Origin of the sequence: Candidatus Desulfofervidus auxilii, from assembly GCA_030262725.1 — a bacterium.
In the GTDB taxonomy this organism is placed as follows: Bacteria; Desulfobacterota; Desulfofervidia; order Desulfofervidales; family Desulfofervidaceae; genus JAJSZS01.
Map to the genome: position 1 here is coordinate 1 of JAJSZS010000010.1, position 57,671 is coordinate 57,671.

At 31.7% G+C, this 57,671-nt stretch carries 52 protein-coding genes and 1 tRNA gene (1 of these 53 running past the window's edge); 19 read left to right on the forward strand and 34 right to left on the reverse strand.

Features of this window, described 5'->3' with window-relative positions; all coding sequences use genetic code 11:
* The 3 genes from LWW95_06670 to LWW95_06680 all read left to right on the forward strand — a co-directional run bounded on the left by LWW95_06670 (nt 1) and on the right by LWW95_06680 (nt 931).
* Nucleotides 1-77, forward strand: a tRNA-Arg gene (locus LWW95_06670).
* A gap of 210 nt (nt 78-287) precedes the next feature.
* A complete protein-coding gene (locus LWW95_06675; GenBank protein MDL1956711.1) occupies nt 288-584 on the forward strand; it encodes a nucleotidyltransferase family protein in 297 nt (98 codons plus the stop codon).
* Nucleotides 581-931 (forward strand): DUF86 domain-containing protein, encoded by a 351-nt coding sequence (locus tag LWW95_06680; protein ID MDL1956712.1) that lies wholly within the window; start codon nt 581-583, stop codon nt 929-931. The genes LWW95_06675 and LWW95_06680 overlap by 4 nt, the downstream gene beginning before the upstream one ends.
* Before the next feature lie 259 nt (nt 932-1,190).
* On the opposite strand, the gene LWW95_06685 is transcribed toward LWW95_06680, so the two are convergent.
* The 6 genes from LWW95_06685 to LWW95_06710 form a co-directional block, all read right to left on the reverse strand.
* The gene (locus LWW95_06685; GenBank protein ID MDL1956713.1) at nt 1,191-1,952 is read right to left on the reverse strand and encodes a 16S rRNA (uracil(1498)-N(3))-methyltransferase; all 762 of its coding nucleotides are present in this window, start codon (nt 1,950-1,952) and stop codon (nt 1,191-1,193) included.
* Nucleotides 1,937-2,764, reverse strand: a complete 828-nt coding sequence (locus LWW95_06690; GenBank protein MDL1956714.1) for a 50S ribosomal protein L11 methyltransferase — start codon at nt 2,762-2,764, stop codon at nt 1,937-1,939. Before LWW95_06690 ends, LWW95_06685 begins: the two co-directional genes overlap by 16 nt.
* Complete coding sequence (locus tag LWW95_06695; GenBank protein MDL1956715.1) at nt 2,734-4,485, reverse strand: CBS domain-containing protein; 1,752 nt, start codon at nt 4,483-4,485, stop codon at nt 2,734-2,736. The genes LWW95_06690 and LWW95_06695 overlap by 31 nt, the downstream gene beginning before the upstream one ends.
* A gap of 12 nt (nt 4,486-4,497) precedes the next feature.
* Complete coding sequence (locus tag LWW95_06700) at nt 4,498-5,184, reverse strand: 3'-5' exonuclease (GenBank protein MDL1956716.1); 687 nt, start codon at nt 5,182-5,184, stop codon at nt 4,498-4,500.
* Between the two features lie 11 nt (nt 5,185-5,195).
* Complete coding sequence (locus LWW95_06705) at nt 5,196-6,638, reverse strand: DUF294 nucleotidyltransferase-like domain-containing protein (protein ID MDL1956717.1); 1,443 nt, start codon at nt 6,636-6,638, stop codon at nt 5,196-5,198.
* Nucleotides 6,639-6,783: 145 nt separating this feature from the next.
* On the reverse strand, nt 6,784-8,601 hold the full coding sequence (locus tag LWW95_06710) for a sodium:solute symporter family protein (GenBank protein MDL1956718.1): 1,818 nt from the start codon (nt 8,599-8,601) through the stop codon (nt 6,784-6,786).
* A 172-nt stretch (nt 8,602-8,773) separates the two neighbouring features.
* Between LWW95_06710 and LWW95_06715 the strand changes: the two genes are divergently transcribed.
* Nucleotides 8,774-9,220 carry a hypothetical protein gene (locus LWW95_06715; protein MDL1956719.1) on the forward strand — a complete coding sequence of 149 codons (447 nt, stop codon included), beginning with the start codon at nt 8,774-8,776 and terminating at the stop codon, nt 9,218-9,220.
* Here the strand turns inward: LWW95_06715 and LWW95_06720 are convergent.
* Together LWW95_06720 and LWW95_06725 are read right to left on the reverse strand one after the other, a co-directional pair.
* Complete coding sequence (locus LWW95_06720) at nt 9,217-9,768, reverse strand: HDIG domain-containing protein (GenBank protein MDL1956720.1); 552 nt, start codon at nt 9,766-9,768, stop codon at nt 9,217-9,219. The two genes, LWW95_06715 and LWW95_06720, sit on opposite strands and share 4 nt — an antisense overlap.
* A 21-nt stretch (nt 9,769-9,789) precedes the next feature.
* Complete coding sequence (locus LWW95_06725; GenBank protein ID MDL1956721.1) at nt 9,790-10,833, reverse strand: glycosyltransferase family 9 protein; 1,044 nt, start codon at nt 10,831-10,833, stop codon at nt 9,790-9,792.
* Nucleotides 10,834-10,879: 46 nt separating this feature from the next.
* Between LWW95_06725 and LWW95_06730 the strand changes: the two genes are divergently transcribed.
* Nucleotides 10,880-11,959 (forward strand): glycosyltransferase family 4 protein, encoded by a 1,080-nt coding sequence (locus LWW95_06730; GenBank protein MDL1956722.1) that lies wholly within the window; start codon nt 10,880-10,882, stop codon nt 11,957-11,959.
* Nucleotides 11,960-12,022: 63 nt separating this feature from the next.
* On the opposite strand, the gene LWW95_06735 is transcribed toward LWW95_06730, so the two are convergent.
* The 16 genes from LWW95_06735 to LWW95_06810 all read right to left on the reverse strand — a co-directional run bounded on the left by LWW95_06735 (nt 12,023) and on the right by LWW95_06810 (nt 28,450).
* The gene (locus tag LWW95_06735) at nt 12,023-13,126 is read right to left on the reverse strand and encodes a glycosyltransferase family 4 protein (GenBank protein ID MDL1956723.1); all 1,104 of its coding nucleotides are present in this window, start codon (nt 13,124-13,126) and stop codon (nt 12,023-12,025) included.
* Nucleotides 13,101-13,880, reverse strand: a complete 780-nt coding sequence (locus LWW95_06740; protein MDL1956724.1) for a glycosyltransferase family 2 protein — start codon at nt 13,878-13,880, stop codon at nt 13,101-13,103. Before LWW95_06740 ends, LWW95_06735 begins: the two co-directional genes overlap by 26 nt.
* Complete coding sequence (locus tag LWW95_06745) at nt 13,846-14,673, reverse strand: glycosyltransferase family 2 protein (GenBank protein MDL1956725.1); 828 nt, start codon at nt 14,671-14,673, stop codon at nt 13,846-13,848. Before LWW95_06745 ends, LWW95_06740 begins: the two co-directional genes overlap by 35 nt.
* Nucleotides 14,642-15,178 (reverse strand): NTPase, encoded by a 537-nt coding sequence (locus LWW95_06750; protein ID MDL1956726.1) that lies wholly within the window; start codon nt 15,176-15,178, stop codon nt 14,642-14,644. The genes LWW95_06745 and LWW95_06750 overlap by 32 nt, the downstream gene beginning before the upstream one ends.
* Nucleotides 15,175-17,799, reverse strand: coding sequence for a CBS domain-containing protein (locus LWW95_06755; protein MDL1956727.1), 2,625 nt, complete (start codon nt 17,797-17,799; stop codon nt 15,175-15,177). Before LWW95_06755 ends, LWW95_06750 begins: the two co-directional genes overlap by 4 nt.
* Nucleotides 17,789-18,682, reverse strand: coding sequence for a site-specific tyrosine recombinase XerD (gene xerD / locus LWW95_06760; protein MDL1956728.1), 894 nt, complete (start codon nt 18,680-18,682; stop codon nt 17,789-17,791). Before xerD ends, LWW95_06755 begins: the two co-directional genes overlap by 11 nt.
* Before the next feature lie 31 nt (nt 18,683-18,713).
* Nucleotides 18,714-19,514, reverse strand: a complete 801-nt coding sequence (locus LWW95_06765; GenBank protein ID MDL1956729.1) for a patatin-like phospholipase family protein — start codon at nt 19,512-19,514, stop codon at nt 18,714-18,716.
* Nucleotides 19,495-20,115, reverse strand: coding sequence for a signal peptidase I (gene lepB / locus LWW95_06770; protein MDL1956730.1), 621 nt, complete (start codon nt 20,113-20,115; stop codon nt 19,495-19,497). Before lepB ends, LWW95_06765 begins: the two co-directional genes overlap by 20 nt.
* A gap of 2 nt (nt 20,116-20,117) precedes the next feature.
* On the reverse strand, nt 20,118-21,920 hold the full coding sequence (gene lepA, locus LWW95_06775) for a translation elongation factor 4 (protein ID MDL1956731.1): 1,803 nt from the start codon (nt 21,918-21,920) through the stop codon (nt 20,118-20,120).
* Entirely contained in the window at nt 21,901-22,860 is a 960-nt protein-coding gene (locus LWW95_06780) for an ROK family protein (GenBank protein MDL1956732.1), read from the reverse strand. The genes lepA and LWW95_06780 overlap by 20 nt, the downstream gene beginning before the upstream one ends.
* Nucleotides 22,857-23,426 (reverse strand): hypothetical protein, encoded by a 570-nt coding sequence (locus LWW95_06785; GenBank protein MDL1956733.1) that lies wholly within the window; start codon nt 23,424-23,426, stop codon nt 22,857-22,859. The genes LWW95_06780 and LWW95_06785 overlap by 4 nt, the downstream gene beginning before the upstream one ends.
* Nucleotides 23,423-24,436, reverse strand: coding sequence for an anthranilate phosphoribosyltransferase (gene trpD / locus LWW95_06790; GenBank protein MDL1956734.1), 1,014 nt, complete (start codon nt 24,434-24,436; stop codon nt 23,423-23,425). The genes LWW95_06785 and trpD overlap by 4 nt, the downstream gene beginning before the upstream one ends.
* Nucleotides 24,437-24,444: 8 nt before the next feature.
* Nucleotides 24,445-25,236, reverse strand: coding sequence for a hypothetical protein (locus tag LWW95_06795; protein ID MDL1956735.1), 792 nt, complete (start codon nt 25,234-25,236; stop codon nt 24,445-24,447).
* On the reverse strand, nt 25,233-25,799 hold the full coding sequence (locus LWW95_06800) for an aminodeoxychorismate/anthranilate synthase component II (GenBank protein ID MDL1956736.1): 567 nt from the start codon (nt 25,797-25,799) through the stop codon (nt 25,233-25,235). Before LWW95_06800 ends, LWW95_06795 begins: the two co-directional genes overlap by 4 nt.
* Before the next feature lie 9 nt (nt 25,800-25,808).
* Entirely contained in the window at nt 25,809-27,278 is a 1,470-nt protein-coding gene (gene trpE, locus LWW95_06805; GenBank protein MDL1956737.1) for an anthranilate synthase component I, read from the reverse strand.
* Nucleotides 27,279-27,487: 209 nt separating this feature from the next.
* Nucleotides 27,488-28,450 (reverse strand): hypothetical protein, encoded by a 963-nt coding sequence (locus LWW95_06810; protein ID MDL1956738.1) that lies wholly within the window; start codon nt 28,448-28,450, stop codon nt 27,488-27,490.
* Between the two features lie 121 nt (nt 28,451-28,571).
* Here LWW95_06810 and LWW95_06815 point away from each other — a divergent pair, with 121 nt between their 5' ends.
* The 11 genes from LWW95_06815 to hisD all read left to right on the forward strand — a co-directional run bounded on the left by LWW95_06815 (nt 28,572) and on the right by hisD (nt 39,673).
* Entirely contained in the window at nt 28,572-29,618 is a 1,047-nt protein-coding gene (locus tag LWW95_06815; GenBank protein MDL1956739.1) for a glycosyltransferase family 4 protein, read from the forward strand.
* A gap of 1 nt (nt 29,619) precedes the next feature.
* The gene (locus LWW95_06820) at nt 29,620-31,761 is read left to right on the forward strand and encodes an amylo-alpha-1,6-glucosidase (GenBank protein MDL1956740.1); all 2,142 of its coding nucleotides are present in this window, start codon (nt 29,620-29,622) and stop codon (nt 31,759-31,761) included.
* Between the two features lie 40 nt (nt 31,762-31,801).
* Nucleotides 31,802-32,728, forward strand: a complete 927-nt coding sequence (locus LWW95_06825; protein MDL1956741.1) for an ABC transporter ATP-binding protein — start codon at nt 31,802-31,804, stop codon at nt 32,726-32,728.
* Entirely contained in the window at nt 32,729-33,493 is a 765-nt protein-coding gene (locus tag LWW95_06830; protein MDL1956742.1) for an ABC transporter permease, read from the forward strand.
* Nucleotides 33,494-33,495: 2 nt separating this feature from the next.
* On the forward strand, nt 33,496-34,827 hold the full coding sequence (locus tag LWW95_06835; GenBank protein ID MDL1956743.1) for a GldG family protein: 1,332 nt from the start codon (nt 33,496-33,498) through the stop codon (nt 34,825-34,827).
* Entirely contained in the window at nt 34,824-36,080 is a 1,257-nt protein-coding gene (locus LWW95_06840) for a DUF4340 domain-containing protein (GenBank protein MDL1956744.1), read from the forward strand. The genes LWW95_06835 and LWW95_06840 overlap by 4 nt, the downstream gene beginning before the upstream one ends.
* A 61-nt stretch (nt 36,081-36,141) precedes the next feature.
* Nucleotides 36,142-36,336 carry a DNA-directed RNA polymerase subunit omega gene (gene rpoZ, locus LWW95_06845; protein MDL1956745.1) on the forward strand — a complete coding sequence of 65 codons (195 nt, stop codon included), beginning with the start codon at nt 36,142-36,144 and terminating at the stop codon, nt 36,334-36,336.
* Complete coding sequence (locus tag LWW95_06850) at nt 36,329-36,778, forward strand: hypothetical protein (protein MDL1956746.1); 450 nt, start codon at nt 36,329-36,331, stop codon at nt 36,776-36,778. The genes rpoZ and LWW95_06850 overlap by 8 nt, the downstream gene beginning before the upstream one ends.
* On the forward strand, nt 36,775-37,899 hold the full coding sequence (gene dnaJ, locus LWW95_06855) for a molecular chaperone DnaJ (protein MDL1956747.1): 1,125 nt from the start codon (nt 36,775-36,777) through the stop codon (nt 37,897-37,899). Before LWW95_06850 ends, dnaJ begins: the two co-directional genes overlap by 4 nt.
* Entirely contained in the window at nt 37,896-38,381 is a 486-nt protein-coding gene (moaC, locus tag LWW95_06860; protein ID MDL1956748.1) for a cyclic pyranopterin monophosphate synthase MoaC, read from the forward strand. Before dnaJ ends, moaC begins: the two co-directional genes overlap by 4 nt.
* Complete coding sequence (gene hisD / locus LWW95_06865) at nt 38,378-39,673, forward strand: histidinol dehydrogenase (GenBank protein MDL1956749.1); 1,296 nt, start codon at nt 38,378-38,380, stop codon at nt 39,671-39,673. Before moaC ends, hisD begins: the two co-directional genes overlap by 4 nt.
* On the opposite strand, the gene LWW95_06870 is transcribed toward hisD, so the two are convergent.
* A complete protein-coding gene (locus tag LWW95_06870) occupies nt 39,621-41,198 on the reverse strand; it encodes an ATP-binding protein (protein ID MDL1956750.1) in 1,578 nt (525 codons plus the stop codon). The two genes, hisD and LWW95_06870, sit on opposite strands and share 53 nt — an antisense overlap.
* On the reverse strand, nt 41,173-42,531 hold the full coding sequence (locus LWW95_06875; protein ID MDL1956751.1) for a sigma-54 dependent transcriptional regulator: 1,359 nt from the start codon (nt 42,529-42,531) through the stop codon (nt 41,173-41,175). The genes LWW95_06870 and LWW95_06875 overlap by 26 nt, the downstream gene beginning before the upstream one ends.
* Nucleotides 42,532-42,591: 60 nt before the next feature.
* Here LWW95_06875 and uvrA point away from each other — a divergent pair, with 60 nt between their 5' ends.
* Nucleotides 42,592-45,072: an excinuclease ABC subunit UvrA gene (uvrA, locus tag LWW95_06880; protein MDL1956752.1), complete on the forward strand. Its 2,481-nt coding sequence runs from the start codon at nt 42,592-42,594 to the stop codon at nt 45,070-45,072.
* On the opposite strand, the gene LWW95_06885 is transcribed toward uvrA, so the two are convergent.
* Nucleotides 45,052-45,999 (reverse strand): radical SAM protein, encoded by a 948-nt coding sequence (locus LWW95_06885; protein ID MDL1956753.1) that lies wholly within the window; start codon nt 45,997-45,999, stop codon nt 45,052-45,054. The genes uvrA and LWW95_06885 overlap by 21 nt on opposite strands.
* A 212-nt stretch (nt 46,000-46,211) precedes the next feature.
* Here LWW95_06885 and LWW95_06890 point away from each other — a divergent pair, with 212 nt between their 5' ends.
* Nucleotides 46,212-47,303, forward strand: a complete 1,092-nt coding sequence (locus tag LWW95_06890) for an N-glycosylase/DNA lyase (GenBank protein MDL1956754.1) — start codon at nt 46,212-46,214, stop codon at nt 47,301-47,303.
* A 52-nt stretch (nt 47,304-47,355) separates the two neighbouring features.
* Entirely contained in the window at nt 47,356-47,658 is a 303-nt protein-coding gene (gene yaaA, locus LWW95_06895; GenBank protein MDL1956755.1) for a peroxide stress protein YaaA, read from the forward strand.
* 14 nt (nt 47,659-47,672) lie between these two features.
* Here the strand turns inward: yaaA and LWW95_06900 are convergent, their stop codons facing one another.
* The 7 genes in view from LWW95_06900 to cysS are tightly spaced (at most 2 nt apart) and all read right to left on the reverse strand, a layout consistent with a single transcriptional unit that may run on beyond the window.
* The gene (locus LWW95_06900) at nt 47,673-49,067 is read right to left on the reverse strand and encodes an HD domain-containing protein (GenBank protein ID MDL1956756.1); all 1,395 of its coding nucleotides are present in this window, start codon (nt 49,065-49,067) and stop codon (nt 47,673-47,675) included.
* On the reverse strand, nt 49,051-50,979 hold the full coding sequence (locus tag LWW95_06905) for a transglutaminaseTgpA domain-containing protein (protein ID MDL1956757.1): 1,929 nt from the start codon (nt 50,977-50,979) through the stop codon (nt 49,051-49,053). Before LWW95_06905 ends, LWW95_06900 begins: the two co-directional genes overlap by 17 nt.
* On the reverse strand, nt 50,969-51,835 hold the full coding sequence (locus tag LWW95_06910) for a DUF58 domain-containing protein (protein ID MDL1956758.1): 867 nt from the start codon (nt 51,833-51,835) through the stop codon (nt 50,969-50,971). The genes LWW95_06905 and LWW95_06910 overlap by 11 nt, the downstream gene beginning before the upstream one ends.
* The gene (locus LWW95_06915; protein MDL1956759.1) at nt 51,832-52,797 is read right to left on the reverse strand and encodes a MoxR family ATPase; all 966 of its coding nucleotides are present in this window, start codon (nt 52,795-52,797) and stop codon (nt 51,832-51,834) included. The genes LWW95_06910 and LWW95_06915 overlap by 4 nt, the downstream gene beginning before the upstream one ends.
* Nucleotides 52,746-53,900, reverse strand: a complete 1,155-nt coding sequence (locus tag LWW95_06920) for an MltA domain-containing protein (protein ID MDL1956760.1) — start codon at nt 53,898-53,900, stop codon at nt 52,746-52,748. The genes LWW95_06915 and LWW95_06920 overlap by 52 nt, the downstream gene beginning before the upstream one ends.
* Nucleotides 53,891-56,449 (reverse strand): alpha-glucan family phosphorylase, encoded by a 2,559-nt coding sequence (gene glgP, locus LWW95_06925; protein ID MDL1956761.1) that lies wholly within the window; start codon nt 56,447-56,449, stop codon nt 53,891-53,893. Before glgP ends, LWW95_06920 begins: the two co-directional genes overlap by 10 nt.
* A gap of 2 nt (nt 56,450-56,451) precedes the next feature.
* On the reverse strand, nt 56,452-57,671 hold the 3' portion of the coding sequence (gene cysS / locus LWW95_06930) for a cysteine--tRNA ligase (protein MDL1956762.1). It continues 217 nt past the right edge of the window; 1,220 of the gene's 1,437 nt are visible here — the last part of the coding sequence; its start codon lies beyond the right edge, outside the window; its stop codon occupies nt 56,452-56,454.

Consider the following 57,671-nt stretch of genomic DNA (forward strand, 5'->3'; position numbering starts at 1 on the left):
GCGCCTGTAGCTCAGCAGGACAGAGCAGCGGACTTCTAATCCGCGGGTCGGGGGTTCGAATCCCTCCAGGCGCGCCATTTTTAATATCTTTGCAGTAATAATTAATTGTCCATTGTTCCTTTGAGCCTAGTCTAAGCATTCTTATAAGGAAAATACCAGAAATCCAAAAGCCACTAGCTATTATTAGTTGTTTGGGAAGTATCCCAGTTGAAAATTTATCCTTAGCATGGTAGGAATAGCAATAGCAAACACAAAAATACACCAAACAAAATATCTAAAACAATAAAATGGAAAAAACAGAGAATCAGATTGAACAAATAAAGGACACAATCATTGAAGTACTTAAAAAACATGGTGTAAAAAGAGCGGCCCTTTTTGGCTCTGTTGTGAGAGGAGAAGCAACAAAGGAAAGCGATGTAGACCTTCTGGTTGAATTTGAGGAGGGAAAGAGCCTTCTTGACCTTGCAGGTCTAAAAATAGAGATTGAGAAATTGCTTAAAAGAAAGGTGGATGTTCTTACCTATAATTCTCTTCACCCACTTCTTAAGCAGAGAATACTCAGTGAGCAAGAGATAATCCTGTGAAGAAGGATCCAAAGATTTTCATAGAACATATACTTGAATGTATTAAATTAATCGAGGAATACACTAAAGGCAAGACAAAAGAGGATTTCTTTAAGTCTCTCCAACTTCAGGACTCTGTTATCAGGCGGATAGAGATAATTGGAGAGGCTGTTAAGAATATCCCTGAAGAACTTAAACAAAGATACCCTGAGATTCCCTGGAAGGAGATTGCAGGTATGCGTGATATTCTCATTCATGAATACTTTGGGATAGACTTAGCGTTAACTTGGGAGGTAGTGAGAAGGGATATCCCTGATTTGAAAACAAAAATTCTAAAGATAAGGGGAGAGCTAATGGAAGGAAAATGATCACTCCCTTTTAGGATAGCCTATCCCGTATTTTTCAAATACTCCAATGCTGGCTCGGAGATTTTTCTTATAAATTCCTCAGGTTCTGTGACCTGATAGACCCCTCTTTTTACCCTCTGGATATAACCCTTCTTTGCCAAGTCATGGATGACCTTTGGGGCCTGGGAGGTGGGAAATACCGAGCGAAATCTGTCTAAGGAAAACTCCTCCCTTTCAAAGACCCTCCATATCTAGGCATATAATTCTGTATATTTGTTTTCTAATCCGCGGGTCGGGGGTTCGAATCCCTCCAGGCGTGCCAGAAAATATTTTGAATAATGCTTAAAGCGGCTATAGTTGCTGTTTCTGCGCGTAAGATATAAGGATTTAAACTTATAGGAACAAAATTATTCTCTTTTGCTTGATTTATTTCCTCTTTAGAAAAACCACCTTCAGGTCCAATACAAATTAGGACTTCTTTTTTTTGAAGATTCTTAAATACAGAAAGAATAGGATTTGCTTTTTCTTCTCTTGGCCCTACTGCTATGAGTTTTATTCCTTGTTTTTGGGCAAGTATTTCTTCAAAAGAAATTATTTTTATTTTAGGGAGATAGTTATTTCCAGACTGTTTTAAGGCTTCTATCGCTAATTTTTGCCATCTTTTAATCTTTTTTTCTTTTTCCTTTAAAAAAGGAACGCTGTATTTTGTTGTACAAACATAAATTGCCCATACACCTAGTTCGGTTGCCTTTTGAATGACTAAATCCATTGCTTTTGTTTTTAAAAGACTAATACCTAAATAAATTTTAACAGATGGAGGTGGTATAAAATACTGTTCTTTAATAGCAATAGAAGCTTTCCTTTTATCTAACTGAATTATCTCTGCGCGATAAACATTGCCTTCCCCATCAATAATTTCTATTTCATCACCTAGTTTGAGTCGCAAGACATCTTCTAAATGATGTCGCTCTTCTCCTTCAATAACAGATTTTTTCTTAATCTTTTGGGGTGGTAAATAAAAGCGTCTTAAAATATGAGACATACCCATTCTCCCTGTATCATTACCTCCCGATAAGGCAGACAAATAGCTTTTTTTACTTGTTCTATCTCATTTTTTAAAATGCCTGATAAAATTAAGCTTTTTTGATAAAGTTTTTTTAATTCTTGTGCCAAAGAAATAATAATCTTTGTCTCTAAATTTGCCACTACCCAATCAAATGATTGATTTATTTTTTTAATATTTCCATGAATTAATTTAATATTTTTTATTTTATTTAACTTAAAATTCTCTTTAGCTGCCGCAATAGCTAATGGGTCTATATCTAGAGCTAAGATTTCTTTTATACCAAGCTTTTCGCCTAAAATAGCCAAAATACCAGTTCCAGTACCTACATCAAGTAAAGTTTTAGGATGTTCTTTTGCATAAAGTTTATACATTGCTTTTAAACATAATTGGGTAGTTTCATGCATGCCAGTGCCAAAGGCCATGCCTGGTTTAATCCAAATAGCAATTTCATCCATCTTAGGCGTATATGTCCATGAAGCTGGAAGTACAATAAGATTAGGATTAATGCGGCAAGATTTAAAGTGAGTTTTCCATTTTTTTTCTTCAATTAATTCCCATTCACAATCAATTATTATGTCTGCAAAAAGTGCCTGCAAAAGTATTGCATGTGTTTCAATAGACTTTTTTTCTTCTTCCCATTTTTCTAAAGGATGATAACTAAAAAACTCCAAAAATTTATCTTCTTCATTTATGATTTCAATTCCTCTTTGTGTAATTTTATAAAGAAATTCTATAAATATTGAAGCAATTTCTTTACTTACATGCCATTTTCCTCTATACCACCACATTCTGAAAAAATAAATTTTTTAAATCTTTTCAAAGACCAAAAGCAATCTTGCAATAAAATTTTTTCCTGATTTGATAGATAATGGGGGTCAAGCCAATCAGATTTAAATTTGATTCTAAATATATTTAAAAAATTATAAATTTCTTTCAACTCAATTATTGTTTCTTTCTTCAAAATTCCTTTTTTTCTTAAATCATCTAAGCGTTCAAATGTATTAGTTTTTTCAATCTGATGTAAAAAGGATAAAAGACGCACACCGTCTATAATTATTTCCAAGGTTTCTACCAAGTTTAATTTTTCTTTAAGATATTCAGATTCAAATAATATGCGATCGCGAATAAATCCTATAGGTAAATCAATTTTAAAAAATTGTTCCCATAACAAATTTAAAATTTCTTTTTTAGCATAAAGAAAGTTTTTTATTTCCTTTAAAAAGTATTCTTCTCCTGCAATCTTTCTTGCATCCAAAAAATGATAAAGTTGCTTTATTGTTTTTTGATTATTTAATAATTTTTTTATATTATCTTTACAATCTTGAAATGAGCTATAAAAAATTTTATCTTCATAAAGTGAAAAACCACATTTTTTTAGACTTTCAGATAATCTTTCTACAAATTTTTGATTATTATAAATCAAACCAAGTTTTAAAGGAAAAGGCCAATTTTGTTCTCTTCGTCCCAATTCTCCCAATCCTATTAAGCAATAAGAATGTTTTTTTAAAAAAGAAAGAATTCTACATAAAGTATGATCTATAAATTCTGAAGTTAATTCCATAATCAACATTGGACAAGCGCCTTCATTGAATAATACATTAATTACTTGATCCATGCTCTTAACTAAGCTAGCCAATCCTTCAATTGTATTCTGCCTTTGAATTTCAGCAATAAAGGTAATAAGATTTACGCCTTGAAGGAGAATTAAATCATGTAAGGAAATGACCCCAATAAAATGTTTTTTATCCAATACACACAAATGACGGCAGTTGTGTTTTGCCATTTTTAAAAGTGCTTCAAAATAAGAAGCATTTTTTTCAATGCCAATTATAGGAGTAGTCATAATTTGAGCTACAGGTGCTTTCAGATTCAGATTTTTAGCTATAACTTTTTCTGTTAAATCTGTTTTTGTCACAATCCCTATTGGGTTTCCTTTTTCATTAACTACAATAATAGAGCCTACTTTATTTTTTGCCATGCTTTGAGCAGCAGTAATAATAGGGGTATTTTCAGTGCAAGTTACTGGAGGTATTTTTATAAGCTCATTTAATCTTATGGTAAGATGAGGTAATGAAGGTTTTTGTTTTTTTAATTGATAAGGTAAAGGTTTAAGCCGATCTTTAAAGTGTTCTTCAAAAGCTGGGTATTCTTTACAGAGTTTTAAAAAAATCTCTTTAGGAATTAGATAACAAACAACATCATCTATTGCTTTTACATTGTATGCTTTTTCTCCTTTTATAAGACCAATACCACCAAAATAATCTCCTTCACTTCTATATTCTATTTCTTCTCCCAAAATTTTAACAATACCAGAATAAATTAAATAGAAAAAGGGAATTTCTGTATTTTTTTCTAAAATGTTCATTCCTTTTGGATAATATTCAATTAGAATTGTTTTAGCCACTTCTTTTATAATTTCTTCAGGTAAAAGATTAAAAGGGACTATAGATATTAAAAATTCTTCAATTCTTTGAAGAGGAAGACGCAAGCTTGCTATTCGATGAGGCAAATTAACCTCCTTTTAAACTTTAGCTATTCTTATTAAATCTTTTAATTTCATATTTTCCATTTCACCTAATAATTTTTGAAAGATTATAGCAGTTCCTAATACATCTCCAATAACATTATGCCTATCAAAAACAGGGGTACCTAATTCCTTTGCCATAGTATCTAGAGAAATTGCTTCTCTTTCTGGCTCAATGTTATAAGAATGTCTTTTCAAAAAACGAAATAATCGCAAAATATCAAGGGCTAAATTTGGTAAATGAATGCCAAAAAAAGCTTTCATCTCTCGATTGATAAACATTAAATCAAAACCTGTATGGCAACCTACTAAAATATCCTGACGGCAAAATTCTAAAAATTTTAATAAAACTTCATCTACTTTTGGTCGGTCTTCCACCATACTGGGTGTAATGCCATGAATAAAAATAGAATCAGCAGGAATTTCATTTTTAGGTTGAATCAATTCATAGAATATATCAGAAAGAACAACTCTTCCCTCTTTGATCCCTATTGCTCCTATAGCTACAAGTTCTGCTTCTTTTTTTAAACCAGTGGTTTCAGTGTCAAAGACCACATATCTTACGGCTTTAATAGGCATATCAAGGTTAGGAGGTGGCATTTTTAAAATTTTCTCAACATTAGGAGGTAATGGTTTTGTTTTTTTCTTTGAAAATTTTTCTTTTAAACTAGTCCAAAAAGACATTTTTGACTCCTTCAAACTATATGTCCAAGATAAAATTTTTCCCGTAAAACAGCTTGAAAACGATTAACAATTTTTAAAGCATCTTTTAGAAAACGATGTTCTAAAGGACTTAATTGGCGTAAATCAATAATATTATTTGGTGTTTTACCATTTTCCCAACATCTAAGCTGATGTTGTAATCGAATTCGTGTCATAAAATCATATGCTTCAATTAAATCTTTTGCATCTTTTTCATTTATAATCCCGCGATTTTTAAGTTTATTTAATCTTTGCCAAGTATTTTTATCTTCTATACCTTCCATTAACGCATAAAGACGTACTCCATTGACAATACCAGCAAGTCCATAAAGTTTAATATTAAGATAATGTCTACCTCCACTAGCCCTTTTAGCAGCAAACCATTCTAAAAAATTGCTAGGAGCATTAATAAGGGCAGTTTGAGCTAAACTTCTAAATATTCCTCGCCAACTTTTAATGCTTTTAAGTAAAATTTGATATAGCTTTTTTGCTAAAGAAAAATCACCCCATAATGGCCTTAAATCAGCTAAAACTGTTAACCATATAATCGCATTTTCTTTTTCAACAGTTACCCATTTTTTTAATGTTTTTTCCCATTGTAAAAGAGATTGGCACCAATTAGGTTGATTAGCCATTATTTTTCCATCACAGACAGGATAACCACATTTGAGCAGGTAATTAACTGCTTTTTTACCAAAATAATTGCTGTAATCAGTGACATCAAAAGGGGTATCAGCATACACTATTCCATTGTCTTGATCAGTTATCAAAGTTTGTTCTTGGCGTCCTTCACTACCAAATACTAGCCAACAAAGGGACTGAGAGAAATCTAATTTTATTTCTTTTTTAAGAGATTGGCGGGTTAATTCTAAAATTTTTTTAACGATATGATCATGAATTTCAGTAATTAACAATCCCAAATGATACATATTAATTCCAGACCTAAGTAAAGAATTGGCTACTTGAGGTGTTTGTTTAAATAAATAGCTTAAACCTTCTAATGAATCTTGTTTTTCGATCTCACGAATAAAACCTATAGGATGAGGAGTGCTTAGCATCATTAAATCATGACTAGAGATCACGCCTTGAATTTTTCCTGTTTTATCTACAATAGGTAGATGATGAATATTGTGTTTCATCATAATGTGTAATGCATCAAAAGCAATTGCATCAGATGAGATAGTTAAAGGAGATTTAGTCATAATAACTTCAACTGGTATATCAGTACTCAGATTATAGCCAAGAACTTTATTTCTTAAATCTTTATCTGTAACAATACCTAGAGGAATACCTCCATTATCTACAATGACAACAGAACCTATTTTTTCTTTAACCATTAATGAAACCACTTCATGCACTTTTGTATTAATTTTACAAACAACAGGTGGACGGAAAATAAAAAAACTTATAGGTGTACTTAGATTTATACTGTGCATTTAAAGATTTTTTAAGGGACCTTGCCTAAAAAGGCAAGGCCCCTTAAATTAACCAAATACTCCAGCTCCTAACATAAAGATGAAGAGGATAGTGAAAACAAGAATACAAATTAAAGTGAGATCTTCTGCTGCCATATCTTTCCTCCTAACTGCTCTTAGTTGGGGCAACCCTAGCTACGCCCACGGGTGCCTTTATTTCCTCTACAACAATATTCTTTTCTACTTCGGCTCGTTGGATCTGTTCTTCAGTAATAGAAGAAAGACCTGCCTTAAAGCAAAGTGCCCACATCATCACAATTCCTATTAACCACCAGACAATCTGCCATGCCCAAAGTGGAGGAAATCCTGCAAAGGAAAAGGCTTTGTTTCCTAATATGGCAAAAGGCCCAATAGCAAAGAGATACCACAAAGGTACCCATACTTTCATAACCTTTCTCCATTTTTTCTGAGACTCTGTAGGACTATCAATACTGTCTAACCATTGACGAATTTCTTTCTGACGTTCCTGAATTTCTGGTGAGTCCTTTATTCCCAAACCACGACAAAGATATGCGACTACTAAGGCTGCAAAGATTCCCCAACCAGCGCAATGAATAGTAAGTGGATATTTCCATACATTATAAGTTAAGAATATTGCGATCATTCCTGCTAACACTCCAAGGGCTGCACCTATGCCTGGAAACCTAAATCCCCAAATAGTACCTAAAAGAGGTAAATACATAATAAATCCAAAAGCAGTAGCTAATCCTCCTAACATAACGAGAGCTGCTTTGGAAGTTAATCCTACACCTAAAGCAACTGCTGTGATAAGTACTGCTAATAGTCTTGAAGTCCAAATCTGTTCTGCATGTCCTGCATTGGGTCTGATGAATCTAAAATAAACGTCTCTACATATAATAGTAGCACCTGTTCCTACATAAGGAGCAGCAGTAGAATGCATAGCAGCAATTGCACCGATAAACACTAGACCTAACCAAAAGCCAGGAATATAAGTACTCATAAGTTGGGGAACCAAATCTTTATCTGTGCTTATATTTAAGACATTTAATACATCAGTAAGCAATCTTCCTCCCATTCCTTGAATGGCAGTGAAGAAAAACAAAGCAAATCCAACAACAAAAGTGGAAGCAAATGCCTGCTGCCATGGAAATGGTCTAGGATCCTTATTACCAAATTGCCACATAGTAAAAGCAGGTGAAGCTTGAATACCCATTAAAGCAAACATATAAGTAAGGATCATCACACCTGTCCAAATGGTTTTTCCCCAAGTAAATTCTATCATTGATGGAATTTCTAAGTATTTTTTAGGAAGTACAGAAAGTTTTTCAACAAAATCTGTCCAACCGCCAAATTGTTTTAATACAAATGCTCCAATGATGATAATGCCTGCTACTAATAATATACATTGTAACATTCCTACCCAAGTACTCGCTCGCAAGCCACCTGCAGCTACATAGAATAATACTACTGCAGCTAAAAATATTGCACCAAGCTCAAATGGAAATCCTGTAACCCAGTGAAAAAGGGCACCAGCAGCCATAAATTGAACAGCAGAATAAAAGCAAGAATAAAGAAAAGCAGTAATAACTACTAACCATCTCATAGCTTCATTTCCATAATAATAGGCATACATATCACCTGGAGTAATAAATCCATACCTTTTTCCTAAAAGCCACACCCTCTTTGCAAAGAAGGTTCCTGAAATAGGAATAGTTAGAACATAAAAAGAGGCAAATGCATAAGGTAAACCATCTCTCCAGATAAGACCAGGATGACCAATAAATGTCCAACCACTAAAGGAAGCAGCAGTAGCCGCTAACAGAAAGGCTATCATCGGAATCTGTCTACCTGCAATAGTATACTGAGCTGTTGTTTTTGCTTTAATAGCTCCTTCTATACCCCAATAAATACAATAGATAATGTAAACAATAAGCATTATCCAGACCCATGTTACACCACTCATCGCACCCTCCTTTAGAAGTTTTATTTTTGTTTACTTAATCAAAATACTCCTGTCCAGATCCGTGCAGATGAAAGGACTTTTTTAAAGATAGATGGCTGCCTTAGACATATGAAAGGTATTTTAAATATTTTTCATTGACAATGTTAAATGCCTTATGTTAATGTGGTTTTAGATGCATAAAAAAGTATTGTTTAATCGGATTGCTTGGATAGAAAAAAATTTAGAAGGAATACGTTCACTTCCTTTGGAAAGTTATGATGTATTTATGAAAGACAAACGTAATATTCGAGTAGCAGAGTTTTATTTAAGAAAAGGTCTTGAAGCTGTGCTTGATCTTGGTAGATATATTTTAATAAATGGTTTTGGAATACAAGTTTCTAAATATGAGGAAATAGCTGAAAAATTAGATGAAAATGGAGTTTTATCAAAAAAAGATGTTATATTGCTTAAAATTATAGCTCATAAATGTTATCAACTTGTTTATTATCGCTCTGAAATTACAGAAAAAGACATATATGAAATGTGTAAAGAAGAATTAGAAAAACTTTCGCGTTTAAAAGATGCTTATTCATATTGGATAAAAGCTAATTTTGAAAAAATAGCAGCAACATTACATTAAAGTCCTAATTTATCTGCAATTTTTTGCATAGCTTTAAGAGCAATATCTACAAATTCTTCAAGTGAAAGCCCTAATTCAACACAAGTTTTAATTTGTTCTCTATTAGCACCTGCTGCAAATCCTTTTTCTTTAAATCTTCTTAACACAAAATCCTTATCTATTTTTGATAGCTTTTTTTCAGGTATTATTAAAGCACAGGCTACAATAAGACCAGTAAGAGGATCTACTGCATAAAGTGCTTTATCTAATTTTGTTTTTCTTGGAAGGTTATGTATTGGATTGTGCACTTTTACAGCATAAACCACATCTTCAGGTAAACCCATTTCTTTTAATATTTCTGCTCCTACTAAACTGTGTTTTTCAAATTGATCTTTTGTTTCTTCATAATCAATATCATGCAAAAGACCAGCTAATCCCCATTTCTCCTTATCTTCATCAAATCTTTCTGCCAATGCCCTCATTACTGCTTCAGTGGCAAGCATATGTTTTATAAGATTTTTATTTTTTACCCGCTTTTTTAATTCAGAAAAGAATTTCTCTCTATCCATATGTCTTTATTTAGGACAAAATTATTTTATTGTCAAATTTAAAATAGCTGATATAACTGCTTTTGGAGAAATTGTTTTTAAACATGCTTTATATTCTTGATTAAGGCAAAATTCTTGATAACAACCTCGGCATTTAAGATCTGCTGGTGCTTCAAAAATAATCTTTCTTTCTGTCCATGGGCCTGCTAAGTGTGAGAAAGTAGGGCCAAAAATACCAATAACAAATGTACCAACAGCTGCTGCAATATGAAGTGGCCCTGTATCATTTCCCAAATATAAATCGCAAATTTTACAAATTCCAGCAAATTCTATTAAATTAAGTTCTGTTGTTGCTATTAATGGTTTAAAATTTATTTGAGAAATAATATCTTTTATTAAATGAGTCTCATTTGGAGCTGCTATTAAAATTATATCATATCTATCTTTTACTGCACTGATTACTTTAGCAAAATTTTTTGTTTCCCATTGTCTTAAAGGATTACGTGCTCCTGGATGAATGAGAAGTTTTCTTTTAGTGTTATGAAGTTGAGGAAACCTTTGATATAAATTATTTAAAATATGATCTGGAATCTGAATCTTAATAGAGGTGTCATGGATTTTTACCCCCAATTCTTTTAATAAATCTAAATGATATTCTACCATGTGTTTTTTATTTATTTTTGCATTTACTTTATGAGTATAAAGAAAACGCCTAGGTTTATGTTCATTATCATAGCTAATTCTAATTTTTGCTCCTGAAAGGAATGAAATAAAGGCAGGTCTATCTGCATCTGTTAAATCAATCACTGTATCAAATTTTTTTTTCCTAATATTTTTTATAAATTTCAAAAATCTTAAAAAACCAAATCTGCTTTTTACTTTTTTTCTAGGAAATGTTAAAACTTCATTTACCAATGGATTTAGATAAAAAAAATCCTCTGTGCCTTCATTTACTAAAACAGAAAGTTTTAAATGTGGATAATTCCATTTTAAATTATTTATTACTGGTAACATCCAAATTGAATCGCCAATATAGCGAAGTTTCATTAATAAAAGTTTTTTAGTATTTTTAAGTAGATCTTGCATATTTAATTTTTTATTCTCTAAAATAGAGTTTGTAAAGGAGAGAAAAATGAAGATACTTCATCTTGAAGGTGCATTAGGTTGGGGTGGTCAGCAAATAAGAATTTGTAAAAAAATTAAAGCATTAAAAGAAAAAGGATATTGGATTGCATTAGGAACCTTTCCTGAAACAAAAATTTTTTATAAAGCTAAAGAATTTGATATTCCTGTTTATCATCTGCCTTTAAAAAAGAAAGATTTAAAGGGAATCCCTGCTCTTTTAAACTTAATAAAAAAAGAAAATATTAATATTATTCATACTCATACGAGTTGGGATACATGGGTAGCTAGTATAGTGAAATTAATTTATCCCAAATTTGTCTTAATTAGAACAAGGCATATCTCTACACCTGTTGGTAGAAATCCTTTAAGTTGGTTACTTTATAATGTTTTTTCAGATTGCATTATTACTACAGGAGAATTTATCCGTAGGCAATTAATTGAATATAATAAATTTAATCCTAAAAAAATTATTTCTATCCCTACAGGTGTAGATCTATCTATATTTGATCCAAAAAGAGTAAAAGGTTCATTAAATAAAAATGGTTTTTTAATAGGCATGATTTCTGTTTTTTTAGAAGAGAAAGGACATAAATATTTTATTTTAGCTGCTAAAAAAATCTTAAAAGAGATACCTTTTGCTAAATTTTATATTATAGGTGATGGAAGCAAAGAAGCAAAAGAAATGATTGAAAAACAAATATATTCTTTAAACTTAAAAGAAAAAGTATATATGCTTGGGTTTAGAGAAGATATTCCACAAATTTTAGCCTCATTAGATATATTAGTACATCCTTCTTATGGTAGTGAAGGAGTACCACAAGTAATTTTGCAAGCATTAGCAATGAAAAAACCAGTTATTGCTACTAATGTAGGTGGGATCCCGGAAGTGATAAAAAATAATGAGACTGGTTTGCTTATACCATCAAAAGATGTAGATGCTATTGTTAAAGCAGTGATTGAATTATATAAAAATAAAAATTTAAGGGATTTTTTAGGTAAAGAAGGAAGAAGATTAGTAGAAGAAAGATATTCATTTGATAAAACAATACAAAAAATTGAAGAAATTTATAAAATTTACTCAAAATAAATATCTAAAATTCTTTGGGTAAAGAACCTGATATGTATTTAGTTACAAAAAGAATTTTAAGTTTCATTTTAAGGCATCATTTTGAATCTTTTCAATCTTATCTACAATAGTTTCTACAGAAAAATTCCTTTTAACAAAATCATAGGCATTTTCTATCATTTCTTTTGTTTTTAAAGGATTATTTAAAATAAAATCTATTGCCTCAGCAATGGCTTTACTATTATGTGGAGGGATTAATATACCTGTTTTTTTATTTAAAACAAATTCTGGTATACCACCTATAGATGTAGCAATTACAGGTTTTTTCATAGCAAATGCTTCTAATATTACTCTCCCAACAGATTCTACATCAGTAGAAGGTAATACCAAAATATCTATTGTTGACATAATTTGAGGAATATCTTTACGAAAACCTGTAAAAATTATATTTTTTAATCCAAATTTATTTACTAAATCTTTAAGTTCATTAATTCGAATTGATGACTTATCTGTTTCCCCACCAACAATTAAGAAATAAATATTTGGTCTATCTTTTAAATAATTTGCTGCTTCTATAAAGTATTTATGTCCTTTTTCTGGTCTTATCTGAGCAATAAGGGCTATTATAGTTGCATTTAATGGAATGTTAAATTCACTTCTAATATAATTTCCATTTATATTTGGATTAAATTTTTCAAAATCTATACTTGCTGGAATAACTTTTATTTTTTTAGGATTTATTTTATTATTTTTAATAAACATCTCTTTAATCATATTGCATCTTACAAGAAGATATTTGCATCCTCTTTTATAAATAAAGGAACGATGCCATTTAGAAGGAACTGGATTAATTATATCTCTCCATCTTAAAATAGGGATATTAGAGTTTAAAGTTGCCCAATAAGATATCCAATGGTCCTTTGGACTATGAGAATGGATAATTTCTATATTATGTTTTTTAATTATTTTTCGCATTTTGATTATAGAGAATAAATCAATAGTATTTTTAAAAGGTAATTGATAAAAATTTAATTTAAATTGTTTAATAATCTCTGCCAAAATTTTATTTTTGGAATTTATAATTAAAATTACAAAATGCCCTCTTTTTGCTAATTCTTTTGCCTCTAAAACCATTTCATATTCTTGACCACCAAAATTTGGGCTAGCCTCTGTTTGAAGAATGTTCATTTTTTTCAATTTCCCAAAGTTTTACATATTTTAAAAAAGTATAATATGCTTGTTCAGTAGAAAGTATAAGTCCATGAATGCCATCTAAAAAACCTTTTTTAAAAAAATACATGCGTAAAAAAGCAAAAAAAGGATGTGTAATTAATTGATGAGCATGAAATTTTTTCCCTCTTTTATGCATCTCCTTTGCCATTAACTCTGAATATCTTTGCGTTTTATAAAACATTTCTTTTATCTGTAAACATGTTTCATGTTCAATATGTCCTTTTAAAGTACCAATCTTTGCCTTATTATAAAATTCAAAGTGATCATGTGCTAAATAATCTGTATATTCTCCAAATCCTTTTCTGAAAAGTTGTGTTGAGCGATAATCAGGATACCAACCACAATGCTTTATCCATTTTCCTAAAAAATAACTTTTTCTAGGAATCCTAAAACCATCATAAGGAGGGTCTTTTTTTAAAATTTCTAATATTTCTTCTTTTAACCTATCTGTTACTCTTTCATCTGTATCTAAACTTAAGATCCAATCACCACTAGATTTTTCAATTGCAATATTGCGCATTCTTCCATAGCCCATAAATGGATAATCAAACACTTTTAAATTAGGATACTTAGAACAAATCTCTTTTGTATTGTCTGTACTAAAAGAATCTATAACAATAATCTCATCAGCCCATTTTACACTCTCTAAGCATTTTTCTAACTTATGAGCCTCATTAAAAGTAATCACATTTACTGATAGTTTCTTCATCATTTTCTCCTTTTACAATACCATTTTTACAAAAATATCCATTGGATGTTAAAGTCTTAGCTAAAAGGGCATCATTTTTACTTAATCCATCTCTTGAATAAGGTGGATGCCATAAATGGAAACAGATGGCCAAAAAAGGGTGTTCTTTACGATAAAGCCCATATTTATAACATCTTATTGCCAATTCTGTATCCTCTCTTCCCCATCCTTCAAAGTCTTCATTAAATCCATTTACTGCTAATAAGTCTTTTTTAAAAAAAGCCATATTACATCCTTTTATTCCTTTAATTTTCCTGTGTTTAAATGCAGGAAATTTTTTAAAACGAAATATATGGTGTGTATTAGAAATCTTTCTTTTTAAACCTGCCCATATTAAAAAAGAAAAGGAATTTGCTTCAAAAAAAGAAAATTTTGGTTCTAAATCCTTACTTACCAATACCCTTTTACCTTGAACAAAACAATTTTTTTCTGCCAAAAATAGATGATCAGAAATAAAGTATTTGTTTGGGATGCAATCACCATCTAAAAAAATAATATATTCTGAAGTAGCTAATTTAATAGCTTTATTTCTTATCTTTGCTGCTCTAAATCCTTTATCTTCCTGCCATACATGCAATACTTTAAATGGCGATTTTTTTATAAAATTTTTAATTACTTCTTCTGTTTCTTTACCAGAACCATCATCAGCAATAATGACTTCATCTGGCAAATGGGTTTGAAAAATTAATCCTTCTAATACCCTTTTTAAGGCTAATGGACGATTATATGTGGTTACAATGATTGAAACTTTCATATTTATAATAATTTCTTATTATTCTTGGTAAGTCATCTCGATTATTTATGTTTACTTCTATTAATTTTATTTGTTTAAGCTTTTTAATGTCTTCTATAAAAGAATCACCTTTTATAGCAATTGTGCCTAAAAATAAATATTTTTCATGTAATAAATCCCATATAAATTTTTTAAATCTTTCTGAAAGACACTCCATCTTTCCTATTTCATCAATGATAACAATTTCTTCTAAAGTAGGTTTTAAACTCATTAATACCTTTTCAAGTGCCTTTATATCTACTTTATATTTGCTCACCTTAAATGGTGTTTTAAAATTAATATGGCTAAAAATAATCTCTTTCCCATCTAAAGTAACTAATTTAAATCCTACTCTTTTACCTTTTTCTTTTATTTCTTCAGTATAAAATCCACATAATTTATAACCATCTTTTTTAAACAGATTTATAACTTTTTTAATAATAGTTGTCTTTCCAATACGTGGTGGCCCTGTTAATAAAATCTTCATGTTAAAAATCTTTTTACTAATGCCTTTTCTTCCTCTATTGTCTTTATTTCACCATCCAAACGGGCTTTAAGCAAGTTTTCAAGAATAATTTTAAAAATTGGGCCAGGCTTAAGTCCCATTGCCTTTAAGTCATTGCCAGTTAAAAGGGGTTTAATTTGTCGCCATTGTGTAAAATATTGAGAAATTAATTTCTTTTTATTATGAGGCAATTTGGCCATTAAATAAAGCAAAAATTCAGAAGGTATTTCTTTTAAACTGAAATAAACTTCACTTGGTTTTATTTCTTTCTTTTTTTGCCAAAGATAATAAAGCTCTAAAATCCTTTCTCTATATGAAATAAATGTTTTTCTTTTGCTTTTTAAAAAATCAATTCTATTTAAAAATGATTCTACTTCTTTCTTTTTAAAATTATCAATCAAACCTAAAAGATAAACCTCTTCTTTAGCATAATCCTCTTCAAGGTAAAGTAAATCATACCAAGATATAACAATTTTAATTTCTCTAAATAATTTTTCTAGGCTTTTTGTCCATCTTAATTTAGGATGAATCAATGGTAAGACATTAAGCTGTGCCAATTTTGCCATAATAGCACCTGGATCTGCTTCAAGAAAAATACATTTAAGCTCATGCCATATACGACTACCAGCAACATGTTCTAATGGATTTAATTTTAAAGACTCCTGCATTAAATCAAGCGTTTGTTTGCCGATTTTAAAGCCAAATCTCTTTTCAAATCTGATTGCTCTTAAAATACGTGTTGGATCTTCAACAAAGCTTAAATTATGAAGTACTCTAATTATTCCATCTTTTAAATCACGTTGTCCTCCAAAAAAGTCTAATAATAATCCAAATTCCTTTGGATTGAGTTTTATAGCCAAAGTGTTAATAGTAAAATCACGACGATATAAATCCAATTTTAATGAACTTGTTTCTACTTTAGGCAATGCACCAGGAGACTCATAAAATTCTGTTCTTGCAGTAGCAATATCTAAGCGAAAACCATCTGGTAAGATAACTACTGCTGTGCCAAATTTTTCATAAGTATGAATATGTGCATTAGTTTCTTTACGCAATGCTTTAGCTAATTTGATCCCATTTCCTTCAACAACAATATCAATATCAAAATTTTCATGGCGAAGTAAAAGATCCCTTACAAATCCACCTACAACATAAACATTTTGTCCAAGTTTTTCTCCAGTTTCACCAATTTTTTTTAATAAATCTATAATTTTTTTTGGTAATTGTTCATTTAATAAAGAAGTCACATATTTTTGATGAGGCTTTTTATCAAAATCAATACCTCCTAAAAACGCAGAAGGATTGGTTAAAAGATAATGCAAAAGATCTTTTCTAGTAATAACACCTATTAATTTGCCCTTTTCTATAACAGGCACAATTCTCTGTTTGTGCTGAAGTAAAGCTTCTTTTATTTCAACAATTGAGGCTTCTGGTGAAAGGGTTGGAAATTCGGTTGTCATAAATCTTCTGACCGGTTCATTTCCCAACTCATGATAAATTGCTTTGTCTATTACTGGTCGTGTGATGATGCCAACTATTTTTTCATTTTCTACTACAGGTAAAGCGTTTATATCGTATCTAACTAAAATTTTTTCTGCTTCCTTAATCTTTGTATCAGGATTGACCCATTTTACTGGATGAGACATAAGATCTTTTGCTACTTTTGGCTGTTTTATCTTTTCAGATAATATAGATAAGAGCTTATTTTCTACTTGTATAAGCGTTAATCCTTTTACTACAGCTGAGGCAGCTGCTGGATGTCCACCTCCTTCAAAAGGTTCTAAAATCTCAGCTACATTTACTTCAGGCAATTTGCTTCTACCAACAATAAATATACGACGTTCTAATCTCACTAAAGCAAATAACACTGGCATATTTTCCATTTCCATCAATTGATGGACAAGAAATGCAAGATTACTTATATAGGTTTCACTAGAAAGTTTTGTAATAATAATGGGAATACCGTGAATAAAATGTGTTTTTGCCTCATGTATAAGTTCATGTAAAATGCTGATGTCAGAGGTGCTAAGACGATGAGTGAGAATTTCACTCATCATATTTAAATTTGCACCACATTCTAATAAATAAGCAGCTGCTTCCAAATCTTCTTTTGTTGTAGAGCGGAAAGTAAAAGAACCTGTATCTTCATAAATTCCTAAAGCCATTAATGTAGCTTCTTCAGGAGTAATTTTGATTTTTTTCTCTTTTAAAATCTCAATCAAAATTGTAACTGTTGCTCCTACTGGCTTAATTATGCTGAAATCTAAAGGTATTTCTGGGTCAGGTGGTAAATGGTGATCATATACATGTACTTTTACTCCCTCTTTTTTTACTACTTCTGCTAATGCCCCAATGCGACTTAATTGACTTGTATCCACTAATACTATTTGTGTAATATCATTAAGGTTTATTTCTTTTAATTTTGTGAGTTGAAAGTATTCAATTGCTATATTTAACAAAAATTCTTTTACATTTGATTCTTGAGTAGTAGGGGCAATAGGGATGGCATCAGGATAGAGTTTTTTAGCTGCTAACATAGAAGCAATACCATCAAAATCGGCATTTTCATGAGTGGCAATAACAGTGATGCCTTTATTTTGCACGTGGGTGGAAACGGACATAAGTTTCCTTTAAATGAGTTTTAGTAATATGAGTATAAATTTCAGTAGTAGTTATAGAGGCATGTCCTAACATAGTTTGAACAGATCTTAAATCTGCCCCTCTTTCTAAAAGATGTGTGGCAAAGGAATGTCTTAATGTATGAGGGCTAATGGATTTTTCAATACCTGCCTGTATAGCATAACGCTTTATAATTTCCCAAAATGCTTGCCTTGTAATAGGTTTTCCTTGATAGCCAATAAATAAATATGGATTTGAAGGAGAATTTGATAAGATATAACGTGCTTTTTCTAAATAAATATTCAATGCATTTATAGCTTTACTACCAATGGGAACCAATCTTTCTTTTGCTCCTTTGCCCATTATAATAATATAGCCTGCTTCAAGATTTATTTGATTTAGTTTTAATCTTACAAGTTCTGAAATACGTAATCCAGTGGCATAAAGCAATTCAAGCATAGCTTTATCTCTCAAACCGCGTATAGTAGTTGTATCAGGCTGTTCTAAAAGTCTTTCAACTTCTTCTAAACTCAATACTTGAGGCAATTTTTTTGGAAATTTTGGTGTTTCTGCTAAAGCAGCTGGATTTGATGATAAGCGCTTTGTAAATACAAGAAAACGAAAAAATGTTTTTATGCCAGACAATATCCTTGCACGACTACGTGGAGAGAGGTTTTTTTTACTTAACCAATATATAAATTCATTAATTTCTTTTGGTTGAACATGAAGTAAACTCTTAATACCCTTTTCTTGAAGAAAAGAGAGAAATTTACTTAAATCTGTTGCATAAGCAGCAATTGTATGTTGGGAAAAGCCCCGCTCTAATAACAAAAAACGATAAAATTCATCAATTAATTCATATTCCATATTAAATTTTTATCATAAAAGGGTGAGCCTGTCACTTTTTAAAAACAGCCTTAGCTGCTTCATATCCAATTTCAATTGCTTCTTTTCCTCGATGGAAATCAAATACACCAATGGAAGCTACATCTGGTTCAATTAAATAATCTGGCTTTTGTTTTTTTATTTCTATTTCTATAAGCACATTTTCTAAAATTAAAAGACTTTGCATGATAATGTTAATTAAACTCCACTCTTGTGTTGAATGTTCTATTTTTAATGAACGTGGTATAACATTAACTGCAATAACCTTATTTGCTCCCATTTCTTTTACTAGACCAATGGGAAGAGGTGTTGTCACTCCTCCATCTACTAATAGATGATTATTCCATTCTATTGGAGAAAATATACCAGGAATGGCAATGCTTGCCCTAATTGCTTTAATTACTGAACCTTTGTTTAACTTTACCACCTTTCCAGTTTCAATATCAGTAGCTACAGCCAAAAAGGGGATTTTAAGTTTAGAAAAATCAATATCTCCAATAATACTGATTAAATAGTTTTCTATATTTTTTCCAGATATTAAACCAGTTGAAGAAGGGATTGAGATAAAAAGACGCAACATTTTTTTAAAACCAATTTCTAAAGCCAATTTTTCTATTTCTTTAGCACTTAAACCTGAAGCATAAAGGGCACCAATCAATGCACCCATACTTGTGCCAGCAATAAAGTCTATTTTGATATTCATTTCTTCTAAAGCTTTTAATACCCCAATATGGGCTAATCCTCTAGCTGCTCCTCCACTTAATGCTAAACCTATTTTTGGCTTTTTCCAAAATTTAATGAATAATTTTACCAATTCTTGACCATCTAATGTTGTAAAATGGTCTTTCCCAAGACCAATAAATAATAAATGCTTTTCCTAAGATATCATCTCTGTCTACAAAACCCCAAAAACGGCTATCATGGCTAGAATCGCGATTGTCTCCCAAAACAAAGTATTTGTGAGGTGGTACTATAACTGGGCCAAAATTGTCTCTAGGAAAGACATCACCTGGATAAATGCGTTCATCAGTAAAATAGGCATGGGGATCAGGATAGGGTTTGTCATTAATAAATACCTTTTTATTTCTAATTTCAATCTTATCACCAGGCAATCCAATAACCCTTTTGATAAAATCCTTACTCCGATCAACAGGATAGATAAAAACAATTACATCCTCACGTTGAGGATCTTTAAACTCCACTATGGTTTTGTTTATAAAAGGAATCTTAATACCATAAATAAATTTGCATACAAGGATATGATCCCCTACAAGTAAAGTAGGAATCATAGAGCCAGAAGGTATTTTAAAGGCCTGAACAATGAAAGAGCGGATAAAAAGGGCAAGTACTATAGCAATAAGAATAGATTCTGCCCATTCACGAAGTTTTGCTTTTTGTTTTTTTACTCTTTCCAATTTTATCCCCTTTCTCTTGAAAATACTGTTAAAAATGCCTCTTGTGGAATAGTAACTAATCCAAGTTGTTTTAAACGCTTCTTCCCCTCTTTTTGCTTTTCTAAAAGTTTCCTTTTACGAGTAACATCCCCACCATAACATTTTGCTGTTACATCTTTACGTAATGGAGGTATACGTTCACGTGCAATTATTCTTCCTCCAATAGCTGCTTGAATAATGACTTCAAATAATTGGCGAGGAATTAAATCTCTTAAACGTTCTACAAGCTTTTTCCCCTGATAATATGCCTTTTCTTTATGAACAATAAGAGAAAGGGCATCTACAGGCTGACCATTAATAAGGATATCTAATTTAATAAGAGGCGATTCTTTATAACCTATAATTTCATAATCAAAAGAAGCATAACCTCGACTTAATGATTTTAACCTATCATAAAAATCTGTTAATATTTCAGCAAAAGGCAATTCATAAATAAGAATAACGTGTTTTTCTGATATAAATTTCATTTCTATTTGTCTGCCTCGCCTTTCTTCACAAAGACGTATAATATTACCTAAAAATTCAAGTGGCACATGAATTTCTGCTTTAACAATAGGCTCAAGTATTCTTTTAATTTTTACTGGAGATGGTAACTTAGCAGGATTATCAACTTCTATTGTTTTGCCATCAGTCAATTCTACTTTATAAACTACGGAAGGAGAAGTGCTAATTACAGAAAGGTTAAACTCTCTTTCCAATCTTTCTTGTACAATCTCCATATGCAACATACCAAGGAAACCACATCTAAAACCATAACCTAAAGCTGCCGAAGTTTCAGGTTCAAAGACAAAGGCAGAATCATTTAAATTTAGCTTTATTAAAGCTTCTTTTAAATCTTCATATTCTTTAGGATCAGAAGGATAAAATCCTGCAAATACAACAGGTTTTACTAATTTAAAACCAGGTAAAGGTTTTTCTGCAGGCTTAGTAGCTGAAGTAATAGTATCACCAATGCGAGCATCTTGTATGGTTTTTATTCCAGCCTTAACATAACCCACTTCACCAGGTCCTAATTGATTGACAGGTTTTTGCCAAGGAGTAAATACACCGATTTCACTAACTTCATAAATCTTTTGAGATGACATTAATTTAATCTTCATGCCTAATCTAATAACACCATTAACTACTCGAATAAGGACAACAACCCCTTGAAATGGATCAAACCAAGAGTCAAAAATAAGTGCTTGTAAAGGCATTTCTATATTTCCAATAGGAGGAGGGATACGTTTTACAACTGCTTCAAGTACTTCCTTTGTACCAATTCCTTTTTTAGCGCTAGTAAGGATGACTTCAGAGGTATTAAGACCTAAAACTTCTTCAATCTCTTTTTTGACTCTTTCAGGGTCTGCATTAGGTAAATCAATCTTATTAATTACTGGTATAATCTCAAGCCCCTCTTCTACTGCAAGATAAGCATTTGTTACTGTCTGTGCTTCTACTCCTTGAACTGCATCTACTAAAAGGATAGCTCCTTCACAGGCAGCAAGACTACGAGAGACTTCATAGGTAAAATCTACATGTCCTGGTGTATCAATAAGATTTAATATATAATCTTTACCATCTTCTGCTTTATATTGAAGACGGACAGTTTGAGCCTTTATGGTAATTCCTCTTTCTCTTTCTAAATCCATTTGATCTAAAAATTGTTCCTTCATCTTTTCAGGAGGTACAGCTTTAGTAAGCTCTAAAATTCTATCTGCCAAAGTAGATTTACCGTGGTCTATGTGAGCGATTATGCAGAAATTTCTAATATTTTTCACTTTCATTTCCCAGCTTCTGTTTCACTAAATAGCATGCGCCATAAATACCAGCCATATCTCCCAATTTTGTTTTTAAAATCTCTACTTCCCCATAATTAATAGATAATAATTCATACATTAATGTTTCTTTTAAAGGGCCTATAAATGCATCCCAAGCATCACTCATTCCACCACCAATAATAACAGTATTAAACCCAAATATATTGCACAAATTGGCGATTCCTATTCCTAAAGCCCAACCAACTAAATAGAATAAATAGTTAGCTAAAATATCACCTCTTTTAGCAGCCGTAAAGACATCTTTAGCTGTAAATTTTTCTTTTTTATTTAAAATTGAAGGCATGCCTGCCTTAATATGTTTTTCAGCCCTTCTGACAAGCCAACCAGCTGAAGCAAATGTTTCAAGACATCCTTTACGTCCACAAAGACACCTTTCTCCATTTGGATCAATCTTCATATGACCAATTTCTGCTGCACTAGAATAACCACTAAAAAGACGATTTTCATAAACAATACCTCCACCTACACCAGTACCTAATGTAAGTAAAAAAAAGTTTTTCTTTCCTCTACCTGCCCCTTGCCAGGCTTCTCCTAAAGCAATAAGATTAGCATCATTTTCAATAAAAATAGGTAAATTTGGCAAATTTTCTTTTAGAGTAGAAACAAGAGAAATATTGCGCCAACCTGGTAAATTGGGAGAAAAACAAACAATACCTTCTTTTGGTCTTAATATTCCAGCAATACCAATACCTATACCTAAAAGATTTATTTCTGAATAAGAATTTTTTATTTTTCTTATAAGATTATAAATTTTTTCAACAACAGTTTTTACACCTTTTTTGGCTTCAGTAGGCTCTTTATAGAAATCAATAATCTCTCCATTTTCTGATATTAAACCACAACGTAAATTTGTGCCTCCTATATCAAAACCAATAAAACCCTTCATAATTTATTTATTATTTCTAAAATTTCCTTTAACCTTTTGATCCTTTTTCCTACCTTTACATAACGATTCCATGGTTGATCATAGACAAAGATCTTCATTTTAGGCATTTCCATAGCAATTTTTGTAATTACATCAGGTCTATCTTCTACAAAAAAGCACTTATGGCTATTTACGCAATAATTTATCTTTTCTTGAGGATTTGTAACAATGAGTTGATCAAAATAAAAGTCATTATTTTTTAACCAATAAAAAGTAAGCTCACGCAAATAAGGAGGACGCGCTGTCACAAAAATAATTTTCCATCCTGCCTTACTTAAAATCTCTGTTACTTTAGCTGCATCAGGCATAGGAGGGATATTAATATAAAAATCTGGTTGGGTAAATTTTGTTAAAAGGAATTCTATTTCAAATTCATTGAGCCAAGAAAGACGAGTAATTTCATATTCAGTAATGTCTTCTATTCTTACCCAAGGTTTATTTAACTCTTTTTGAACTATCTCTATCATAGCTGTGCCTGTATCCGCCACTACACCATCTATATCAAAAAAACCAATTTTCTCTTTCATTTTGCCATTTTTATCAATTTCTCTAATTTTTCATAAGCCTTTTTACTCTTTATAACCTCTTTAGCCAAATCAATACCATCTTCCCAATTTTTAACTAAATTAGTGATTTTAAATACAGCCGCTGCATTAAGCAACACCATATCATATTTTGCTCCTTTTTCTTTATCTAAAAGAATATCTTTTAATAATTGAGCATTATATTCTCTATCCTTACCTTTTATTTCCTCTTCAGAAGCTATATTTAAACCAAAAGATTTTGGGTTAATTTCATATTCAAATATTTCTCCTTCCTTTAATTCAGCAATATATGTTTTTCCTGTAATTGTAATTTCATCATATCCACCTTCACCATGAACAATCATAGCCCCCTTTAAACCTAAATTTTTTGAAACATGAGCTAATGGAGAAAGCCATTTTTTATCATATACTCCTATTACTTGATGGGTAGTTTTTGCTGGGTTGGTAAGAGGACCTAAAATATTAAAAATTGTGCGTAATCCCAATTCTCTTCTAGGAGAAAGGGCATATTTCATGGCTGGATGAAACTTTGGGGCAAAAAGGAATCCTATACCTATTTCATCAATGCACCTTGCTACTTTTTTTATATCTAATTCTAAATTTATACCCAAAGCCTCAATGACATCAGCACTCCCACAATGGCTTGAGACAGAACGGTTCCCATGTTTAGCTACCTTTAATCCAGCTCCCGCTACAACAAAGGCAGTAACTGTTGAGACATTAAAAGTATTCTTTCCATCACCTCCAGTGCCACATGTATCTACTAAAGGTTTATCTCTTTTAACTTCTATTTTATATGCCTTATCCCTTATAACCTTTGCTGCAGATGTAATCTCAGTTATTGTCTCACCTTTCATACGTAATGCTACTAAAAATGCACCAATTTGGGCTGGTGTAGCCTTTCCTTCCATTATGGCTGACATAAAATAAGTCATCTCATCCTTATCTAAATCCTTACCTTCAACTAATTTCCCCAAAATACCCTTTAACATAATACCTCCTATTTGCAGGTATTAAGACCACAAGTTCCTTGTGGTTGATAAAAAAACAGTTCAGGAAATTGTTTCTTTTCTATCCCTTGCAAAATACACTGCTCTCCTACAAAGATTTCTTTTTTTCCTTTTTCCTCTATCAAAAGCACAGGTACTTCTTTTATCCCTAATTTTTTAAGTAAAAAAGAACATCTTTCTGCTTCACAGACATAAAGTTTTAAATCTCCTTTATAATGATTTAAAAAATAATTAAGTAATTTTTTACAATGTGGACAATTTTCCTTTACAAAAAGATACCATTTATCTTTTGGATTACCTTTTATATAGCAAATTTTTGCCATTTCTTCTAAAGTGCCTGTCATTGGCAAAATCAAATAAGTAGCAAATATTACCATAATAAGGCTTACTATGCCTGCTAATGCTGTAAGGCGATGATAGGTAAAGAGATAAATCAGAGTAATGATTAAAAAAAGAGTGCCAACAATAAGACAAAAGCTACATAAATGAGAAAGGAAAAAAAATTGAATTCCTATTAAATAACCCTCAACAGAAAGCACACCAATTAAAATAATATCTATTATAGGAAATAGATTCCTTTTTTTAGATAAAAAAAATAATAAAGAAAGAACTAGAAATATAGTTGTTCCAATAATCAATATAAAATTTTCATTACGAGCTAAACCCATAGCAAGTTGGCATCCTTCAGTTTGACATATAGATTTACCCTGTTGTTTGAGAAATAGTTCCAATATAATAAAAAATGCCCCAAAAAGATTTAATCCAATAAGTATGCGTCTCATTTTAGATTTAAAAAATTTTCAAGTAATTTTAAACCATCTTCTGTAAGAATGGACTCAGGATGAAATTGTACCCCTTCTATTGTATATTCTTTATGACGAATGCCCATAATTTCATCATCTTCACTTATAGCACTAACTTCTAAACAGGAAGGTAAACTTTGTCTTTCAACAGCAAGAGAATGGTATCTAGTGGCAATAAATGGATTTTTTAACCCTTTGTAAATAGTTTTTTCATCATGAAATATATTTGAAGTCTTCCCATGCATAATATGCTTTGCCTGAATAATTCGACCCCCAAAGGCAGCAGCAATAGACTGATGTCCCAAACATACACCAAGAATAGGAATTTTTCCAGCAAAATGTCGAATAGCTTCTATAGAAATACCTGCCTTCTCAGGTGTACAAGGACCAGGTGAAATAACTAAATAATCTGGTTTTAAATCTTCTAATTCTTTTATCTTTATTTGATCATTTCTAAAAACTGTTACTTTTTTACCAAGCACTTCGAAATACTGAACCAAATTATAAGTGAATGAATCATAATTATCTATAACTACTAACATATCTTACTCCTAAAGACCATTTTTCGTCCATTCTATTGCTTTTAACATTGCTTTAGCCTTATTTATAGTTTCTTCATATTCTCTTTGAGGTATTGAATCTGCTACAATACCTGCACCTACTTGAATATAAAGCTTATTTTTCCAAGCAACAATTGTGCGAATAGTAATACAAAAATCCATCTCTCCAGAAAAACTAAAATAACCTACTGCTCCAGCATAAGGCCCTCTTTTAGTAGGTTCAAGTTCTTCAATAATTTCCATTGCCCTTACTTTTGGTGCTCCACTTACTGTACCAGCAGGAAATGTAGCTTTTAAAACCGTAAAAGCATCTTCACCTTTTTTTAATTCTCCAATTACATTAGAAACAATATGCATAACATGAGAATATCTTTCAATAACCATTAATTCTGTAACTTTTACACTGCCTCCTTTTGCTACTCTTCCAACATCATTTCTTCCTAAATCTACTAACATAATATGTTCGGCTCTTTCCTTTGGATCGGCCAAAAGTTCTTTTTCTAAAGCCTTATCCTCTTCTTCTGTTTTTCCCCTAGGTCTTGTACCAGCAATAGGACGTACTGTAATAATATCTTTTTCAAGCCTTACTAATATTTCAGGTGAAGCCCCTATTAATTTTAATTCTCCAAAATTTAAATAAAACATATATGGAGAAGGATTGAGACTTCTTAAAGCTCGATAAATACTAAAATCCTCTCCTTCAAAATCCACTTCTAATCTCTGCGAAAGCACAACCTGAATAGCATCACCTGCTATAATATAATCCCGTGCTTTTTTAACTGCTTCCATAAAACTAGATGGAGTGAAATTGGATTTTACTTCTGAAAGAATGAAAAGAGAAGTAGGATATTTTAAAGGAGAAGCTAGACAATCTATTCTTGATTCAATACGTTTTTTAGCTTCATTATAGAGAAATTCAGCATTTTTTCCTTCTTCTATTAATACAAAATTAACTATTTTCATTTTATGACTGACATGATCAAAAATAATTAATTCTTGTGGTAAAACAAATATAGCCTCAGGAATATTTGTGTCTTTTTTAGAAATTGAGGGAAGTCTTTCCCAACAACGCACAACATCATAAGAAAAATATCCTACAAGTCCTCCTTGAAAACGAGGAAGTCCTGCTACCTTGGCTAAGCGAAATGTAGAGAGAATTTGTCTTAAGATGGGGAGTGGGTCATTTACTTGCAAAAACTTTTTTTCTTTTTCTTTTTGCTTAATTTTTATTTCTGGAATTTCATAAAAAACAATAAGAAGTGGATTTAAACCAATAAAGCTATAACGACCGAATCTTTCTCCTCTTTCAACACTTTCTAAAAGAAATGAAAAACCTTTATCTTTTAGCTTTAAATAAGTTGATACTGGTGTTTCAATATCTGCTAATAATTCTTTATAAACAGGAACAAGATTATACTCTTTGGCTAGTGTTTTAAATTCCTCAATTCCTGGTATAAACATTTTTTCCTCCTAAATAAAAAAGCCGTGGTTTGCCACGGCTTTAAATGAATTAAGCCGTGGGCTACTGCTATGGAGCAACCCACGGCTTTCTTATATTTTATAGTGGTGGGCTCACTCCATAGCAGTCCGGAGGAGCCACCACCAATAATTTAACATCATGCCCATCATATAACTTAGTCTTTTTAAAAAGTCAATTCTATTAAATGAATTTAACTATTTTTTTCATTAATTTTGTTTTTTAAAATAGCAATAATCTCCTCTGCAATTTTTTGTGCTTCAGAAGCCTCATCTACATTGATTCCTCCTGCTGTAGGATGACCACCACCTCCATAATTAGCACAGATTTTTCCTATATTAATAGAATGAATATTTTTCTCCCAAGGATTAGCACTGACTATAATCATATAACGACCACTTTGCATTGCAAGAATACCTACTACATAAAGGCATTCTGGATAGAAATAATAAGGTGCCCAACGGCATGTTAAAAATCTTTGTGGCATACTGAAAAAAACAATTCTATTTTCTGGGTCAAAAATAGCATTTTTTTGAAACTCTTGTAATATTTCATTGCGCATTTTTTTTGCTCTTTCAAAACGCCATTCTACAATTAAAGGTAGAGGTATTTTTGAAGAAATGAGCTGATCTTTGTATTGAAAGAATAAACGTGCAAGTTCTATTAAATAAGCATTATCTCCTTCTATACCTAAAGAAAGATGAATTTTAAGTGGTTTTTCTTTACAAGTTATAAGTTCTTCTAAAGAGAATCTAGCACTATCTATTTTATCTGCCCACATTACCAATTCTTTAAAATTTAAATTGCGATAAGAAAAAACATCATAAAGCACTTCCCATATAAGTAAAGCACAAGAAGATTTTTTTGGGTCAAAAAAGTGCCGACTTGGTTCAAGTGGCCCTTCATAGTTATTTAAGCCAGTTTGATGGTGATCAAACCAATATGTTGCCTGAGGATGGAAGATATAGTCTAAAACAAAGCTTATATCTCCTTTTAATGTAGTTTTTGTCCAATTGTTTTTTAAACCATAGCCTACAGGGAAAAATTTTATTTGAGAAGGAGACCATTTTTCTTTAACATAATCAGCGATTAAAGCAGCAGAAACTATCCCATCAAAATCACGATGGAAATAAATGGCAATTTCCTTCTGTTCCATCACTTTCTCCTAAAAATTTTTTGCATAGTTATAGCCTTAAATCTTTTTGCTGGCAATCTCACTTGTCTCTTAAAAAGTTGTACTTATTTATATTAAAAAATAATAATAAGGAGGTGAAAGGATGCGGATTGCTCAAGTTGCGCCTCTATATGAAAGTGTCCCTCCAAAATTTTATGGTGGTACTGAAAGGGTGGTGTCTTATCTTACAGAAGAATTGGTCAAACAAGGACATGAAGTAACCCTTTTTGCCAGTGGTGATTCTGTAACAAAGGCACGTCTTATTTCTCCATGTCCTAAAGCATTGCGATTAAATGATTGTATGGACAGTTTAGTACATCATATTCTTATGCTTGAACAAGTTTTTCAACATGCTCATGAGTTTGACATTATTCACTTTCATATTGATTATATCCATTTACCACTTTTTCGCCGTTGTCTAACACCTTTCCTCTCAACACTTCATGGAAGATTAGATATAAAAGATATTTTCCCACTTTATAGAGAATTTAAAGAGATGCCTTTTGTCTCTATTTCAAATGCACAGCGTAAACCCCTCTCTTTTATAAATTGGGTAGGCACTGTATATCATGGTCTACCCAAAGATTTATATAAATTTCGAGCAAGACATGGTAAATATTTAGCTTTTTTAGGAAGAATTTCTCCTGAAAAAAGGGCAGATAGGGCTATAAAGATAGCTGAGATGGCAGGAATGCCTTTGAAAATTGCAGCAAAAGTAGATAAAGTTGATAAAGAATATTTTGAGATAGTAATAAAGCCTATGTTAAAAAGTTCTTATGTGGAATTTATAGGAGAAATTGGCGAAAAAGAAAAAAATGAATTTTTAGGAAATGCTTATGCTTTGCTTTTTCCAATTGATTGGCCTGAACCTTTTGGTTTAGTAATGATAGAGGCAATGGCTTGTGGTACACCAGTTATTGCTTGGCGTTGTGGCTCTATACCAGAGGTTATAGAAGACGGTGTTAATGGCTTTATTGTTGAAAGTTTAGAGGAGGCAGTAAAAGCAATAGAAAAAGTGAAAAGATTAAGTCGTAGACGTTGTCGTAAAATATTTGAAGAAAGATTTACATCAAGCCGTATGGCAAGGGATTATCTATATCTTTATGAAAAACTTTTAAGAGAAAAAGAACCATTACTCAAAGCAGTATAAGATGGTTATTGAGCCACATAAGTATTATATACTTGCTAGATCAGGGGAGATTGAGCATGGTCTTATTTTAAAACAAGGAGATAGTTTTGCTATTTTCAATCATTATGGAAATATTGAACAGAGCGGTTTAGGTGAGCAAGGTATTTATCATAGAGGCACACGTTATATTTCAAGACTTGAATTCTTTATTTGTAATACTAAACCATTTTTTCTAAGCTCAGGCGTGAGAGAAGACAATATACTTCTTACTGTAGATTTGACTAATCCTGACATTATCATTGATAATAACCTCTTTTTATCTAGAGGAAGTCTACATATATTTCGCTCTAAATTTCTCTTTGAAGGCAGTTATTATGAACGTATAAAAATTCAAAATTTTGCTCCTTTTAATATTAACTTACCTATTTTTATTGCATTTGATGCTGATTTTGCCGATATTTTTGAGGTAAGGGGAGTAAAGAGAAAAAAGAGAGGGGAAAGATTAAAGGCAATTATTAAAGGAGATGCTATTATATTGGGTTATAAAGGTTTAGATGGTGTTTTCCGTCAGACAAATATTGCTTTTTATCCTTCACCTTCAGAGATTTTTCCTTCACAAGTAAAATTCCATTTAAATTTAGCACCAAAAGAAACAGCTACTTTATTTTTGACTATTAATTGTATAGAAAGTGGTGCTTCTCAAAGTCTTTCTTATGAAGATGCATTATTAAGGACAAAAAAAGTTTTAAAGGAGTTGAGGGAAAGGACTTGTGTTATTTTTACTTCAAATGAACAATTTAATGCCTGGCTTAATCGTTCTTTTAGTGATATTTTTATGATGCTTACTGAGACACCTTTTGGATTGTATCCTTATGCTGGCATTCCTTGGTTTAATACTATTTTTGGGAGAGATGGCATTATTACTGCTTTAGAATGCCTTTGGATAAATCCAGATATTGCGAAAGGTGTTTTAAATTATCTTGCCTACACTCAAGCAAAAGAAGAAATACCAGAAAAGGATGCTCAACCTGGCAAGATTGTTCATGAGATAAGAAAAGGAGAAATGGCAGCAACAGGAGAGATTCCATTTGATTATTATTACGGCAGTGTTGATACTACTCCTCTTTTTATTATTTTAGCAGGGGCTTATTATGAAAGAACAGGTGATAAAGAATTTATTAAAAATCTTTGGCCTCATATTGAATTGGCATTAAATTGGATAGATACTTATGGTGATTTGGATAAGGATAGTTTTATTGAATATTTACCTTCTGTTAATGGACTTGTAAATAAAGGTTGGAAAGATTCCCATGATAGTGTCTTTCATGCTAATGGTAATTTAGCAAAACCACCAATTGCTTTAGTAGAGGTTCAAGGATATGTCTATTCAGCAAAGAGAAAAGCAGCTTGTTTAGCAAAAATCCTTGGGAAAGAAAAGATGTCCAAAAAGCTTTTAAGAGAAGCAGAATCTTTAAAAAGAAAATTCAATGATATATTTTGGTGTAATGAGATTAATAGTTATGCACTTGCTTTAGATGGAGATAAATGTCCTTGCAAAGTGAGGACATCAAACGCAGGACATGCCCTTTTTAGTGGTATTGCTAAAGAAGGATACGCTAAACGTCTTGTACGCACCCTATTTGAAGATCATCTTTTCTCTGGTTGGGGGATTAGGACAGTTTCAAGTCTTGAGCGAGCTTATAATCCTATATCCTATCATAATGGTTCTGTTTGGCCTCATGATAATGCGATTATTGCATATGGTCTGAGCCGTTATGGTTTTAAAGAAGATGTTTTAAAAATTATAAAAGGATTATTTGAAGCGAGCACATTTTTTGGCTTACATAGATTGCCAGAGCTTTTTTGTGGTTTCCCACGTAGGACAGACGAAGGGCCAACCCATTATCCAGTAGCATGTAACCCTCAAACCTGGTCCGCAGCTGCTGTCTTTTTCTTACTGCAAGCTTGTTTAGGCATTGTTTTTGAAGAGAAGAAACTTTGTTTTTATCGCCCTATACTTCCTTCATTTTTAGAAGAAATTTATTTAGAAAATTTAAGAGTTGGAGATAGTTTTATTCATCTTTATTTGAAAAGATATGAAAATGATGTTGTTATAAATGTTACAAGAAAGAGGAAAGATATTGAAATAATGATTGTGAAATAGCCTTTACTTTTTTAAAAAAAGACTTATATGTAATAAAGCTATGATTGAAGTTATAAATGTCTCCAAATGGTTTGGCGAGAGACAGGCATTAAAAAACATTTCTTTTAAAGTAGAAAAGGGGGAAATATTAGGATTCCTTGGGCCAAATGGCGCAGGAAAAACAACAACTATGCGTATTTTAACAGGCTTTTTCCCTCCATCAAGTGGTACAGTAAAGATTGCTGGTGAGGATATAACCAAAAATCCCATTTTTGCAAAACAGAAATTAGGCTATTTACCTGAAAACAATCCACTTTATGATGAAATGACGGTGGAAGCTTATCTTAAATTTGTTGCTTCTATAAAAGGGATAAAAGGGAAAAAGCAGAAAATGCAAGTTGAAAAAGTAATAGAAGAATGTGGTATTAAAGAGGTGAAAAATAGATTAATTAAACGTCTATCTAAAGGTTATAGGCAGCGGGTGGGTCTAGCTCAGGCTTTAGTAAATGATCCAGAAATATTGATTTTAGATGAGCCTACTATTGGTCTTGACCCAAAACAGATTTATGAGATTAGGCAATTAATCAAACATTTGGCTGGAGAAAAAACAGTTATCTTAAGCACTCATATTTTACCAGAAGTAAGTATGGTTTGTACAAGAGTATTGATTATTAATAAAGGAGAAGTAGTAGCTGAAGACACACCAGATAATCTTACAGCAAAAAGGGGGCAAATAGAGATTTTGGTAAAGGCACCAGCAGAAGAAATTGAAAATCATTTTAAAAGTATTCCAGAAATTGAAGGAATAGAAGTAAAGAAAGAGAATGAATTTACAAGGGCATTTTTGCGCTTTTCACCTCAAATAGAGATGAGACCTTTCATTGTAAAGACAATAGTAGAAAAAGGTTGGGATTTACTTGAGTTAATTCCAAGAAGAGCTAGTTTAGAAGAAGTATTTGTCCAACTTGTTACAGAAGAGGCTAGTTAAATGCGCAATATCTGGATTTTATTGAAAAAGGAATGGTATGGATATTTTACTTCTCCTATTGTTTATACAGTACTTTTTATCTTTTTACTTTTAAGTGGTTATTTTTTTGCCAGCAATGTTGCCTACTTTAGTCTTATGAGTATTCAGGCAACACAATGGTGGGGTGGTGAATTTAATTTGGTTGAATGGGTAATAGAACCTCTTTTGGGAAATATGAGTATTGTTTTACTTTTGCTTTTACCTCTTTTAACCATGCGTCTTTTTGCTGAAGAGAGGCGTCATGGAACAATGGAATTGCTTTTAAGCTATCCAATAAGTGATATTGAATTGATTTTGGGGAAGTTTTTAGGATGTATAAGTGTTTATATCCTTATGCTTATTTTAACTTTTATATATCCATTGCTTTTATTTTGGGTAGGACGTTCTGACTTAGGACCATTTTTTACAGGCTATCTTGGTTTATTACTTATGGGTAGTGCCTTTATTGCTTTGGGTGTTTTTATTTCAAGCCTTACAGAGAATCAAATAATAGCAGCTGCTCTTACTTTTGGTCTTTTGCTTTTATTTTGGATTATTAATTGGGCAGCCTATCTTACCGAACCACCTCTTTCTAAAATTTTTGAAGGCGTTTCTTTAATTACCCATTTTCGCAATTTTACAAAAGGCATTATTGATACAGCAGATATTGTGTTTTATTTAACATTTATCCTATTTGGTCTTTTTCTCACACTACGTTCTTTAGAAATACATCGGAAGCGGAGCTAAATATGAGACGTGTTTATTATCTTCAATCTTTGATTTTTATTTTTATCTTTCTTGGCATCCTTATAATGGCCAATCTATTTGCTCAGCAATATCATCTTCGTTTTGATTTAACAAAAGAAAAACGCTATACACTTTCCCCTCAGACAGTAAATGTTTTAAAGAATTTAAAAACAAAAGTAAAAGTAATAGGTTTTTTTTCTTCTGGTAGTGAAAGGGAGAAAGCAAAAGATTTATTAGAACAGTATCGTTATCATTCAAGAAAGTTTAATTATACATTTATTGATCCTGACCGTCATCCTCTTGAAGCAAAAAAATATAATGTTACTCGATATAATACAATTGTTGTTGAAAGCGGAGAAAAAAGAGAACAGATTTATGAAATTACTGAGGAGAAGCTTACAAATGCTATAGTTCGTGTGACAAGACCAGAGAGAAAGGTCATTTATTTCCTCAAAGGACATGGAGAATATGATATTGATAATAGAGGGAAGATTGGTTATAGCCGTTTAAAGACAGCTTTAACTGATAAAGGTTATATTGTAAAATCTTTATTGTTGGCAAAAGAAGCAGAGATACCAAAAGATGCAAAATTGCTTGTAATAGCTGGTCCAAATAAGCCACTTTTGTCAGCTGAGATAAAAGTAATAAAAGATTACATTGATAGAGGTGGACAAGTACTATTTTTACTTAATCCAGAAACAGGCGAAGAATTAAAAGATTTATTAAAAGAAAAGGGAATAATTCTTGATGATGATATGATTGTAGATAAGATGAGCAGACTTTTTGGAGGGGATTATCTTATTCCTGTTATAATTAAATATAATAAAAATCATCCAGTTACAAAGGATTTTAATCTTGTATGTTTTTTACCACTTGCTCGTTCTATAAAGATAAAAAAAGATTTGCCAAAGGAGATAAAGGCAGAAATACTTGCTTGGACAAGTGAAAATGCTTGGGGAGAAACAGATTTAAAGGCTCTTAAAGCAGGTAAGGCTCTTTTTGATAGAAAGGATATAAAAGGACCAGTACCAGTAGCAGTAGCAAGTTGGAAAGAAGGGGAAAATGGATTTAGAATTGCTGTAATAGGTGATGCTGATTTTTTAAGCAACAGTTATTTTCAAGCTTCTGGTAATGGTGATTTTGGTCTAAATTTGATTTCCTGGCTTACAGAAGAAGAGAATTTAATTGCTATTCCACCAAAAGAAATAAAAAGTACTCCACTTGTCCTTTCTCATTCTCAGGGCAAAGTTATTTTTTATTTACCAGTAGTAGTATGGCCATTGCTTATGCTTATTGTAGGTATTGTGGTTTATTTTAGGAGGCGCAAATTATGAGTTGGCGCAAACTTGCTCTTTATGCTTTTTTCCTCCTCATGATGATTATTTTTTATCAATATCAAAAAGCAAGATTAGCCAAGATTAAAGAAAGGCAAGAGAAAGAAAAACAGATATGCAAATTAAAAACAGAAGATGTTTTTTCAATTAAATTAAAAAATAAATATGGTAATTTTGAAATTAAAAAAGAAAATGAAAGATGGCGACTAAAACAGCCAGTAGATGATTGGGCAGATAAATTTACTATACAGGGGATTTTAGATACTATAACAAAAGCAAAAGCAGAACGTACCATAACACCAGTGCCAGACAAGCTTCTTCCATATGGTTTAGATAAACCTCGTATAGAAATAAATTTGATGGCAAAAAAAGCCAGTTTTAATCTTTTCCTTGGTAGTGATACACCAGATGCTACTAAGGTTTATGCTTTGACATCTAAAAAAAAGGCTATTTATCTTTTACCAAGCTCTTTAGTATTTTCTTTGAATAAAGATTTAGATGATTTAAGGGACAAACGTATTTTAGATTTTGATCCTATAAAAGTAATTAAAGTTAATATTAAAACTAGTGAAAAAAATATTCTTTTAGAAAAGGAAAACAATCAATGGTATTTAAAAATGCCATTTAAAGCAAAGGCTGATAAGGATGAAGTAGAAGATGTGCTTTATCGCTTACAAACAGAAAGAGCAAAAGGATTTGAGGAAAAAATAAAAATTAAGTCAGAATTGGAAATTGAAATTTCAGAAAAAGAAAAGAATCATTGGTTAAAACTTTTTAAAGAAAAAGATAAAATTTTAGCTAAAAGCAGTTATAGACCTGTAGTTATGATTTTAAGAAAAGAATTATGGGATGAGCTTACAAAAACACCAGAGACTTTCAAAGATAGACATTTCATTAAATTTGATCAGGAAAAAGTTAAAAAAGTAGAAATTGTTTATGCAGGGAAAAAATTAAAGGCAATAAAAAAAGAAAATAAATGGGCTATTGAGCCAAAAAAAATGGCAGAAGATTATGAAATTGATTTTTTGATTAGTGATTTATTGAATTTAAAATATCTTCCAAAAAAAATTGAAAAGCCAAAAGAATTTCCCTTATCAAAAGCTGAAGTTAAACTTTGGGATAATAAAAAAATAATACTTTCACTTAAATGTTTTGAAGATAAGGCATGTATTTGGGTGGAATATAAAGATAAATTTTATGCTGTTGATAAAAAATTTCTTGAAAGCTTTCCTCATAAAATGAGAGAGGGATAATTGCTTTCATAAAAAAATAGAGCTAAAATAAAATTTTCTAATTAAATAAGGAGGTGGTGTTATGGCACGAGTTACAATAGAAGATTGCTTAAAACAAGTGGACAATCGCTTTGCCCTTGTTCACATGGCTGTAAAAAGGGTATTACAATTGAGGGAAGGGGCAAAGCCACTTATAGAATGTAATAATAAAGAGATTGTTGTTGCACTTAGAGAGATTGCTGCAGGCAAGGTGATTAAAAAAGAAAAAAATGAGTAAAAAAATATTTTCTTGTTTAAAAAAAAGAGATTATTTAAATGCTAAAGTATTTGATCGAGAAGAATGTGTTAGATATGGAGAATGGTTTAAATCACAAGGTTTTTTAAGTGATGCTATAGATTTTTTTGCTAAAGCAGAAGCTAAGGAAAAATTAAAAGAGCTTATTCCTCAAATTATTTCAGAAGGTGATGTATTTTTGTTTAAAAAGATTTATCAAGCTTTAAAAGAAAAACCTCAAAAGGAAGTTTGGGAAAAAATTGGAGAAAATGCTTTAAAACTTGGGAAAATGAATTTTGCTTTAAAGGCATTTCAGGAGATAGATAATAAAGAGAAGATAAAAGAAATAGAAGAGACTGTGCAAGCACAGGGGCTTTATATTGCTTCTCAGCTAAGTTTGCCCTTTCTTAAACCAGAGAATAAGAAGTTAAAAAAGAAAAAATGAAAAAGGACTATTACGAAATTCTTGGTGTACCTAGGAACGCAACAGAAGAGGAGATTAAGCGGGCATATAGAAGATTAGCCTTTAAATATCATCCAGATAGAAATCCCGGAGATAAAGAAGCTGAAGAAAAATTTAAAGAAATATCAGAAGCTTATGATGTATTACGTGATCCAGAAAAAAGGGCTATTTATGACCGTTATGGACATGCTGGTTTAGACAGTCATGGAGTAGGTCCCACCTTTAGAGATTTTGATGATATTTTTAGCACATTTAGTGAAATATTTGATGAATTTTTTGGTTTTAGACCAAGCAGACATAAGGTACCAGAAACAGGAGCAGATATTCGTTATGATTTAGAAATCACTTTAGAAGAAGCAGTATTTGGTGTAGAAAAGGAAATCAGTATACCAAAAAAGACTGTTTGTCCCTTTTGTGATGGTTCAGGGATTCAACCTGGTTATCAGCCTCAGGTCTGTGATTTATGTCATGGACGTGGGCAAGTTTATCAGACTCATGGTTTTTTAAAAATAGGCACTACATGCCCCCGTTGTGGTGGAGAAGGTTATTTGATTCTTAATCCATGTAAAAATTGTGGTGGAACAGGTTGGGTAAAAGGGAGAAAAAATATTAAATTAAGAATCCCTCCAGGTGTAGATTCTGGAACAAGATTACGTGTAGAAGGTGAAGGAGAGCCAGGTCTTCATGGTGGTCCACCTGGTGATTTATATGTAGTTATCCATGTTAAATCGCATCCTTTTTTTACAAGAAAAGGCGATGATATTCTCTGTGAAGTACCTATTTCTTTTGTGCAAGCTGCATTAGGAGATGAGATAGAAGTACCTACCTTAAAGGGAACTCAAAAATTAAAAATTCCTCCAGGCACACAACCTGGTCATATTTTTCGTTTAAAACATATGGGTGTACCTCATTTGGGTAGAAGAGGAGAAGGGGATCAGCTTATACGTATTGTTGTAAAGGTACCTACTGATCTCACACAACGTCAGATAGAGATTTTAAAAGAATTTGAAGCTATAGAACAGGAGAAAAAGTCTTCTCCTTATAAGAATTTCTGGAACAAGATGAAAGAGTATCTTAAAACAAAATTTCATAAAAAAGAATGAAACTCACTCATCTTTCTTCAAAAGGTGAAGTGCATATGGTAGATGTTGGTAAAAAAGAAGAAACAGCTCGTTTTGCTATTGCTCGTGGGCGGATTATTATGCGTCCAGAGACTCTTAAACTCATTATGGCTGGAGAGATGAAAAAGGGAGATGTTTTTAATACAGCTAAGATTGCTGGCATTTTAGCAGCAAAAAAAACAGCTGAAATAATACCTCTTTGTCATCCCTTAAATATTACCCATATAGATATCCAATTTATACCTTTGCCAGATGAAAATGCCATTGAAATAGAAAGTAAAATAAGTATTGTTGGTCGTACTGGAGTAGAAATGGAGGCATTAACTGCTGTAGCTATAGCTGCCCTTACTATTTATGATATGAGCAAGGCAGTAGATAAAGAGATGCGCATTACAGATATTCGATTGATACAAAAAAGTGGTGGTCGCAGTGGTAATTATATTTGTTCTGAGCAAACAAAATGAAAGTTTATAAAATTTTTAATAAAGATGACCTAAATGATTTTAAAAAAGAATGGCAAAAAAGAGTTCTTATTCCACCTGAAATTTTGCAGAAAGTGCTTAAGATAATTGATGATGTACGCAAAAAAGGAGATGAAGCAGTAATAGAATATACAAAAAGATTTGATAAGATAGATTTGTGTGAAATTGGTATAGAAATTGATTTTTTAGAGATAGAAAGGGCTTTTGAAGAAAATAAAGAGATTATTCCTTTATTAAAAGAAGCAGCTAATCGTATAAAAAATTTTCACAGTCAATATCTGCCTAAAAGTTGGTTTATTAGTGATGAATATGGGAATTTATTGGGACAAAAAGTCAGTGTAATAGAAAGGTTAGGAGTATATTGCCCAGGAGGTAAGGCTGTTTATCCTTCAACTGTACTTATGAATGTTATACCTGCAAAAGTAGCTCAAGTAAAAGAGATTTTTATGTGTGTACCTACACCAAATGGTAAAATTTCATCTATTGTATTAGCTGCTGCTAAAATAGCAGGAGTAAATAAAATATTTCGGATTGGTGGAGCACAGGCTATTGCTGCTTTAGCGTATGGTACAGAAACAATACCAAAAGTAGATTTTATTTGCGGCCCAGGAAATATTTATGTGGCAGCAGCTAAAAAGTTAGTATTTGGCGATGTTGGTATTGATATGGTGGCTGGACCAAGTGAAATTGCTGTTATTGCTGATGGAAAAGTTCCCCCTAATTGGACAGCAGCAGATTTAATCTCTCAAGCAGAACATGATGAAATGGCTAGCGCTATCTTAATTACTAATTCAGAAGAATATGCTCAAGCTGTATTAAAAGAAATAGAAAGACGTTTAAATGAAATTCCTCGAAAATCTATTGCTAAAGAAGCAATTAAAAATCAAGGTTATATATTTGTAGTGCCTGATTTAGAAATAGCTGCAGAAGTAGCAAATACTATTGCCCCTGAGCATCTTGAACTTTTGATAGAAAATCCCTTTTCCCTTTTAACAAAAATAAAACATGCTGGTGCTATTTTTTTAGGTGAATATGCTGTAGAGGCTATTGGTGATTATATGGCTGGCCCAAATCATACCTTACCTACAGGAGGAACAGCTCGATTTTCTTCAGTGCTTTCTACTGAGCATTTTTTAAAACGCTCTAGTATTCTTTTTATTTCTAAAGAAGGGACAAAAGCCCTTGGGCCAAAAGTTATAGCTTTAGCTCATTTAGAAGGGCTTATGGCTCATGCTTTGAGTGTGGAGGAGAGGTTAAAGGAAAATAGAGAGTAAAAGTAGTTCCTTTATTTAATTCACTCTTTACTTCAATTTTTCCTTCATGTTCACTTACAATCTTATGGACAATGGCTAAACCAAGACCACTACCATGGGCTTTAGTAGTAAAAAAAGGTTCAAAAATGCGATCCTTCATATCCGCAGGGATGCCTTTACCTGTGTCTTCAACATCTACTTTTACCATATTAAAGGAACTATTTTCCATACTAATAATAAGTTTTCCTCCTTCAGGCATTGCTTCATAGGCATTTACAAAAAGATTCCAGAAAATACGTCTTATTTCTTCCTTATTTCCTAAAATATAAATCTCTGGTAAGAGTTTTGTTTCAATAAAAATCTTTTTGTTTTCTAGACCACCTTTAAATAAAGCAACTGTTTCTTCAATCAATTTAGCTAAATTTACTTTTTCTTTTTGCCAAACAGGACGAGCGAAGGTGAGATAATCTGAAATAAGACTATTAAGTCTTTTTATCTCTTGAAGAGAGAGTTCAATTAATGTTTTGCTTTGAAAAGAGATATTATCTTCTTTGCGTAACATTTGTAAACATCCACTAATAGAAGTAAGTGGAGTTCGAATTTCATGTGCCATATGAGAAGTTAATTTATTTAAAAGACTTAATTTCTCCGCTTGCTTAATATGGGTTAAATCTTGAAAAATAACTACTTTACCTACATATTCTCCTGTCTCATTTCTTAAAGAAGAAACGCTTATTCCCAAATAAACTACCTTACCATCTGGTTTGACAAAGGAAAATTCCATCCTTTGTCCTGGAATAAGTTTTTGATATGGAAAAACTTTTTTTAATGGCTGATGTAATAAAAATTGACTTTGATAACCAGTGAGGAATTCTGCAGTTTTGTTCATATAAAGAATGCGATCTTTTTCATTAACTGTAATGACACCACTAGGGATACTTTCAAGGACATGTTTATGTAATAGCTCTAAAAAATGGATTTTTTTTCGTGATTTCTCAAGTTGTTCCAATAATAAACTTATAAGGAAGGCAATGGTAAAAAAAGCACTAAAATTGATTAAAAGCGTAAAAAATACATCCTCTCCTGCCTTTTCACCTAAAGGGGTAATAATGCCAAAATATTGTAAATCTATAAGACCACCATATAAAATACAGCTTAAAGCAGCCATTAAGAAGGCACCACGTTTTTGAAATATCTGAGCAGCTAGGATGATGACAAAGATATATAAAATGGAAAAAAAGCTATTTGCTCCACCTGTGATATAAATAAGGGCTGTAATTAAAAATGGGTCAAGAGAAAGCAAAAAAGAAGACAATATACGATATTCTTTTTTATACCAAAAGAGCCAAGATAAAAAGCTAGTGAAAAAAACAACACCAGTCCATTCTAAAAAATAAATAAAATAAGATGATGGATATGGCCATTTTCCTTTAAAATATAGGAAAATAGCAAGAAGAGAAATGATAAAAACAAATGTAATCCTGAAAAATAAATAGACTTTTAGACGTTGACTATTTGTTTCATTCCTTGGATGAGTCAAGACCATATTTTTGCAATTTATAACGAAAACTTCTAAAACTTAAATTTAAAAGTTTTGCTGCTTCTGTTTTCACTCCTTTTGCTTTTTTTAATGCCTCAATTAATAATTGTTTTTCTATACTAGCTAATTTTTCCTCTAAATCTATACCTTCTAAAGGCAATTCTGCTTTTTCTTCACTCAGTGTTTTTTTCTTTTTAAAAGTGGAGATAATCAAACTTTCAGGCAATATAATATTGCTTGTTTCAAGTGCTACACATCTTTCAATAATATTTTCAAGTTCTCTTACATTACCTGGAAAATCATACTCCATAAGCAAAGAAAGGGCTGAAGCAGAAATATGACGTACTTCTTTACCTAATTCCTTTGAATACTTTTCAAGAAAATATTCAATTAAAATTGGTATATCTTCTTTTCTTTCCCTTAAAGGAGGTACCCTAATAGGGATAACATTAAGCCGATAATACAAATCTTCACGAAAACGGCCAGAAATTACTTCCTGTTCTAAATTTCTATTAGTAGCAGAGATAATGCGAACATCTACTTGTACTTCTTGATTACTACCCAAAGGTTTAAAACATTTTTCTTCTACCACTCTTAACAATTTTACTTGAAGTGTAGGGGATAGATCGCCAATTTCATCTAAAAATATTGTTCCCTGATCAGCACTTTGGAAAAGTCCAATTCTATCCATCATTGCCCCAGTAAATGCTCCTTTTCTGTAACCAAATAATTCACTTTCTAAAAGAGTTTCTGGAATACCAGCACAATTTACTGCTACAAATGGCTTATTTCTTCTTGGACTTAAATTATGAATAGCCCTTGCAATTAATTCTTTTCCTGTTCCACTTTCTCCCATTATTAAAACATTTGCCTTAGTAGCAGCAATTCTAGGCAATTTTTCAAGGAGTCTAAGCATAACTGGACTACGAGCAACAATATTGCCATAATGAATAACCTTTTCTGCTGAAATAGATTTTTCTTTTTTTAAAGCACGTTCAATCAATTTTTTTAATTCATCTAAATCAATAGGTTTTATAACATAATCAAATGCCTCTTCCTTCATTGCTTCAACTGCTGTTTCAATTGAAGGATAGGCTGTAATCATAATAATCTTTATTCTTGGATTTTTATTTCTAAAATGCTTTAATAACTCAATCCCATTTATATCGGGCATCTTAATATCAAGTAAAATTAAATCAAAAGGTTGTTTTTCAAACAATTTTAAAGCCTCTTTACCAGTGGCAACATAATAAGGCTCAAATCCTTCCTTTTTGAGGAAGGTTTCTAAAAGAAAACCAATATTTTTTTCATCATCTACAATAAGGATTTTGTGTGCCATTGATTTTTAAATACCTTAAAAGCTCGTCTCTGTCTAGCTTTTTTGTTATATAATAAAATTATGTCATACATTAGCCTACGTGGTGGTCGGGAGCATAATTTAAAAAACATAAATTTAAATATCCCCCGTGATAAACTTATCGTCATTACGGGGGTGAGTGGTTCGGGGAAAACTACCCTTGCTTTTGATATTCTTTTTGCTGAAGGGCAGCGTCGTTATATAGAGAGTTTACCTGCTTATGTCCGTCAATATATTCAAGTATTGGCTAAGCCTGATATAGATATGTTAAAAGGCATACCCCCTACTGTAGCTATTAGTCAGCGAACAAGTCTTTTTACACGTCGTTCTACTGTAGCAACTATTACTGAGATTGGACATTATTTAAGGCTTTTTTACGCTAAGGCAGGGAAATCATATTGTCCTCAATGTGGAAGGGCTGTTCAGGGAATGAATGAAACAGAAATATTAGAATCTATTTTAAATCGTTGGCAAGAGAAAGAAATAGTTATTCTTGCTCCTAAGGTTATAAGAAAAAAAGGATGGCATAAAGAAATATTTAAAGAAGCGATTAAAAAAGGGTATGAAAAGGTAAGGGTAGATGGAAAAATTATCTCTCTTCCAGAAATTCCTACACTTTCTCGTTATCAAGAACATAGTATTGAATTTATTATTGGAAAAATTAAGCCAAAATCTAATAAAATTTCAAAATTACAAAAAATAATAAATCTTGCTTTAAGAGAAGGAAAAGGAATAATTATTGTTACAGATAAAGAAAATGAGCAAATTTATAGTGAAAAGCTTTTTTGCCCATTTTGCCAAATAGGTTTGCCCAATCCAGATCCACGCCTTTTTTCTTTTAATAGTGTTTTAGGCGCTTGTCCTACATGTGATGGATTAGGAGTAGTAAATGGACATATCTGTTACAGATGTCAAGGAACAAGACTTAATCAATTAGCCCTTTCTGTTAAAGTAGATAATTACAATATTGCTGAAATACAGAAAAAAAGTGTTGATGAACTTATTTATACTTTAAATCATCTTTCTTTAGATGAAAAACAAAAAGCACTTGCTAAAATTATTTTCCCAGAAATCATTACTCGTCTTAAATTTTTAAAAGAAGTAGGACTTGGTTACCTTACTTTAGATAGAAGTGGGGATAGTCTTTCTGGAGGAGAAGCTCAGCGTCTTAGACTTGCTGCTCAATTAGGTTCAAACTTACGTGGAGTATGTTATATTTTAGATGAACCTACAATTGGACTTCATCCTCGTGATAATGAGCTTTTATTAAAAGTATTAAGAAGTTTGCAAAAACGTGGCAATACAGTTATTGTTGTTGAACATGATACTGCCACTATTGAGAAAGCAGATATTGTCATTGATTTAGGCCCAGGTGCAGGTAAAAAAGGTGGTGAAGTAATTGCTATTGGTAGTCCAAAGGAAATAATAAAAAATCCTTTTTCTATTACTGGACAATATTTAAAAAGACCTATTACTCTTTATCCAACACAGGAACTTAAAGATAAAAATTGGCTTATTATAAAAGAAGCAAAGGCATTTAACTTAAAAAATATTGATGTAAAAATTCCCTTAGCTACCCTTACTTGTGTTACTGGTGTTTCTGGTTCAGGGAAAAGCAGTTTGGTAATGGAAGTCATCTATAAAGGGCTTAAGGCTCGCCTGCGCAAGAAAAATCCACCAGATAATCATAAAGAGATGATAGGTTGGGAGAGATTGAATAGAGTATTAGTAGTGGATCATAGCCCAATAGGCCGCACACCTCGTTCTACACCAGCTACATATGTAGGGGTCTGGGATGAAATTCGTCGCCTTTTTGCCCATTTACCAGAAGCTAGGGCAAGAGGATATACTCCAAGCCGCTTCTCTTTTAATGTACCAGGAGGTCGATGTGAACACTGTGGTGGTCATGGGAAAATTAAAGTAGAGATGAGCTTTTTACCAGAAGTTTATGTAGATTGCGAAATTTGTAATGGCAATCGTTTTAATGAAGAAACCTTAAGTATCACTTATAAAGGGAAAAACATTGCTGAAATTCTCAAAATGACTATTGCCGAGGCTGCTGAATTTTTTTCTGCTATTCCTCATATTGTTAAGCCACTTAAAATCCTTAAAGAAATAGGGCTTGATTACCTCACATTGGGACAGCCAAGCCATACCCTTTCTGGTGGAGAGGCACAACGTTTAAAATTGGCTACAGAGCTATGGAAAACTAGCCAAGGAAAAACTTTATATCTCTTAGATGAACCTTCAACTGGTTTACATCGAGCAGACATTGAAAAACTGATTAAAGTATTTAAAAAGCTTGTTGAGGCAGGAAACACCATTATTGTCATTGAACATAATTTAGATATTATTGCTGCTGCTGATTATATCATTGACCTAGGTCCTGAAGGAGGAGAAAAAGGAGGCTATCTTGTTGCCTCAGGCACTCCATTAGAAATCATGAAATGCAAAAACTCATATACAGGAAAGTGGTTAAAGCGTGCAGTGGATATAGTAAGCTTAAATAAAACGAAACCTTAACAAGAAGCGTTTTTGAGCTTCATCTAAACGGGTAATCCCTGCTTTAATGGCTGCCTTAAGTGCTTCTTCATATTCTTCTAATGTAAGAGAGCGATTTAAATAAGAGTCTTTATAAGCTTCTCCGCAAGGACGATATTGAGCCATAACATTTACATAAGTATTTGGAGAGATTTCATTAGCAATAAATTCCATAATTTCTTTTGTATTAGCCAAACCATGAGGAAGTACTAAATGTCTTACAAGTAAACCTTCTTCAGCTATACCTTGTTCATTAATACGCAAATCTCCTACTTGACGATGCATCTCTTTTAATGCCTTTCTTGCCACTTCTGGATAGTCTGGTGCTTTTGAATAGCGTTTTGCTACTTTAGGATCCCAATATTTGAAATCTGGCATATAAATATCTACTATGCCATCTAAAATCTTTAAAGTTTCAACTTTATCATAACCACTTGTATTATAAACCAAAGGGATAGAAAGTCCTCTTTCTACAGCAATTTTTAATGCTCCCAAAAGCTGAGGTACTACATGAGTAGGAGTAACAATATTTATATTATGACATCCCTGTTCTTGTAAAGAAAGCATTATTTGAGCAAAAATATCTAAAGTAATCTCTCTTCCTTCACCAAGATGGCTGATTTCATAATTTTGACAATACATACAAAGTAGATTGCAACGAGATATAAAGATAGTGCCAGAACCATGTTTCCCTACAAGTGGGTCTTCTTCACCAAAGTGGGCAAAAAAACTTGAAACAATAGGTAATTCACCTGTTTTACATATCCCCTTTTCTCCTTTAAGTCTATTTACTTTGCATTCCCTTGGACATAAAGTACATTTTTCTAAAATCTTATATGCTTCTTCAATCTTTTTTTCTAAAGAACCATCCTCATATGCCCTTACATATCTGGGAATATATTTTCCCATTTATTACTCCTTCCTTGACTTTATAACATATTTAGGAGATAAGAAAAAGCGGGAAAACCTCTTGGTGGAATGCTTAATGCTGATGGATGGTGAATATGAATGGCTCAAAAAACTATGTAAAAGACAAAAAGAACTTGCATTAAAGAAAAACTCTGAACTTTCAAAAATTTCTAAGAAAATTTTAAGAAAAATGTAAATTTAGGAGAGATAGGATGGGTTTCCTAAATTTTTATTGCGATAAATGTGGGATGTGTTTTAAAGAATTAGAAAGAATAAGAAGAGAAAAAATAATGTTTAAAAGTTGGACTAGTAATAAAAGATTCACTTCTACAAGATACGGAATCTATTCAATAAGTGATGATGAAATAATATTCATAAGAGGAACAAGTAAACCATCTTGGCCTATTAAATATGAAGCTTTTAAAAAAATCCATGATGCAATATGTAATGGAGAGATAGAAAATACGCCTAGAGAAATAGATAAATTTTTAAGAACAAAGGCTGAATGTTATTTAAGTTCATTGTTTAAATATTTCCGATGCGGGGAGAAAATTAATAAAGACAATAAATCATTCACTTCCCGAAAAAATAAGATAATTTCTATATTAACAAAATTGGGCAAACAAAATGATTTTATAAAATTTGATCAGTTTGAACCAGAATATAAATTTTTTCTTCATACTAAAAATAAATCTAAAAAAGAGCTTCTCTGTCTTATAGGGGTTTGTGCAGGTATTATTGATTATCAATTAGCAGGAAATGCTTTTATTTTTTGGAATGATTTAGAAAAATTAGTCAGCATAAGTAAATTGAAATCTCTTGAGGACATAAAAAATTTATTTAATGACTTCCTTAATTTAAAAGTAAATAAACGTTTGAATGAAACAAAAAGGAAAGCTTTAAATAAAGTTTTTAACTCAATATTTTTTAACGACTTTAAGAAAAACTTTTCCTTTTATCTGAAAGATCCAAAAAAGCTATGGCAAGAGGTTTCCCAAGTTACAGGTAGAAAAAAAGATATGAAAACAGTAACAATATCAATGAAAATATTTGACCTATTTCATCTTGTCTATTTTAATAGCTATGCCTTTAAAGAAAGCCTTCCAATACCTGTGGACATTCATGTAAGAAATATAACAATATTCAGAATAGATAGTCTTTTATGGCAATTGGGCAGAACATATACTGATAATAAGGATAATTGGTATCAAGAAGTAATATCTTACCTTACCCAAAAAATACAATTAAGTTATCCAAAAGCTAAGGAAATTATAAATGAAATGTTTTGGAGGATTCTTAAATGAAAAATAAAGTTCTTTTTTTGATACCCTGTTCTAAAAAAAGACAGATAAAGAAGTGATTAAGTGTAATCAGAAAACAGTATTTGATTATTTATCTCCACAATCCCAACAAAAGCTTAAGAAAGCAAGAGAAAAATTTAAAGACTGTATAAAGTCAGATTCCAATTTGATAAATGCTTTGAGTAGATATAATGGGCATTTGTATAATGTAGCTCCCTCTTTTAAACAGAAATTATTTAATATTAAAGAAAGTAAATTAGATTTATTCATTATTTCTGCTGGATTTGGCATTGTACATGCATTTGAAAGAATACCAGATTATGATTTAAGAATGGATAACAAGATTGTAAAACAATGAGTTTTTCAAAAAAATTAATATTCCTTTACCTTCCTCTCCAACCACTCTTTAGCTTCTTCTTTTGTCTTAATTTTACCAGCTAATTGTGCCTCTTCTATTTCTTGTAATAATTTCCCAATAATTGGGCCTGGTTTTAATTTAAACCAATTAATAATATCATGACCAGTAACTAAGCGATGTCTTTCTTTTATAGAAAGAAATTCTTTTCTTATCTTCATTATTTCTTTAAATAAATTAATAAATTCTTGATCATAATCTTTTGGTTTACCTGGACCATTTGCTGCAAAATTATCAGCAAGGGCAAGTAAAAATAAGCCAATTGTATGTGGCTCACTCTTTCGGATGATGCGATGCATTGCCTTTAATGTTAATTGATTTTTTTGATAAAGAGAAAGCAAATGGAATGGCCAAAGATGATGGATAATAAGAAAAGAGATTAAATCTTTTTCTTTATTAGAGAAATGCAATCTTGAAGCAATATTTAAAAAAAGTTCAGCCCCTACTTTATTATGTCCATAAAAAGTAAAATGATTTCCTTTTTTTTCTTGAGTACTTGGTTTTCCTAAATCATGGCATAAAGCTGCCCATTTTAAACAAAATATATGAAATGGTTCTTTGACATATTCCTTAATTTCTTTTTTAAAATCTAAAATTATATTTTCAGGCTTCAAGATTAAAGATTCTATCTGTTTTAAAGTAAGCAATGAATGTCCATAAACATCTAAATGATGAAAGCCATTTTGTAATACACCTTTTAATGCATCTAACTCTGGCAAGATAGAAGAAAATATACCTGAATTTCCCATTTCTTTTATCCAGTAAGAGGCATTCTCTGTAAGAAATAATCTTTTTAATTCTTGATAAATCCTTTCTCCAGCAATATTTTTTAAAAGAGGGGCATAACGTTTTATAGTAAAATATGTCTCTTTTTCTAAATCAAAGTTTAATTCAGCACAGATTCTAAAACCACGAAGTATCCTTAATGGATCTTCCCATAATGCCTTTTTATTAACCATACGTAAGACACAATTTTTTAAATCTATCTTTCCTTTAAATGGATCAATAATCTTTTCTGGCTGAAAGATATTTATAGCTAGGGCATTAATAGTATAGTCTCTGGCAGAAAGGTCAGAGATTATATCTTTTCCTCTAAAAGGTGTGAAATCAAAATAAAGATTATCTTTTACTACTCTATATGTCTCCCACTCTTCATCTAAAATAACAAAATGTCCATTTATCTTTTTAGCAAAAAGAAAGGCAATATCTTTTGGTCTTTTTTCTACAGTAATATCAAAATCCTGTATTGGTCTTTTTAATAATAAATCCCTTACTACGCCACCAACAAGATAAACCTCTTTGAGATTTAATTTTAAAGCAATATGTTTTAAAATCTCAATCCATTCTTGCATTTTTATTTTTAAGATAATTTTTTATTTCTTTTAATAACTCATTTAAATACTTTTTTCTTTTATCATCCATTTTCTCTTTTCCATAACGTACTTCATAATAATTTAAAGCAAAATCTTTTATCATTTGAGAGAGTTTTGGGTCTATTTTTTCTATATATTTAGCCCATTCAAGCCCACCTTCTGAAGATGGACATCTAAAACCATAATTTTTTAAAATTGATTGAAGTTGTAAAAGAGGTGTCTTTTTATTTTTTCTCTTTAAAAAGTAAAAGAAAGTTGAGATTAAAAATGGTATTAAAGATAAAAATATAATTTTTTTAGACCATTTAAATTGGGGATATTTTATCTGCCAATTATTTTTTGGTGTAAAAATACGTTTTAATTCAGAGAATAATCTTCTTTGTGTAGAAAAATCATAATTTATGACATAGGCATACCAACGCAATTTTAAATAATCAATCCATTTTGAAAGGAATAAAAATTTATGTTTTTTTATAAAATGGGCAGGAGTAGGATCAATCCTTTTCCATGTCTTTCCATCCCAATATTCTACCCAAGTATGGGCATCTTTTTGCAATACAAGATAATAATTGCCCATTTCATTCCATGTTCCACCATAATAACCACCTATTAATCTGGCAGGGATACCAGCAGTCCTTAAAAGTAAGGTTAAGGCAGAAGAGAAATGTTCACACCAACCTTGATGAGTAGAAAAGAGAAAATCGATTATAGGGTCTCCTTTTGATTCATTTACTTTTAAAGAATAACGAAAAGGAGGTTGATTTAAAAAATGTTTAATTTTTTCAGCAATAATAGAAGGAGAATCTTCTTTTTTTATTAAATTTTTAACAATTTCTTTTAATCTTTCTTTAATACTTTCTGGCACTTGTAAATAAATATTTTTTTCTTCTGGATTAATTGAAGAGGCTGGAAAGGATGGACAAGAAAATGCCTTGTATTCTATTCGCATTGAGACATTCCTTGGCAATGAAATACTGAAATTTTTTAACATAAAGATAAAAATCCTTTTTGGAGCAACAGGTTTTATAAGAATAGGGTATTCCATAGCAAAGAGTGTTTTTCCTTGATATGGTTCTAAAAAAATTGTCTGTTTATAAGTAGATGGACAGGTAAAATCTTTTCTTTTAATTTTTTCTTTAAAATGCATTTGCCAACTGCCATTTTCATAAGTATCATAGACAATGCCACGCCAATAAGGGATAAAAGGAAGTTTTTTTGACAAAATAACTCTAAATGCTACACTTTTATCTTCTCTAATCTCTTGAATCTTTTTTAAATTTATTTTTTCTCTAAAACCTGTTTTTGCCTTTGGGTTGAAACCAAAACCAAATAAAAATGTGTAAGGAGAACGAGGAAGACATATAAAAAAGATAATGGCAAAAAGAATGACAAATAAAGTAAAAAATGAGGAAAAATAAAATAATGGTCTCTTAATAATATTTATCTCACCTGTTTTTTGAGCAGTTAAAAAACAGAGTCCTGTTAGGCTAATATAAAGAAATGCTAAAAGTAAAAAACCAAATCCTAAATCTAAGCGAGTAATAGATGCCATACAGAATAAAAATAAATTTAAAGTGTAAATTTGCCATAAATCACGATTTTTTAATGGACTTAAGAATTTTATAAGACTTAAAATAAACAATATCCTTAAAAGTATTTCAAAAGCACCTGTTGAAGGAGTAAAGAATGCAAATAAAATCAAAGAGATGGCTAAAAGATTTAGAGTAATACCAGAAAGATAAAAATGCCATTTAAGATGATTTAAGTAAGTAAGAAGGATAATTAAAACAACAATTGACCACCAATTAAAAGAAATTTCTTCTAAAAGGCTCACAGCCCCTAAGAAAAAACCTAAATATGCACAAATAACAGGTAAATCTTTAGGTCTCATAAAGGGCAAGTGTTTTTAAAATCTCTTTTCTCTGTTTTTCTCCTTTTTCTGGAGGTAAATAAATAGATGGTGTTTTTAAACCTACAGCATAATCCTTTTTAAAAAATAAATTAGCTAAATAAGTTAATCTTCCAAGTTGATTTTCTAAATCATTTTTATTTGACAAGATAAGTAAAACTTTTTTTGAACCATCTCCTTCATATTCCTTTAAAATGAATTTTCCTAATCTAGCTGTAGCTAGCCAATGCACATGTCTTAAATACTCACCATTTAATGATTCTCTCAATCCCTTAAAATCTTCTTCACCCTTTTTTTGAACATCTTCGTGTCCAAAATCTTTAAGCATAGATGAAAAATCACAAACAATAGGTTTTGGATAAACAAGACATTTTTCTTTAAAAGATAATTTAAATCCTCTTGAAAAAAAGCTTAAAGGAAAGTATGAAAAAATAAAAATTTCTGGTATATTTTGCCATCCTCTTCTTTGAAAGACTGTCCAGAGATAAATAGAAGCCTCCTTTTTAGGAGGAAGAAATGTAAGCCAGGAAATAGAAAATGAATTTTTTATTCCCAAGAGAAAGCTTGGAAAATATTGTTTCTTATTTTTTATTTTGATAATTAAAAATGTCTTTTTTTTAGCATAAATTTCTTGAGGAAGTTCTAATGTAAAATCAAGATTGATTAAATTAATAAAGGAAGAAAAACCAGATAAACCCATAATAGAAAGCATTAAAGCAGCAATAATATAAAGGAGATTATTGCCAGTATTTATAGCAGCTACCCCTAAAATAATAGTAAGGATTACAAAGACAATACCTGCTATGGTGATTTTTACTTTAAAACGTCCTTTTTTCATAAAGGTAATGGTGATGTATTTAAGATTTCCTTAAGTAAGATCTCTCTTGCTGATAAGTTTGTCTCTTCCTTTGGTAAAAGGCGATGGAAGGCTATTGGGATAAATACTGTTTTTATATCTTCAGGGGCAACATAATTTCTACCTTCTAAAAATGCATATGCTTTAGCTGCCTTTATCCAAGCAAGGGCACCTCTAGGAGAAAGACCATAACGGAATGTGTTATCTTTTCTTGTTTTTTCTATTATTTTAAGAACATAATTTAATAAATCTTCATGAAGATGAATTTTTTGTATCTCTTTTTGCATTTTAATTATTGTTTCTGGTGTAAATACAGAAGGTAAATTCCTTGCCTCTTCTTGAAGTCTTCCATGCTTTAAGATTAAAGCCTCTTTTTCTGGAGAAGGATAACCTAAGGTCAAACGCATAAAAAATCTATCTAATTGAGATTCTGGTAGAGGGAATGTGCCATGGAGTTCATAAGGATTTTGAGTAGCAATGACAAAAAAAGGAGAGGGTAAAGGTTTTACAACCCCTTCAATACTTACTTGTCTTTCTTCCATAGCTTCAAGTAAGGCACTCTGTGCTTTGGGAGTAGCACGATTGATTTCATCAGCAAGGATTACTTGATGAAATATAGGGCCTGGTCTAAAAATAAAATGACCTTCTTTTGGCTGATAAACCAATCCTCCAATAATATCAGCAGGCAATATATCGCTTGTAAATTGAATCCTAGCAAAAGAACAACCCAATACCCTTGCTAAAGCTATAGCCAATGTTGTTTTTCCTGTCCCTGGCACATCTTCTAGAAGGAGATGTCCACCTGCCAAAAGACAACTAAAGGCAAGTTTTACCTCTTTTTCTTTTCCTATAATTACCTGATTAATGAGCTTAAGAGCATTTTTATAAAGATTCATTTCTTCTTTATCAGTAAATAAAGTTTTCCTCTGCGTGCCATATAACATGCCTTTGCTTCTGCTTTATTACCTGTGCCAAAAAAAATATCAGCTCTTCCTGGCCCTTTAATAGCACTGCCAGTATCTTGAGATAAAGCAAAGGAATGAAATGTTTGCCATCCTTTTAAATTCTGTTTATCATCCACAATAGGTATCTCTGTCTGTAAAAAAAGCATACTGCCTTTTGGAAAAATGTTTGGATCTGTGGCTAAAGAATAATAAGGGGTTAAAATTTCATCTAAAGCACCTAGTGGGCCTTTTTCTACAATTTGAAAGAATATATAGCTTTCATTTACAGAAAATATCTTTTTCATCATCTCAGGATGCTTCTTAAAATATTTTTTTATTTTTATACCATTTGGTTTTTCCAAAAGACCTAATGTTTTCATTGCTTGTCCAATGCTTTTATAAGGGCGACCATTTGAAATGGCATAATGTAAATAAATCTTTTTGCCATCAGGCAAAATAACAATACCAGAACCTTGAATATGAAGGAAAAAGAGTTCTATAGGATCATCTACCCAAATTATTTCATATCCCTTTCCAGCAAGTTTTAAAGAATAATCTATTTCTGCTCGACTATAAAAAGGAATAACTTCATTTCCTCGTACCATGCCAATAAGTATACGAGGTGGTAATGTCTTATCAAAGCGTTTTAAGTCTATTTTTAATAGTTCATCTGGCACTCGATAAATAGGATATTTAAATCTTTCATTTGGAGAAAAACTGCCATAAAGTATTGGTTGATAATAACCAGTAAAAAGCACTTCTCTTTTTTGATTTAGACCAGCGGCTTGATAAAGGTCAAAGTAATTTCTAATGCAACTTTGCCAATTAGATTTATTTAAACAATATTTAAAAATTTTAAGACTCTCTTCCATTTCTAAAGCAGTATAAGGAGTTCCTGCTACCAAAAAAGTATAATCAGGAGGAAGTTTTTGGTAATAATTGAGACTTTTTTCTAAGGCAACAAAAAATGTATCTAAATCCTGTGGTTTTTTTAAAACTGGCCATTTTTTAAAAGGCAATTTAATAAGATTAGGCGGTGGTTTTGGTGGTGGCAAACAGCCTACAAAAATGCAAAGAATAAGAAAAATAATAACTATCCCCACACCACCAATACCCCAAGTAGATAATAAGAAGGGACAAGATAAGGATGATAAGGAGTAATCTTTATACGATAGCCATATTTGCCTGTTTCATCACAATAAAAACGAGCTTCAAATCGATAAATTCCCTTTTCTTCTGAACCAACTGCCTGCATAGGTATAGTTTCTCTTTCTACTAAATTGCCTGCTGGGGTGAGTCGACCATAATAAACTTCTACTTTTACTTCATCTGGTTTGAGATCTCCTAAACGCACTAGAGCATTAATTTTAAATTCTTCACCAACAGGTATTTCCAATTCATTAGCTGGTTCAATTTTTAATACTGCTACCTTATTCCAGTTAGTCATAATCCTTGTTTTCCATGCTGAAAGTGCTTCTGCCCCTTTCATGCCATCCTTTGCTAAATTTTGCCAATAATCAAGAGCAGGGAAGTAAAGTTGATCAACATATTCTTGAAGCATACGGTGAGTGTTAAAACGGGGGCAAAGATAACGCATAGACATCTTCATTTTACGTATCCAGCCATGAGGTAAACCGTCTGGTCCTCTATTATAAAATAATGGAGCAATTTCATGTTCAAGGAGATTGTAAAAAGAATTGCTTTCTACTTCTGCTTGATATTCAGGATTTGTATATTCTTCATGAGAACCAATAAGCCAACCAAGTTCTGGACGATATGCTTCTGCCCACCAACCATCACTAGTACTAAAATGTATAGCTCCATTAGCTACTGCTTTCATCCCACTTGTACCACATGCTTCATTTGGTCTTAAAGGGGTATTTAACCATACATCAGCCCCTTCAACTAGATATCTAGCTACTTCCATATCATAATCTTCAATAAAGACTAAGCGTTGTCTAAAACATTCATCATTAGTCAGAGCAATAATTTCTTTAAGTATTGCCTTTGCTGGTTCATCTGCTGGATGTGCCTTTCCAGCCATGATAATTTGAACTGGGCGCGTAGGATTATTTAAAATTTTTGCTAATCTTTCAGGATCACGAAAAATAAAATTTGGTCTTTTGTAAGTTGCCATGCGTCTTGCCCAAACTAAAGTTAATGCCTCTGGGCTCAAAATTTGACTTACCTTCATAATTTCACTTTGAGAAGCGCCCCTTCTCATAAGTTGTTTCCTCAACCGTCTTCTGCAAAAGGCTACTAATCTTTCTCTTCTACGCTCATGAGTACCCCATAGTTCTTCGTCAGGTATTTCAAGCACTTGCGACCACACTTTTTCATTATCAGGATCTTCAAACCAATGTGGTCCTAAATAGCGGTCAAAAAGCTCAGCCATTTCTTTAGAAACCCAAGATGGTATATGTATGCCATTTGTAACATATGGTATAGGAACATCTTCTTTAGAAAGATTTGGCCATAATATGTGCCAGAGTTTTTGTGAAACAGTTTTATGTAATTTGCTGACAGCATTAATATGTCCAGAAAGTTTCATTGCTAAAATGTTCATACAAAATGGTTCATTATGATCTGCTGGGTTTTTCCGACCAAGTCCTAAAAGCACAGGCATAGATATACCTAAGCTTTCTGTATAGTTGGCAAAATATGCCTCAATCAGATGAGGATCAAATACCTCAATACCTGCTGGTACTGGAGTATGAGTAGTAAAGACATTACTTGCCATGACTGCTAGATGGGCAGCATCGAAAGAAATACCTGTTTTTTCACGCAAAATACGAATTCTTTCAAGTCCGGCAAAGGCTGAATGCCCTTCATTCATATGGTAAATAGTTGGCGAAATACCTAAGGCATTCAATGCCCTTACGCCACCAATTCCTAATAAAATTTCTTGCCTTAAACGAATCTCTCTATTGGCATCATATAAATAAGAAGTAGTGTGGCGAATATGAGGAGGATTTTGTGGTATATTTGTATCTAAAAGATAAAGTTTTATCCGACCTACATCTACACGCCAAATTTGAGCATATGCTTTTTCATGCTTAAAATCTACAGAAATCAGTATAGGGTTGCCATTTTCATCTTTTTCTAAATGTAATGGCATATGATAGAAATCATTTGGTGGATATGTTTCTTTTTGTATGCCTTCTCTAGTAAGTGTTTGGCGAAAATAACCATATTGATAAAGCAAGCCTACGCCAATTATGGGCAAATTCAAATCACTAGCAGATTTAAGATAATCTCCTGCAAGGATGCCAAGTCCTCCAGAGTACATAGGAAGGCAATCTGTTAAACCAAATTCTGCAGAAAAATAAGCAACTAAAAAATCTTTCTTTGTTTCAAAAAAAGGAGTAAAATAGGGATTTTCAAGATAAGATTTAAACTCATTATAAACACGATGCATATAGGCTAAAAATGCTTCATCTTGAGAAATTTCTTGAATACGTTTATGACTCAATTGACTGAGCATAAGCACTGGATTATGCCCAGTTTCTTCCCATAACCATCTGTCAAGCCTTCTAAAAAGGGCAATAACTTGAGGATTCCAAGCAAACCAAAGATTATAAGCTAATTCAAGTAAAGGTTTTAAATTATCTGGCAAACGTAATGTAACTGTAAATGTGTGAAATTGTGTCATCTTTAGCTCCTTTTTACCCGCCAGGTAGTTCCTTGAGGGGTGTCTTCAAGGATAATACCTGCTTTTTTCAATTCCTCTCTAATAGCATCTGCTGTTGCCCAATCTTTCTTTTTCCTTGCTTCTGCCCGTTTGGCAATAAGCCTTTCTATCTCTTCTACACTTAAGCTTACTCCTTGTGTTAAAAAATCTTCTGGCAGGCATTGACAGATACCAAATACTTTTCCCCATTCCTTTATCTTTTTTATAGCCCAAGCAATTAATTCTTTATTAATTTCTGTTTTTTCTAGATATAAATTAATAGCTTTAATGCTATTAAAAATTTGAGAAAGGGCAAGAGCAGTATTAAAATCATCATTCATAGCCTCTTTAAACTTTTCTTCATTTTTCATTAATTCCTGATAAAGTAATTCATTTTTTAAATTTTCAGGGTTAATTTCATTTATTTTACCTATCCTTTCCTGAGCACGTTTTAAGCTTAAATAAATTCTTTCTAAGGCACTTGTTGCTTCTTTTAAAGCTTGATCAGAAAAATCTATTGGACTGCGATAATGATGGCTTAAAAAAAACAATCTTATTGCCTCTGGATGAAATTTTGCAAGTACTTCTCTAATAGTAAAAAAGTTTCCTAAAGATTTAGACATTTTTTCTTTATTAACCATAAGAAAGCCATGATGAATCCAGTAACGAACAAATGGTTTTCCAGTGGCAGCCTCAGATTGAGCAATTTCATTTTCATGATGAGGAAAGATTAAGTCTTGACCACCTCCATGAATATCAAAAGTTTCTCCCAAATATTTCATACTCATTACTGAGCATTCTAAATGCCATCCAGGTCTTCCTTTTCCCCAAGGACTATCCCACCATGGTTCACCAGGCTTTGCCTTTTTCCATAAAGCAAAATCTAAAGGATGGCGTTTTTTGGGATTTGGTTCAACTCTTGCACCAGCAAGCATTTCATCTAGACTTCGATGAGAGAGGCAACCATAATGTGGAAAACGCTCTATACTAAAATAGACATCACCATCTGCTTCATAGGCATAACCTTTAGCTAATAACTTTTCAACCAAAGCAATCATTTCTGGAATATGTTCTGTTGCTCTAGGTTCAATATCCGCCTTATCAACTCCAAGTGCATCCATATCTTCATAAAATGCCTTAATATAGTATTCGGCAATTTCATGTGCAAGTTTTCCTTCCTTTTTAGCCCGATTGATAATTTTAT

Coding starts and splice junctions, on each gene's coding strand:
- LWW95_06675 (MDL1956711.1), top strand. CDS start 288: ATGGAAAAAACAGAGAATCAGATTGAACAAATAAAGGACACAATCATT.
- LWW95_06685 (MDL1956713.1), bottom strand. CDS start 1,952: ATGTCTCATATTTTAAGACGCTTTTATTTACCACCCCAAAAGATTAAG.
- LWW95_06690 (MDL1956714.1), bottom strand. CDS start 2,764: ATGTGGTGGTATAGAGGAAAATGGCATGTAAGTAAAGAAATTGCTTCA.
- LWW95_06700 (MDL1956716.1), bottom strand. CDS start 5,184: ATGTCTTTTTGGACTAGTTTAAAAGAAAAATTTTCAAAGAAAAAAACA.
- LWW95_06705 (MDL1956717.1), bottom strand. CDS start 6,638: ATGCACAGTATAAATCTAAGTACACCTATAAGTTTTTTTATTTTCCGT.
- LWW95_06710 (MDL1956718.1), bottom strand. CDS start 8,601: ATGAGTGGTGTAACATGGGTCTGGATAATGCTTATTGTTTACATTATC.
- LWW95_06715 (MDL1956719.1), top strand. CDS start 8,774: ATGCATAAAAAAGTATTGTTTAATCGGATTGCTTGGATAGAAAAAAAT.
- LWW95_06720 (MDL1956720.1), bottom strand. CDS start 9,768: ATGGATAGAGAGAAATTCTTTTCTGAATTAAAAAAGCGGGTAAAAAAT.
- LWW95_06725 (MDL1956721.1), bottom strand. CDS start 10,833: ATGCAAGATCTACTTAAAAATACTAAAAAACTTTTATTAATGAAACTT.
- LWW95_06730 (MDL1956722.1), top strand. CDS start 10,880: ATGAAGATACTTCATCTTGAAGGTGCATTAGGTTGGGGTGGTCAGCAA.
- LWW95_06735 (MDL1956723.1), bottom strand. CDS start 13,126: ATGAACATTCTTCAAACAGAGGCTAGCCCAAATTTTGGTGGTCAAGAA.
- LWW95_06740 (MDL1956724.1), bottom strand. CDS start 13,880: ATGAAGAAACTATCAGTAAATGTGATTACTTTTAATGAGGCTCATAAG.
- LWW95_06745 (MDL1956725.1), bottom strand. CDS start 14,673: ATGAAAGTTTCAATCATTGTAACCACATATAATCGTCCATTAGCCTTA.
- LWW95_06750 (MDL1956726.1), bottom strand. CDS start 15,178: ATGAAGATTTTATTAACAGGGCCACCACGTATTGGAAAGACAACTATT.
- xerD (MDL1956728.1), bottom strand. CDS start 18,682: ATGGAATATGAATTAATTGATGAATTTTATCGTTTTTTGTTATTAGAG.
- lepA (MDL1956731.1), bottom strand. CDS start 21,920: ATGAAAGTGAAAAATATTAGAAATTTCTGCATAATCGCTCACATAGAC.
- LWW95_06780 (MDL1956732.1), bottom strand. CDS start 22,860: ATGAAGGGTTTTATTGGTTTTGATATAGGAGGCACAAATTTACGTTGT.
- LWW95_06785 (MDL1956733.1), bottom strand. CDS start 23,426: ATGAAAGAGAAAATTGGTTTTTTTGATATAGATGGTGTAGTGGCGGAT.
- trpD (MDL1956734.1), bottom strand. CDS start 24,436: ATGTTAAAGGGTATTTTGGGGAAATTAGTTGAAGGTAAGGATTTAGAT.
- LWW95_06795 (MDL1956735.1), bottom strand. CDS start 25,236: ATGAGACGCATACTTATTGGATTAAATCTTTTTGGGGCATTTTTTATT.
- LWW95_06800 (MDL1956736.1), bottom strand. CDS start 25,799: ATGTTAGTAGTTATAGATAATTATGATTCATTCACTTATAATTTGGTT.
- trpE (MDL1956737.1), bottom strand. CDS start 27,278: ATGTTTATACCAGGAATTGAGGAATTTAAAACACTAGCCAAAGAGTAT.
- LWW95_06810 (MDL1956738.1), bottom strand. CDS start 28,450: ATGGAACAGAAGGAAATTGCCATTTATTTCCATCGTGATTTTGATGGG.
- LWW95_06815 (MDL1956739.1), top strand. CDS start 28,572: ATGCGGATTGCTCAAGTTGCGCCTCTATATGAAAGTGTCCCTCCAAAA.
- LWW95_06820 (MDL1956740.1), top strand. CDS start 29,620: ATGGTTATTGAGCCACATAAGTATTATATACTTGCTAGATCAGGGGAG.
- LWW95_06825 (MDL1956741.1), top strand. CDS start 31,802: ATGATTGAAGTTATAAATGTCTCCAAATGGTTTGGCGAGAGACAGGCA.
- LWW95_06830 (MDL1956742.1), top strand. CDS start 32,729: ATGCGCAATATCTGGATTTTATTGAAAAAGGAATGGTATGGATATTTT.
- LWW95_06835 (MDL1956743.1), top strand. CDS start 33,496: ATGAGACGTGTTTATTATCTTCAATCTTTGATTTTTATTTTTATCTTT.
- LWW95_06840 (MDL1956744.1), top strand. CDS start 34,824: ATGAGTTGGCGCAAACTTGCTCTTTATGCTTTTTTCCTCCTCATGATG.
- rpoZ (MDL1956745.1), top strand. CDS start 36,142: ATGGCACGAGTTACAATAGAAGATTGCTTAAAACAAGTGGACAATCGC.
- LWW95_06850 (MDL1956746.1), top strand. CDS start 36,329: ATGAGTAAAAAAATATTTTCTTGTTTAAAAAAAAGAGATTATTTAAAT.
- dnaJ (MDL1956747.1), top strand. CDS start 36,775: ATGAAAAAGGACTATTACGAAATTCTTGGTGTACCTAGGAACGCAACA.
- moaC (MDL1956748.1), top strand. CDS start 37,896: ATGAAACTCACTCATCTTTCTTCAAAAGGTGAAGTGCATATGGTAGAT.
- hisD (MDL1956749.1), top strand. CDS start 38,378: ATGAAAGTTTATAAAATTTTTAATAAAGATGACCTAAATGATTTTAAA.
- LWW95_06870 (MDL1956750.1), bottom strand. CDS start 41,198: ATGGTCTTGACTCATCCAAGGAATGAAACAAATAGTCAACGTCTAAAA.
- LWW95_06875 (MDL1956751.1), bottom strand. CDS start 42,531: ATGGCACACAAAATCCTTATTGTAGATGATGAAAAAAATATTGGTTTT.
- uvrA (MDL1956752.1), top strand. CDS start 42,592: ATGTCATACATTAGCCTACGTGGTGGTCGGGAGCATAATTTAAAAAAC.
- LWW95_06885 (MDL1956753.1), bottom strand. CDS start 45,999: ATGGGAAAATATATTCCCAGATATGTAAGGGCATATGAGGATGGTTCT.
- LWW95_06890 (MDL1956754.1), top strand. CDS start 46,212: ATGGGTTTCCTAAATTTTTATTGCGATAAATGTGGGATGTGTTTTAAA.
- LWW95_06900 (MDL1956756.1), bottom strand. CDS start 49,067: ATGCAAGAATGGATTGAGATTTTAAAACATATTGCTTTAAAATTAAAT.
- LWW95_06905 (MDL1956757.1), bottom strand. CDS start 50,979: ATGAGACCTAAAGATTTACCTGTTATTTGTGCATATTTAGGTTTTTTC.
- LWW95_06910 (MDL1956758.1), bottom strand. CDS start 51,835: ATGAAAAAAGGACGTTTTAAAGTAAAAATCACCATAGCAGGTATTGTC.
- LWW95_06915 (MDL1956759.1), bottom strand. CDS start 52,797: ATGTTATATGGCACGCAGAGGAAAACTTTATTTACTGATAAAGAAGAA.
- glgP (MDL1956761.1), bottom strand. CDS start 56,449: ATGACACAATTTCACACATTTACAGTTACATTACGTTTGCCAGATAAT.